The organism is Cupriavidus oxalaticus (assembly GCF_016894385.1).
Lineage (GTDB): Bacteria > Pseudomonadota > Gammaproteobacteria > Burkholderiales > Burkholderiaceae > Cupriavidus > Cupriavidus oxalaticus.
On record NZ_CP069812.1, the window covers coordinates 3,389,527 to 3,445,855 of the forward strand.

Consider the following 56,329-nt stretch of genomic DNA (forward strand, 5'->3'; position numbering starts at 1 on the left):
GCGCCGGCCGCGGCTTTTGCGCCGGTCAGGACCTGGCCGACCTGGATTTCACACCCGGCCAGATGACCGACCTGGGTGAGCTGATCGACACCTGGTTCAACCCACTGATCCGCCGGCTGCAGGCGCTGCCGCTGCCGGTCGTGGCAGCGGTCAACGGCACCGCCGCCGGCGCCGGCGCCAACCTGGCGCTGGCCTGCGACATGGTGCTGGCGGCGCGCTCGGCCAACTTTATCCAGGCCTTCGTCAAGATCGGGCTGGTGCCGGATTCCGGCGGCACCTGGCTGCTGCCCAAGCGCATCGGCATGGCGCGCGCGCTGGGGCTGGCGATGACCGGCGAGCGCCTGTCCGCCGAAGAGGCCGAGAAGTGGGGCCTGATCTGGGAAGCCATGGACGACCCGCTGCTGCCCGAGCAGGCGCTGGCGCTGGCCACGCACCTGGCCGCGCAGCCGACCCGGGCGCTGGCCGCGATCAAGCGCGCCATGTATGCCAGCGGCACGGCCAGCCTCGATGCCCAGCTCGACCTGGAACGCGACCTGCAGCGTGACCTCGGCCAGTCCGCGGACTATGCGGAGGGCGTCAACGCCTTCCTGGAAAAGCGCGCCGCCCGCTTCACCGGCAAGTAAGCGTCCCAGGGCGCCTGCACGGCGCCACCCTGCCCCCAAGGAGAGAATGTTGCACAAGGACCCACAGGCCCTCGCCGAAGCGGCCGCCGCCGCCATGTATGAAGCCGATACCTGCAGCCGCTGGCTCGGGATCACCGTCGAAGCGGTCCGCCCCGGGTACGCCCGGCTGACCATGCCGGTACGCAACGAATTCCTGAACGGGCACGGCATCTGCCACGGCGGCCTGATGTTCACGCTGGCCGATTCGACCTTCGCATTCGCCTGCAACAGCCATAACATCAATACCGTGGCAGCCGGCTGCAGCATCGAATTCCTCAAGCCCGTGCACGGCGGCGACGTGCTGACCGCCGAAGGGATCGAGCAGACCCTGTCGGGCCGCCACGGCATCTACGACATCCGCGTGACCAATGCCGCCGGCGAAGTGGTGGCGATGTTCCGCGGCAAGTCGGCACATATCAAGGGCCATGTCGTGTCGCCGGATACCGTCGCCTGAACGCCCCAGTCCACCAAGATAACGCCCCCCGTGCAGGAGACGACATGAGCACGCGCCTGACCGATCTGCCCCTGGACCCGATCGAGACCGCCAGCCGCGCCGAGTTGCAGGCCCTGCAGCTGGAGCGGCTGAAATGGTCGCTCCACCATGCCTACGCCAATTCGCCGGTGTACCGCCGCAAATTCGACGAGGCCGGCGTCCATCCCGACCAGCTGCAATCGCTCGCCGACCTGGCGCGCTTTCCGTTCACCGGCAAGCAGGACCTGCGCGACAACTATCCGTTCGGCATGTTCGCCGTGCCGCAGGACCGGGTGGCGCGCGTGCATGCTTCGTCCGGCACCACCGGCAAGCCGACGGTGGTCGGCTACACGCTGCAGGACATTGATCACTGGGCCACGGTGATGGCGCGCTCGATCCGCGCTTCGGGCGCAAGGCGCGGCGACAAGGTGCATATCAGCTACGGCTACGGCCTGTTCACCGGCGGGCTGGGCGCGCACTACGGCGTCGAGAAGGCGGGCCTGACCGCGATCCCGTTCGGCGGCGGCCAGACCGAGCGCCAGGTCCAGCTGATCCTGGACTTCAAGCCCGAGATCATCATGGTCACGCCCAGCTACATGCTGGCGATCGCCGATGAATTCGAGCGCCAGGGCATCGACCCGGCCAGCAGCCCGCTGCGCGTGGGCATTTTCGGCGCCGAGCCGTGGACGCCGGAAATGCGGCTGGCGATCGAGAAGCGCATGGGCATTTCCGCGGTCGATATCTACGGGCTGTCCGAGGTGATGGGCCCGGGCGTGGCCAACGAATGCGCCGAGACCAAGGATGGCCCGACCATCTGGGAAGACCACTTCTATCCGGAAATCATCGACCCGAATACCGGCGAGGTGCTGCCGGATGGCGAATTCGGCGAGCTGGTCTTTACCTCGCTGACCAAGGAAGCGATGCCGGTAGTGCGCTACCGGACCCGCGACCTGACCCGCTTGCTGCCGGGCACGGCGCGACCCGCCTTCCGCCGCATGGAAAAGGTCACCGGCCGGACCGACGACATGATGATCGTGCGCGGCGTCAACGTGTTCCCGTCGCAGATCGAGGAGCTGATCCTGAAGCAGGCCGAACTGGCCCCGCATTACCAGTGCGTGCTGGGCAAGGACGGTCATATGGACACGCTGACGGTCCGTGTGGAATGCGCCCATGGCAGCGAGCCGGCGCGCGCGCAGGCCGCGCGCGAGCGGCTGGTGCACGAGATCAAGTCTTATATTGGCGTGACCGCCGCGATCGAGGTGCTGCCGGAGGGCGGTATCGAGCGCTCGGTGGGGAAGGCGAAGCGGATCGTGGACCAGCGGGGGCGGTGATTGCCACGGAATTAAAAAGGGACGCCGAGGCGTCCCTTTTGTTTGCCTGGGCGGCCAGTGACCTCAGCTGCGCGGCATCAGCACCCACATCCTGCCGCCCTGCTTCATCCGCCCCGCGGTCTCGCCCGCCGCATCGCCCGCACCCCAGAAGAAGTCCGCGCGCACGCCACCCTTGATGGCGCTGCCCGTGTCCTGCGCGAACATCAGCCGCTGGATCGGCTCGGTCGACAGCGGGCGCGTGGTCGACAGGAACACCGGCACGCCCAGCGGGATGGTGGCGGGATCGACCGCGATCGAGCGCTCGGCCGTCAGCGGCACGCCCAGCGCGCCCACCGGGCCGTCATTGTTCGGCGGCAGCTCGCGGAAGAACACAAAGCGCGGGTTGACGTTCAGCATCTCGTCGACGCGCGCCGGGTTGGCCCGGGCCCACGCCTTGATGCCCTGCATGGTGGCCTGCGCCGGGGTGATCTCGCCGCGGTCCAGCAGCCATTTGCCGAACGAGCGGAATGGCTGGTCGTTGGTGCCGCCAAAGCCGACCCGCATCAGGCTCCCGTCAGGCAGCCGGACCCGGCCCGAGCCCTGGATCTGCAGGAAAGCGGCCTCGACTGCGTCATCCACCCACACCAGCTCGCTGCCGCGCATGGCCGGGTTCTGCAGCAGCTCGGCGCGGCCCGGCAGCGGGCGGTTGCCGAATTGCGCCGGCTTGCGGTACAGCGGCACCTGGAAGCGCCCCTGGCGCGTGCGCGAGCCGTGCAGGATGGGCTCGTAGTAGCCGGTGATCAGGCCGCTGTCGGTGCCGTCGCCGTTGACCACGCGGAACGGCTGGAAGTTGGTCTCGAAGTAGGTGCGCATGGCGCCGAGGTCGCCGGCGTCGACCATCATGCCGGCGGCGCAGGCTCGGCTCCATTCGGCGCGCTTCTTCAGCGCCTGGCAGCTGGCCTGCAGCGCGGGCCACGCGGCACGCACGTCATCCTGGCCCCAGCCGCCGATCTCGTTCCAGCTGGCGGCCTGCAGGCGGCCCTTCTGGATCGGCGAAGTGGGCGGCGTGGTGGCGGACGGACCGGTTTCGATGCGAGGCGGCGGGCCGCTCATGCAGCCGGCCAGCAGCACGCCGGCGCCGGCCAGCGCGAGCCAGGCCCGGGCGCGGACGCCAAGGCGCGCAAGGCGCGAAGTGAAGCGAGGGAGAGAAATCGAAAAGGAGTCCGCGTATGCCATCTTGCTTGTTGTTCAGTGTCCCGCGACCGGTGCCGGCCCGGCAGGGATCGCACCGGGCCATTGCTGCAGTTGCCCTACAATCCCACCGTCATCTGTCATTGCCACCGCCGCATCCGCCATGAGCAAGTTCTTCGAAGCCCATCCCATGCTGCTGTTTGCCCTCGAGGCCGGCGTGGCGCTGTTCCTGCTGATCTTTATCGTGGTGTGGACCATGGGCACGGCCAAAAAGAACCCGCGCCCGACGCGCGCGCCCGACGACCACCCGTCGCGCCAGCCACAGGAATCCACGCAGGGCCGGCAAACGCCGCCGCAGGAACAGGACAGCGCGAAGCGCCAGTAGGTTCCCGCTTCCAGGCTTCCCGGCTTCCGGCTGGGCGTGCGCTCAGTGCAGCATGCGCGGCAGCACCAGCGCGAATTCGGGGATCGGCACCTCGAAACGATGGCCGTCCTCGGCCACGCAGAAGTACTCGCCCTTCATCGAGCCGACCGGCGTCGAGATGGTGGCCCAGCTGGTGTACTCGAAATGCTCGCCCGGCTTCAGCAGGGGCTGGTGGCCCACCACGCCCAGGCCGGCGACTTCCTGCGTGCCGTTGTCGCTGTCGGTAATGACCCAGTGGCGCGAGATCAACTGCGCCGCCACCTCGCCGGTGTTGTGGATGGTGATGGTGTAGGCGAAGGCATGGCGCCCGCGCTCGGGGTCGGACTGGTCCGGCAGGTACTGGGTGCGCACCGACACGGAGAAGGCGTACTCGCTCATCTTGGGCAGGGCCGGCGGCAGGATCGGCCGGCAGGGAAAAGGGTAGCCGCATTGTGCGGGATGGGCGCGGGACGGGCAAGAGCGCCGGCCGGACGCCGACCGGAGTCGATCGCGCGGGGCGGGCGTAGAATATCGGTCTTTCAACGCCGTGCCGCCCGCCGTGCGCCCCGGCCGCCCTTGCTGCGGCGGCGCCTTCGGCCCGCCGCTGCGGCGATAACAGCATTCCCTGCATTCACCGCGCGCCATCCGCAGCTACCATGACCCAGCCCACCTTCCGCATCGCCCCCTCCATCCTGTCTGCCGACTTCGCCCGCCTGGGCGAGGAAGTCCGCCGCGTGACCGAGGCCGGCGCCGACTGGATCCACTTCGATGTGATGGACAACCATTACGTGCCCAACCTGACCGTGGGCCCGCTGGTGTGCGAGGCGATCCGTCCCCACGTGACCGCCCCCATCGACGTGCACCTGATGGTGCGCCCGGTGGACCGGATCATCCCGGACTTTGCCAAGGCCGGCGCCAATATCATCACCTTCCACCCGGAAGCCAGCGAGCACGTCGACCGCTCGCTCGCGCTGATCCGCGATAACGGCTGCCAGGCCGGCCTGGTGTTCAACCCGGCCACCCCGCTGCACCACCTGGACCATGTGATGGACCGCCTGGACGTGATCCTGCTGATGTCGGTCAACCCGGGCTACGGCGGCCAGTCGTTCATCCCCGAGACGCTGAACAAGCTGCGCGCCGTGCGCCAGCGCATCGACGAATACACCGCCCGCACCGGCCGCACCATCCTGCTGGAAGTGGATGGCGGCGTGAAGGTCGACAACATCGCCGAGATCGCCGCGGCCGGCGCAGACACCTTCGTGGCTGGCTCCGCCGTGTTCGGCAAGCCGGACGCCGACGGCGGCTACCGCGGCATCATCTCGGCGCTGCGCGGCGAACTGGCGAAGGTTGGCCGATGACTGCGGGCGTGGCACTGCGCCGCACCGACTGGAGCGGCATCGAAGGGGTGATCGTCGACCTGGACGGCACCATGGTCGATACGGCGGGCGACTTCCACGCCTCGATCAACGCCATGCTTTTGGCGCTGGGCCGCCAGCACCCCAACCTGGGGCCGGTGGCGCCGATGTCCGAGCAGGAAATCGTCAGCTACGTCGGCAAGGGCTCGGAAAACCTGATCCGGCGCGTGCTGGACGCGCGCTTTTCGCCGCTGCACGCCAACAGCCTCTTTGCCGATGCCTACGCGCTGTACGACCGCGAGTACATCCGCATCAACGGCCAGTTCTCGCAGGTCTATCCCGGCGTGCGCGAAGGCCTGGCGGCAATGAAGGCGGCCGGGCTGCGGCTCGCCTGCGTGACCAACAAGCCCTACAGCTTCACCGAGCCGCTGCTGGCCAAGACCGGGCTGGCGGCGTATTTCGAGCTGGTCTATGGCGGCGACGCGTTCCAGCTGCGCAAGCCCGACCCGTTCCCGCTGCTCAAGGTGGCGGAAGTGTTCCGGCTCGATCCGTCGGCGATGGCGGCTCTTGGCGACTCGGAAAACGACGCCCAGGCGGCCCGCGCAGCGGGCATGGGCGTGCTGCTGGTGCCCTATGGCTACAACCATGGCAATCCTGTACAAGCCGTCGAGGCCGATGGTATAGTCGACACCATTGCCCACGCCGCAGCGCTGTTCGCGGCACACCGGGCAGGTCATCGCTAGGGCTGGCCACAGGCTGGCCCCGACCGAAAATCCCTGAACATTCAATGTTTCTCAACCGCAAACGCATCTCTTCTGGCAGTGATCGGCAGGCTTGGCCCTGGCGTCGCTGGCGCGCCTCCCAACAGGCGTAAAGTGCGTTCGCGAGTCTGCTGACGCGCCCTCTACCCGAGGGCGTCGTTACAACCGGCTGAGGGATCCAAATCCCGTGCCGGGCATCCCACCCAAACCCGCCAAAAGCCAGCGCAGCGGAAATTCTCTGCTACGTTTAGCTCAAGAACGCGCCGCACGCCCTTCCCCGGCCGTGTGCAGTCTTGTCCGCAACTTGCCTGCACCACGGCCCGCCAAACGGGGCGGGTATCCATTCGCTCCAGCCTGATTGCCGAAATGCGGCGCCGCGCCCAACCTCACCCGCGCAGCGACGCCGCACAAAAGGACCGCAAGAGGACCGACATGACCGAACTGGAATTCAAATCGCTGGCCGACCAGGGCTACAACCGCATCCCGCTGATCGCCGAGGCCTTTGCCGACCTGGAAACGCCGCTGTCGCTGTACCTGAAGCTGGCCCAATCGCAGACGCGCGGGGTCAACACCTTCCTGCTGGAATCGGTGGTCGGCGGCGAGCGCTTCGGGCGTTATTCCTTCATCGGCCTGCATGCGCGCACGCTGCTGCGCGCCTTCGGCAACCGCACCGAGGTGGTGACCGACGGCAAGGTGGTGGAAACGCACGAAGGCAACCCTCTCGATTTCATCGCCGAATTCGAGGGCCGCTTCAAGGTGGCGCTGCGCCCCGGCCTGCCCCGCTTCTGCGGCGGCCTGGCCGGCTACTTCGGCTACGATGCGGTGCGCTATATCGAGAAGAAGCTCGCCAATACGCAGAAGCCCGACGACCTGAATCTGCCCGATATCCAGCTGCTGCTGTGCGAAGAGCTGGCCGTGATCGACAACCTGTCGGGCAAGCTCTACCTGATCGTCTACGCCGACCCGACCACGCCCGAAGCCTATCCCCGCGCCCGCCAGCGCCTGCGCGAGCTGCGCATGAAGCTGCGCCAGCCGGTGGACGTGCCGGTGACCAGCCCGTCGGTGCAGACCGAGGTCTACCGCGAATTCGCCAAGGCCGACTACCTGAACGCCGTGCACAAGGCCAAGGAATACATCATGGCCGGCGACATGATGCAGGTGCAGATCGGCCAGCGGCTGGTGAAGCCCTACCGCGACTCGCCGCTGTCGCTGTACCGCGCGCTGCGTTCGCTGAACCCGTCGCCGTACATGTATTTCTATAACTTCGGTGATTTCCAGGTGGTGGGCGCGTCGCCGGAAATCCTGGTGCGCCAGGAAGAGCGCAAGGTCGGCACCAATGGTGACACCCGCAGCGAACACATCGTCACCATCCGCCCGCTGGCCGGCACCCGCCCGCGCGGCAATACGCCGGAGAAGGACGCCCAGCTTGCCACCGAACTGCTCAACGATCCCAAGGAAATCGCCGAGCACGTGATGCTGATCGACCTGGCGCGCAACGATATCGGCCGCATCGCCGAGACCGGCTCGGTCAAGGTCACCGACAAGATGGTGATCGAGAAGTACTCGCACGTGCAGCATATCGTCAGCTCGGTCGAAGGCACGCTGCGCGAAGGCATGAGCAACCTCGACGTGCTGCGCGCGACCTTCCCGGCCGGCACGCTGTCGGGCGCGCCCAAGGTGCATGCGATGGAAATCATCGACGAGCTGGAGCCGCGCAAGCGCGGCATCTATGGCGGCGCGGTGGGCTACCTGTCGTTCGGCGGCGAGATGGACCTCGCCATTGCCATCCGCACCGGCATCATCAAGGACGGCAATCTCTACGTGCAGGCAGCCGCCGGCATCGTTGCAGATTCGGATCCCGAAGCCGAATGGAGGGAAACCGAAGCCAAGGCGCGCGCCGTGATCCGCGCCGCCGAGCAGGTCCAGGATGGCCTGGACTCCGATATCTGAGAGAACAGGAGACAGACGCCATGCTGCTGATGATCGACAACTACGATTCGTTCACCTACAACCTGGTCCAATATTTTGGCGAACTGGGCGTGGAGGTGCGCACCTACCGCAACGACGAGATCACCATCGAAGAAATCGAGGCGATGAAGCCCGACCACATCTGCGTTTCGCCCGGCCCGTGCAGCCCGAAGGAAGCCGGCATCTCGGTGGCGGCGCTGCAGCACTTTGCCGGCAAGGTGCCGATGCTGGGCGTGTGCCTTGGCCACCAGGCGATCGGCGAGGCCTTCGGCGGCAAGGTGATCCGCGCCAAGCAGGTGATGCACGGCAAGGTCAGCACCATCGAGACCACGCAGCAAGGCGTGTTCAGCGGGCTGCCCAAACACTTCGACGTGACGCGCTATCATTCCCTGGCGATCGAGCGCGAGACCCTGCCCGATTGCCTGGAGATCACCGCCTGGACCCCGGACGGCGAAATCATGGGCGTGCGCCACAAGACGCTCGCCATCGAAGGTGTGCAGTTCCATCCCGAATCGATCCTGTCAGAGCATGGCCATGCGATGCTGGCCAACTTCGTCAAGGCGCCGCGATGAGACTGCTCGACTCCGCGCCTGCCAGCACCCAACACGCCATCCAGACTGTCAACGAGAACGCCATGATCACGCCGCAAGAAGCCCTGACGCGCTGCATCGAGCACCGCGAAATCTTCCATGACGAGATGCTGCACCTGATGCGGCAGATCATGCAGGGGCAGATCTCGCCGGTGATGGCCGCCGCGATCCTGACCGGCCTGCGCGTCAAGAAGGAAACCATCGGCGAGATCTCGGCCGCCGCGCAGGTGATGCGCGAGTTCGCCAACAAGGTGCCGGTGAAGGATCGCGAGAATTTCGTCGATATCGTCGGCACCGGCGGCGACGGTTCGCATACGTTCAATATCTCGACCGCTTCGATGTTCGTCGCGGCGGCGGCCGGCGCGAAGATTGCCAAGCACGGCAACCGTGGCGTCAGTTCCAAGTCGGGCAGCGCCGACGTGCTTGAGGCGCTCGGCGTCAACATCATGCTGACGCCCGAGCAGGTCGGCCAGTGCATCGAAGAGACTGGCATCGGCTTCATGTTCGCACCCACGCACCACCCGGCGATGAAGAACGTCGCCCCGATCCGCAAGGAAATGGGCGTGCGCACCATCTTCAATATCCTGGGCCCGCTGACCAACCCGGCCGATGCGCCCAATATCCTGATGGGCGTGTTCCATCCTGACCTGGTCGGTATCCAGGTGCGCGTGATGCAGCGCCTGGGTGCAAGGCACGCGATTGTCGTCTATGGCAAGGATGGCATGGATGAGGTGTCATTGGGTGCGGCCACGCTGGTCGGCGAGCTGAAAGACGGCGAGGTGCGCGAGTACGAAATCCATCCGGAAGACTTTGGCCTGTCGATGGTCTCCAACCGCGGCCTGAAGGTGGCCGATGCGGGGGAATCGAAGGAGATGTTGCTGGAAGCGCTGTCCGACGTGCCCGGCACGCCGCGCGAGATCGTGACGCTGAACGCCGGCACCGCGCTGTACGCCGCCAACGTGGCCGACTCGGTCGAGGACGGCATCCGCCGCGCGCGCGAGGCCATCGCCAGCGGCGCGGCGCGCGAGAAGCTCGACCAGTTCGTGCGTGCCACGCAGCAGTTCAAGTAAGAGGCGCTGATATGTCAGACATCCTGGAAAAAATCCTGGCCGTGAAGGCCGACGAAGTAGCCGCCGCGCGCAAGCAGCGCGACCTGCCCAGCCTGCGCGCCGAGGCCGAGAGCCTGCGCACCGAGGCCGGCCTGGCGCCGCGCGGCTTTGAGCGCTCGCTGCGCGACAAGATCGCGGCGGGCCATGCCGGCGTGATCGCGGAGGTGAAGAAGGCCTCGCCGTCCAAGGGCGTGCTGCGCGAAAATTTCGTGCCCGAGGCCATCGCCGAGAGCTACGCTACCCACGGCGCGGCCTGCCTGTCGGTGCTGACCGACGTGAACTTCTTCCAGGGCCATGCCGATTACCTGAAGCGCGCGCGCGGCGCCTGCCCGCTGCCTGCGCTGCGCAAGGACTTCATGGTCGACCTGTACCAGGTCTACGAGGCCCGCACCTGGGGCGCCGACTGCATCCTGCTGATCGTCGCCGCGCTGGACCATGGCCTGATGGCCGAGCTGGAAGCGTGCGCGCTGGAACTCGGCATGGACGTGCTGGTGGAGGTGCACGGCGACGATGAGCTCGACGCCGCGCTGCGGCTGAAGACGCCGCTGCTGGGCGTGAACAACCGCAACCTGCGCACGTTCGAGGTGTCGCTGGATAACACGCTGGACCTGCTGCCGCATATTTCGGCCGACAAGCTGGTGGTGACCGAGTCCGGCATCCTCGGGCCGGCGGACGTGAAGCGCATGCGCGATGGCAATGTGCATGCGTTCCTGGTGGGCGAGGCGTTCATGCGGGCGAAGGATCCGGGGGTGGAGCTGGCACGGTTGTTTGCGTGAGGGAGACCTACCGCTTGTTTGCTCCCCTCTCCCGCGAGCGGGAGAGGGGACCGGCTGGTGGTGATTGGGAAGTCATCGCCCGATCCTCTAACTCCTTAAATTCCCACCCGCCATGCCCCAGGAAATCGAACTCAAACTCGCCGTCGCCGACGACGCCCTCGCCCCGCTGGCCGCCTGGCTCGACGCCAACGGCCAGCCGCAAGGCGAAGCGACGCTGCTCAACGTCTACCTCGACACGCCCGAACACGACCTGGCCCAGGCTCGCGCCGCGCTGCGCCTGCGCCACAAGGGCGCGCAATGGCTGCAGACGCTGAAGACCGCCGGCAGCAGCCAGGGCGGACTGGCCACGCGCCATGAATGGGAAACCGGGATCGCCGGCGAGGCCATCGAGCTGCAGACCTTTCCCGCTGACGCGCAAACCGTGCTCGCGCCACTGGTCGGCAGGCTGGCCCCGGTGTTCCGCACCGACTTCATCCGCCGCACCTGGATCGTCACGCAGGACGGCGCGCGTATCGAGGCGGCGCTCGATACCGGCACCATTACCGCGCCGGCCAGCGCCGCGCAGGAACGCATCCAGGAACTCGAGCTGGAATGGCTCGACGGCGACGCCGCGCACGCGGCCGATGCCCTGCGCGCCTTCGCCGCACGGCTTGCCGCCGTGGCCGCGCTGGCGCCGTCCGATCTCAGCAAAGCCGCGCGCGGCTACCGCCTGGCGGGAATCGCCGAAGGCAAGGCGTCATAATCGCGGTTTTTCCCGCCCAGGCATTCCTCACGCATGCAAGCCGATCTCTTCGCCGCCGAAGCGCCCCGCGCGCCCGGCGAGCCCTCCCCCGCCGCCAGCCTGCAGGCCCAGGCCGATGCCCTCCCCGCCGCGTGGCGCGCGCTGCTGGCGCCCTGCATCACCGTGCCGGCATGGCAGGAGCTGGCCGCCTTTGTCGACGGCGAACGCGCCGCCGGCAAGCCGGTATTCCCGCACCACGTCTTCCACGCACTGCACCTGACGCCGCCGGATGCGGTCAAGGTGGTGATCCTGGGCCAGGATCCATACCACGGCACCGGCACGGTCGGCGGCGTGGAGCTGCCGCAGGCGCACGGCCTGGCCTTTTCGGTGCCGGAAGGCATCAAGGTGCCGCCCAGCCTGCGCAATATCTTCAAGGAAATTGCCGCCGAGTTCGGCGTGGATAGCACCCCGCCGCGCACCTCGGGCAACCTGGAAGGCTGGGCACGCCAGGGCGTGCTGCTGCTCAACACCGTGCTGACGGTCGAGCAGGGACAGGCCGCCAGCCACGCGCGCCGAGGCTGGGAAGCGGTCACGGACTGCCTGATCCACGCGCTGGCGGCGAACCGCCCGAACCTGGTGTTCATGCTGTGGGGCAGCCACGCGCAGGCGAAGAAGCCGCTGCTGGGCGAGGGTCATCGCGTGCTGGAAGCGCCGCATCCTTCGCCGCTGTCGGCGCATCGCGGCTTCCTCGGCTGCGGCCACTTCCGCGAAGCCAACCGCTGGCTGGAAGCGCACGGCCGCACGCCGGTCGACTGGACCGCCGCCTGATCCGCTAGATGGTCGGCCGGAACTCGAAGCCGGCGAACTCCCCTTCCCCGCGCCCGACCTCGACAAACGTCACTTGCGCCGCCGGCGGGCCCGTTTCCATCCACGCCTGCAGCGCCTCCAGCTGCTTGACCGTGCCGTGCGCCATCACCTCGACGGTGCCGTCGACGCGGTTGCGCACCCAGCCGCCCAGCCCGAGTTCGTCCGCGGCGTCGGCGCAGGCGGCGCGATAGCCAACGCCCTGCACGCGCCCATGCGCGACCAGGCGCCAGGTTGCCTTCTTCATGGCCGTTCCCCCGTGAGCGCACGCGAGGCGTGCGCGTTCTGTCATCGACACCAAGTAAACTAGACCGCCATGCCGGGCGTTACAAAGGGATGCGCGCCGCCCGGCGTGATCTGCGTGGAGCCGGCGGCATGCGCCAATAAGTTCAGCTCACCACGGTCGTTCCCGCGCAGGCGGGAACCCAGTGACTTTGTCCCCGGGGGGCATGAAAGACGCTGGATTCCCGCCTGCGCGGGAATGACAGTAGCCATGGATGGGCGATCTGAACCGGGTCAGGCCACAAGCCTTCGCCCGCCAAGCTCGATACAGCCCGAGAAGCAGCCCGAGAAGCGCCATGATGCCACCCGCCAACCGCCGCGCGGACACGCCCGCGCCTGGCTTCGACAGCCAGCTGCTGCGCGCGCCGCCCAACCGCTTCGACCTCGCCCTGCTGCCGATCATCCTGGCCGTGATCGTGATGGTTGCATTCGCCGCGCAGCAGATGAATGCTCCGTTCCACCCCGACCAGCAGCTGGCGGTGCACCTGGACGTGGCCTACCTGCCCTACTACCTGATGCGCACCAGCATCCGCATGCTGGCGGCGCTGGCGGCATCGCTGCTGTTCTCGCTGGCGTTCGCCGCGCTGGCGTCCAGGAGCCGCACGGCGGAGAAAGTGCTGGTGCCCGCGCTGGATATCCTGCAATCGATCCCGGTGCTGGGCTTCCTGTCGATCACGGTAACCGGCTTTATCGCGCTCTTCCCCGGCAATATCGCCGGCGTCGAATGCGCGGCGATCTTCGCCATCTTCACCTCGCAGGCGTGGAACATGGCGTTCAGCCTGTACCAGTCGTTCCGCACCATTCCGGGCGACCTGCTGGAGGCCGCGGCCATGTTCCGGCTCTCGCCATGGCAGCGCTTCTGGCGGCTGGAAGTGCCGTTCGCGATGCCGGGACTGCTGTGGAACATGATGATGTCGATGTCGGGCGGCTGGTTCTTCGTGGTCGCGTCCGAGGCGATCTCGGTGTCGGGCCACGATATCCGCCTGCCGGGCATCGGCTCCTATATCGCGCTGGCGATCCAGCAGCAGGACCTGGCCGCGATCGGCTGGGCGATCCTGGCCATGCTGATCGGCATCCTGCTGTACGACCAGCTGCTGTTCCGCCCGCTGGTGGCATGGGCCGACCGCTTCCGCTTCGAGACGCTGGCGCAGGACAAGCTGCCGCAGTCGTGGCTGCTGGACCTGCTGCGCCGCTCGGCGTGGGTCGGCGCGCTGCTGGCGCAGGCCGCGGCGCTGGCCACGCGCACGCTGGCGTGGGGCGCGCGGGGGCGCTCGCATGCCGTTGCGGCGCCTGCCGATCCGCGCCGCGCGCAGTGGCTTGGCCGCGTGCGTGACGCGGTGATCGTACTGATGGCATTGGCGGCGCTGGTGCGCGTCGGCTATTTCGTCCACAGCGAAGTCGGCTGGGCCGAAGTCGGCCACGTGCTGTGGCTCGGCGCCATCACCATGGTGCGCGTGGTGGTGCTGATCGCGCTGGCCGCGCTGGTGTGGGTGCCGGTCGGCATCCGCATCGGCCTGAACCCCGAGCTGGCGCGTGTCGCGCAGCCGGTGGCGCAGTTCCTGGCCGCGTTCCCGGCCAACCTGATGTTCCCGCTGGCGGTGATGCTGATCGCGCGCTTCGGGCTGAACCCCGAGATCTGGCTGAGTCCGCTGCTGGTGTTCGGCACGCAGTGGTACATCCTGTTCAACGTGGTGGCGGGCGCTTCGGGCATCCCCACCGAGCTGAAGCTGGCGGCGCGCAATGTCGGGCTGCGCGGCTGGCTGCTGTGGAAGCGCTTCCTGATCCCGGCGGTATTCCCGAGCCTGCTGACGGGGCTGGTCACCGCCGCCGGCGGTTCGTGGAACGCCAGCATCGTGTCCGAGTACGTGACCTGGGGCGACCACACCATCGTCGCCACCGGGCTCGGCAGCTATATCGCCGAGACCACCGCGCGCGGCGACTTCCCGCGCATCGCGCTGGGCATCGGCGTGATGGCGTTGTTCGTGGTCGGCTTCAACCGGCTGCTGTGGAACCGCCTGTACCAACTCGCGCAAGAGCGCACCCGCCTGTAAGCACCATGGCCGAACACTTCAACCAGACCACCACCGCACCCGCCGTGATCGAGCTGCGCGGCGTCGGCAAGATCTTCCGCACTGCCAGCCAGAGCGACCGTGCCGTGCTCGAAGGCGTGGACCTGACGCTGCGCGAGGGCGAGATCGTCGCGATGCTGGGCAAATCCGGCTCGGGCAAGTCGACGCTGCTGCGCATCATGGCCGGGCTGGTCGGCGCCGACCGGGGCGAGGTGCATTTCCGCGGCGAGCGCCTCGGGGGCACCGCCGAAGGCATCGCCATGGTGTTCCAGTCGTTCGCGCTGTTCCCGTGGCTGACGGTGCAGCAGAACGTCGAGCTGGGCCTCGAAGCGCAAGGCGTGCCCCGGGCCGAGCGCGAGCGCCGCGCCGAGGCCGCGATCGGCATGATCGGGCTGGCCGGCTTCAACAGCGCGCTGCCGCGCGAGCTGTCCGGCGGCATGCGCCAGCGCGTGGGCATTGCGCGCGCGCTGGTGACCGAGCCCGACCTGCTGCTGATGGACGAGGCTTTCTCCGCGCTGGACGTGCTGACCGGCGAGACCCTGCGCGACGAGATGCTGGCGCTGTGGGAAAGCGGCCGCGCCAATATCCGCAGCATTCTGATCGTCTCGCACAACATCGAAGAGGCGGTGATGATGGCCGACCGCATCGTGATCCTGTCGAGCGATCCCGGCCGCATCCGCGCGGAGGTGCCGGTCACGCTGCCGCGCCCGCGCAACCGCGACAGCGCGCAGGTGCGCGCGCTGGTCGACGCGATCTATGCGCTGATGACCGCGCCGGTTGCCGAGGCACGACTGCCGGCGCAGGCGCCCGCGCGCCAGATCGGCTACCGGCTGCCGGACGCCGATATCAGCCAGATGGAAGCCATCCTCGACCTGCTGTGCGAGGCGCCCTTCCACTGCCGCGCGGACCTGCCTCACCTGGCCGACGAAGCCGGCCTGACCGACGACGACCTGCTGCCCGCATGCGAGGCGTTGCAGCTGGTGCAGCTGGTGTCGATCGAGGCCGGCGACATCGCCGCCACCGAAGCGGGCCGCGCCTACTATGCCGCCGGGCCGCAGCAGCGCAAGGCGATCTTCGGCCGGCAGCTGCTCGCCAACGTTGCGCTCGCCGCGCATATCCGGCGCGAGCTGGTGGCTAGCGAAGCGGGCGAGATCGGCGAGGAACAGGTGCTGAACGCGCTGGAGCAGTTCCTGAAGCCGGCCGAGGCCGAGCGCGTGCTGAGCGTGGCGATCGGGTGGGGGCGGTATGGGGAGATCTTTGAGTACAGCTATAACAGCGGGATGCTGACGTTGCCGGAGGGTGAGATGCCGGAGGGGCACGGCCTTTAACGCCGCGCCAGATTTGCACCCCTCTCCCGCAAGCGGGAGAGGGGAAAAAACAGATGGTGCCGCAATGGCGCCGTCAAGAACGCTCCCGCATCGCCCGCCCGATCGCTCCCGTACGCAGCGCGATCTTGGCCGCGTCCTCGCGCAGTGCGCGCAGCCGGCGCTCCAGCACTGCGTTGGCGGGACGACCCGTGGAGCTGGACGTCGGCCCGGCCTGCTCGCTCGATTCGCCCGCGGCGGCGGCCTGCACCAGCGTATCGGTGCGGCGCTTGTCCGCCGAGTCCGCCAGCCGCGCGCGGCGCTCGGCCGCGGCATCCTCCTCGGCTTCAGCGACATCGGCCACGACCGGCCCTGCCGCTACCGCCAGCGGCGCCTGCGCTTCGGCCAACACAGGCGCGCGCTCGCGGCGGATAAAGCCCGCGCCGCGCCCGCCGCCACGCTCGTCGGCATGCAGCCGCTCGCTGGCCAGCTGCAGGCTGTTGCGCGCCGCTTCGGTAGCCTGCTCGATGGCCGCCTCGGCCGCGGGAATATCCAGCTCGTCGTAGTGCTGCCGCACCTGGATCCGCGCCGCCGCCACGTGCGCCGCCACCAGGTAGTTCTGCACGATAAAGCGGTTCAGGTTGTCGACCGCGCGATGCCGGCTCTTGGGCTCGTCCAGCATGCGCTGGAACGAAGAGATCAGCGCCGACAGCGCATCCATGAACTGCTTGCGCTGCACGCGGTAGGCAAAGTCGTCGTTGGCCCGGCGCAGCAGCAGGTCGCGCGTGGCGGCGATATAGCGGCGATTGGCCTGCAGCACGTTCTCCACCAGCTTGGGGATGGCGCGGTATTCCCAGCTCGGCAGCACAAAGCTGAACAGCGAGGCGATGATGCCGCCGATCACCGTATCGACCAGCCGCTCGCCCGCCACCGTCGGGCTGCCCGGCATCAGCAGGTTGATCTGGATGAGCACCTGGATGCAGGCCGCGATCGCGGTATAGCGGTACTTGATGGTCACGAACGCGGCGCTGGCCACCAGCGCCAGGAACAGCACGCCCAGCAGTATCAGCGGCTCGTGCACCACCTTCAGGATCCCCACCGCCACCACGCAGCCGATCAGCGTGCCGATCACGCGGTCGTTGTAGCGCTGCTTGGTCATGCTGTAGTTGGGCTTCAGGATGACGATGATGGTCAGCAGAATCCAGTAGCTGTGCGACACGTACGGCAGGTGGTTGGTGATCCACAGCCCCAGCGCCACCGCCATCGACATGCGCAGGGCAAAACGGAACGCCGGCGAGCGCCAGTGCAGGTTGTCGCGCAGCACGCCCAGTTCGTACTTCTGGCGCGTCAGGAACGGCGTCATGTCGCTGCCCGGCAGCACCTTGGCCGGCTCCACCGGCGTGCGCGAGGCCTCGTGCAGCTGGCCGATCAGCGTGATCGCGCCGCGGATCATGTCGAGCGTCTCGGCCAGCGCGGTCATCGCCGCGGGCTTGATGTGGTGGTGGCGCAGCTGCGCGATCTCGGCCTCGACCGCGCGCAGGCCTTCGCGGTATTCCACCGTCGCGTACGAGCCGCGTCCGCGCGTGACCTCGTAGGCGATCTCTTCCACGTCCTTGCACATCAGCACCACCAGCCCGCGCAGGTGGTCCAGCACCGGCGTGCCGCCGAAGGTCTGGCGCAGCAGCGGATAGTCGGTGTTGGTGGACAGCACGTACTCGTACAGGTCGAGCATGCGCAGGTGCACCTGCACCAGCAGCCCGTCATGCGGCGTGCGGTTGCCGCGCAGCACCAGGTCGCGCGCGGCCTGCTGGCGCTCGGCCACCACGATCTGCTGGCGCACCAGCTGGTTGAACTGGGCTTCGTAGTCGTTGCCGGCATCGTAGAAGCCGGCCTTGATCTCGAGGTAGCCGGCCAGCTCGTACAACGACTCGGCCAGCACCTGCTGCCTGGTGCGGCGCTCGGTCAGCCAGCTCACCAGCATCGCGTAGCCGAGGTAGGCCACCGCGCCGGCGCTGAACTGCGCCGCATGCACCAGCGCCCGCTCGACCACGAAGTCCTCGTTGAGCGTAAGCGTCATCACGAACAGCGCCGCGAATTGCAGCGGCAAGGTCTTGTTGCCGTACACCGTCATCATGGCGGCGAGGAACGTCACCAGCACCAGCACGAACGGCATCACCCGCGGGAACGGCGTGGTCAGCGCCACCACCAGCGTCACCGCGCTGCACAGCAGCACGCTCGCCAGCATCTCGTTGAACTTGTGGCTCAGCGGGCTGGGCAGGTCCATCAGGCTGGTGCACAGCGCGCCCATCGACACCACCATCGCGGTGGGCAGGTCGGAGAGCTGCAGCGCGATCAGCGTGGCGCCGATCACCCCGGTGGCCGAGCGCAGCCCCCGGTACACGTAGTGCGAATACAGGAAGGTGCGGGGGTCGTGCGCGTATTGCATGCGGCGAAGCGGCCGGGGGCTGGACTGAGTTGTGGAAATGGCAGCGCTACGTCACTGGCCCAGCCAGCGCGAGCGCGCCGCATGCCGGCCGTCCGCCAGCTTGACCTTGAACTGCGCCGCGGGCTCGCGCGCCAGCGTGACCGGCAGCACCTGCAGCTCGTCGCGGCGGAAGGCGTGCAGGTCGATGCGGTCGCCGGTGCGGTAGCGTCCCAGCAGCTTGTCGATCTGGCCGGGCGCCACGCGCAGGCCGTCGATGGCCACCAGCAGGTCACCGGCCGACAGGCCCGCGGCCTGCGCCGCGCCGCCGTCGAACACCTGCGTGACGCGTACCCAGCCGTCGTCGCTCTTGACCTTGATGCCCAGCGCCGCCGCGCGCGACGGCTTCTGCGCCTCGGCCTTGACGCCGAAGTCCTTGAACAGCCCCGGCAGCGGCAGTTCGCCCGTGCCTTCGGTCAGCGAGCGCAGCAGGCCGCCCAGCTTCAGGCCGGTCACTTCATCGAACAGCGCATAGACCTCGGCCTCGGTCACGCCGCGCTGCATCGCACCGGGCGCGTAGAAGCCGCGCCCGTAGCGGCGCCACAGCGCGCGCATGACATCGTCGAGCGAGCGCCGCCCGCGCGACTTGGCGCGGATGGTCAGGTCCAGCGCCAGTGCCACCAGCGAGCCCTTGGTGTAGTAGCTGACGATGGCGTTGGGCGCGTTCTCGTCCTGGCGGTAGTACTTGGTCCAGGCGTCGAACGAGCTTTCGGCCACGCTCTGCTTGGTGCGGCCGTGGCCGCGCAGCACGCCGTTCCAGGTCTTGCCCAGCATCTCGACGTACTGCGCCTCGGTCACGCAGCCCGCGCGCACCAGCACCAGGTCGTCGTAGTAGCTGGTGAAGCCCTCGAACAGCCACAGCAGCGGCGTGTAGGTTTCCTCGGCCAGCCGGTACGGCACGAACGCGGCGGGCTTGATGCGCTTGACGTTCCAGGTGTGGAAATACTCGTGGCTGCACAGGCCCAGGAAGGTGCGGTAGCCCTCGCTGGTGTCGCCGTTGTCGCTCAGGCCGCGCACCGGCAGGTCATTGCGCGCGCACATCAGCGCGGTGCTGGCGCGGTGCTCGAGGCCGCCGTAGCCGTCGGTGGTGACCATCGTCATGAAGACGTAGCGGCGGTTGCTGTCCAGGAACGGCGCCTCGGCGCTGCGGGGTTCGAACAGGCGGATCTGGGTTTCGCAGATGCGCTTGAGGTCGCGGCACACGCGCTCGAGATCGAGGTTGGGCACGCGGCCGGTGAAAACCACGTCGTGCTGCGCGCCGCAGGCGCGGAAGCTGGCGAGCTGGAAACTGCCCATCTCGACCGGGTGGTCGACCAGTTCGTCGTAGTCGGCAACCTGGTAGCGGCCGAAGCCGTAGCGCTTCGCGCCGTCGCGGCCCGGTGCTTCCGGCATCGCGGTGGCGACACGCCAGCCGCGGTAAGCCTCGCCTTCGGGCGCGTGGATATCGACGGTGCATGGCCGCTCGGCCTGGCCCTCGACGCACAGGAACACCGAGCTGCCGTTGAAGAAGCCATGGGTGGCGTCCAGGTGCGCGGCGCGCACCGACAGGTCCCAGGCATAGACTTCGTAGCTCAGCGTCAGCGGGCCGTCCGACCGGCTCACCGGCGCGGCCTGCCAGCTCTGCTTGTCGAGCTTGGTCAGCGGGACTTCGCGGCCGCCGGCATCGGCGCGGATGCGCACGATATGGCGGGCGAAGTCGCGGATCATGTAGCTGCCCGGGATCCACGCGGGCAGCGTGAAGCGCTGGCCGGCGGGATCGGGCTCGCTCACCGTGACGGTGACGGCAAACAGGTGCGCCTCAGGCGCAAGCGGGGCGATGGCGTAGCGGATCGGCGTCATGGACAGGATTGTAACGTCGGCGCACGGCTGGTCCCGCCGACGCTGGTGAAGCAGCCAGCCGCCGCTCAGGCGCGATTGACGTCGACCACCACGCGGCCGCGCATGCCGCCTTCCACGATTTTGCGGCCGGCGTCGATCGCCTCGGCCAGCCCGATCTCGCGCGTGATCGCGTTCAGGCGATCCGGCTCCAGGTCGCTCGCCAGCCGCTGCCAGGCGCGCTCGCGCAGCGGCATGGCCGCCATCACGCTGTCGATGCCGTGCAGCGTCACGCCGCGCAGGATGAACGGCGCCACCGATGCCGGGAAGTCCATGCCCTGCGCCAGCCCGCACGCCGTCACCACGCCGCCGTAGCGCACCTGCGCACACGCGTTGACCAGGGTATGCGAGCCGACCGAATCCACCACCGCGGCCCAGCGTTCCTTCTGCAGCGGCTTGCCGGGCGCGCCCAGCTCGGCGCGGTCGATGACCTCGGCGGCACCCAGTGCCTTGAGGAAATCCGCCTCATTGGTCTTGCCGGTCGACGCCACCACCTTGTAGCCCAGCTTGCTCAGCACCGCGATCGCGACCGAGCCCACCCCGCCCGAGGCGCCGGTCACCAGCACCTCGCCATCGCCGGGCCGCACCGGGCCGTTGACGCCGCCGCGCTCCAGCGCCAGCACCGACAGCATCGCGGTATAGCCGGCGGTGCCGATCGCCATGGACTGGCGCGTGGTGAAGGCATCGGGCAGGCGCACCAGCCAGTCGCCCTTCAGCCGCGCGCGCTGCGCCAGGCAGCCCCAGTGGGTCTCGCCCACGCCGTAGCCGTTCAGCACCACCTTGTCGCCGGCCTGCCAGCGCGGGCTGGACGATTCCAGCACGGTGCCGGCCCCGTCGATGCCCGCCACCATCGGCCACTTGCGCACCACCGGCGAGCGGCCCGTGATCGCCAGGCCGTCCTTGAAGTTGATGGTGGAGTAGTCCACGGCGACCAGCACGTCGCCCTCGGCCGGCAACTGCGCCTCGTCCAGCATAGCGATATTGGCCTGGGTGGCGCCGTCGGCCTGGGTCAGCAGCAATGCCTGGAAGGTCATGGTGTCTCCTTGTCGCCTGGCGGCGATCGCTTGGGAATGAGGGGAAAGCGGAAAGCAGAACGGCCGGACAAGTCCGGCCGTCGCTCGAGCCGGGAGGATCGACAAGGTAATGCAGGTCCGGCGCGCGCTTATTTCTTGATGCTGGCGAGCTTCTTCTCCAGCGTGGCCACGTCGGCCGCGCCCGGGATGCGGGTGCCGTCCATGAAGAACACCGCGGGCGTGCCGGTGACATTCATGCTCTGGCCCAGCGCCAGGTTCTCCTGCAGCGGCGTCTGGCAGCTGCCGTTGCCGGTCAACGCCACATGCTTGAGCATCCAGTCGCGCCACGCCTTGGTGCGGTCGGCCGCGCACCAGACCTGCTTGGCCTTGGTCTCGGAGTCCGGCGACAGCACCGGGTACAGGAAGGTGTACACGGTGATGTTGTCCATCTGCTGGAAGGTCTGCTCGATGCGCTTGCAGTAGCCGCAGTTGGGATCGGAGAACACCGCGATCTGGCGGCTGCCATCGCCCTTGCTCCACTTGATCGCGCGCGCCAGCGGCAGGTCCGACCACTTGATGCGGTTGATCTCGGCCATCCGCTCCTCGGTCAGGTTGGTGCCGGTGCGGGTGTCGATCATCTCGCCGTTGAGGATGTAGCGGCCGGTGCTGTCGGTGTAGACCACCTGCCCGCCGATATTGGCCTCGAACAGGCCCGGCACCGGGGTCTTGGTGATGCTCTTTACCTCGGCACGGCCGCCCAGCACCTTCTGCAGCGACTCCTTGATGCGGTCAGTACCGGGCTCGCCCGCCGCCATGGCATGCAGGGCAAAGCCGGCCGCAGCCAGGCCGCCAACGACGGCGGTGACGGCGGCGCTGCGGACAGGGTGGCGGCGCAGGAATTGAAACATGTGGACTCCAGGGGTATTCGGTGATCGTTCGGGGCGCGGTGGCGTCAGCCGAGCGCGTGCCCGATCAGGAAACGCTTGAGCAGCGGCTGGCCACCCACCGCGCGCATGCCGGTGTTGCGCACCACCCGCGCCACGCCGCCGGGCAGCGAGAACAGCCGGTGCAGCCCGTCGGTGGCCGCGGTCAGCGACAGCAGGTCGGTGGCGCGCGCGCGCTCGTAGCGGCGCAGCAGGCGCAGGTCGCCCTCGCTGCGGAAAGGTTCTTTGTCGGCCATCACGCGGCCAAGTTCCGCGACATCGCGCAGGCCCAGGTTCATGCCCTGCCCCGCCAGCGGGTGCACCACGTGGGCGGCGTCGCCGACCAGCGCCACGTGCGGCTGCACGAACTGGTCGGCGCGCTGCAGCACCAGCGGGAAGCCCTGCGCCGGCGTCACGCAGCGCAGCGTGCCGAAGTGGCTGCCGACCGCGCCGGCGGCGCCCTGCATCACGGTGGCGGCAAGCGCCTCGGGCGACAGCGCGAGCAGGTCGCGCGCGTGCGCTTCGTCTGCCGACCAGACCATCGAGACATGGTTGCCCGGCAGCGGCAGCATCGCCAGCACCTCGCCGTTGGCGGGCTCTTCGTCTGCCATCAGCTTTTCCGGCGCGCCCAGGAACCACTGCCAGGCGGTCTCGTGGTGCGGACGCTCGCAGGCGAAGTTGGCGACCACGCCAAGCTGGCGGTACTTGCGCGTGCTGACGCCGATATGGCACTGCTGGCGCAGCCACGAGCGCGCACCGTCGGCGCCGATCGCCAGCGCCGTGCGCAGCCTGGTGCCGTTGTCCAGCGTCAGGGTAATGCCCTCCGGATCGCGCTCGCACGCGCTGGCGGTGCCGTCGTGCCAGGTCACTTGGTGCTGGAAGCCGAGCGCGGTGTCGAGCGCGCGCTCGACATGGCTGGACTCGATGATCCACGCCAGTTGCGGCACCGCGGCGGCGTAGGCGGAGAAATGCAGGTCGCCGTCCAGGCCGGGCGAGGTTTCGGCGGCGCTGACATCGCCAAAGACACGCATGTCGCGCACCGGCTGGATGCGCGCCGGGTCCAGCGCCTCCCACACGCGCATCCGCTCCAGCAGCGCCTGCGAGCTGGCCGAGAACGCATAGATACGGCTGTCCCAGTCTTCCGGGCCGGCTGGCGCACGGCCGACGCCGCGGGGCGGCTTCGGCGCCACCAGTGCCACGTTCATGCCCTGCTGGGCCAGCAACAAGGCGCAGGACTTGCCGACGATGCCGCCGCCGACGACGGCAACCTGGAAAGCGGAGGAATTGCGCGCAGCGGTGTGCGCGGACGCGTGGGATCGGCTCATGGCTGGATTATAGCCACGTCACTCCGGGCTCCTTCGGGCGGGAGGGAGGGGCGTTCGTTATTTCTTCAGGTCATTAGGCTTATGACAAAACTGTCGGTGCAAGGAGCCGAGTTCGGAACTGCACAGCCTATATTGAAACGAAATGTTTCTGACCGGGGACGAACCACCTGAAGGGAGGTGGACCAATGAAGAAGGCGCTTTGGATTGCCGCGGTGGGTATCGCGGTTGCAGGGGGATCGGCATTCGGAGGCACGACTGGCCCGCGGGACGTTTACACCGATGGCGCCAAGGTCTCCAAGTTCGATGTGTATTCGGATGGAGCACGGTCAATCGACCGGCGGGACGTGTTCCTGGATGGTGCAAGGGCAATCGACAGGCGCGACATGTTTACGGACGGCGCCAAGACCACGGATATGCGGGACCAGTTCACGGACGGCGCATGAACGTCGTGAACCTCGATTGAGCGGAAGCGGCGCTCACGCAACGGCCAGGATGACTTCCTGGCCGTCTTGTTTTTGTATGCCGTGCAAATCGCCCCCGGCCAGCAACCCCGCAGTCCCGATAGGGTTACAATTATCGTTTTTCGTGGCAGACCCCGTACAGCCGTCGAGCGACGCTCGATGTGATGTGTTTGTCTCGTCCGATGCAGTCCCGTCACCGGCCCGCCAGGCGCCCCGTCGCCAACCCGCCCCGGCGCCGGACCGCGTCCCGCAACCCCCTGATTTCTAAGACAAGACCATGAGCCTCAAATGCGGCATCGTCGGCCTGCCCAACGTCGGCAAGTCCACGCTGTTCAATGCCCTGACCAAGGCCGGCATCGCCGCCGAAAACTATCCGTTCTGCACGATCGAGCCCAATGTGGGCGTGGTCGAAGTGCCGGATCCGAGGCTCGCCAGCCTGGCCGAGATCGTCAAGCCCGAGCGCATCCTGCCGGCCACGGTCGAGTTCGTCGACATCGCCGGCCTGGTGGCGGGCGCGTCCAAGGGTGAAGGCCTGGGCAACCAGTTCCTGGCCAATATCCGCGAAACCGACGCCATCACCCACGTGGTGCGCTGCTTCGAAGACGACAACGTGATCCACGTGGCCGGCAAGGTCGACCCGCTGTCGGACATCGAAGTCATCAACACCGAACTGGCGCTGGCCGACCTGGCCACCGTGGAAAAGGCCCTGGCCCGCTACGTCAAGCCGGCCCGCGCCGGCGACAAGGAAGCGCAGCGCCTGGTCGCCGTGCTGGAAAAGGCGCAGGCCGTGCTCGACCAGGCCAAGGCCGTGCGCACGCTGGACCTGGCCCCGGAAGAGTGGGAGGCCATCCGTCCGTTCTGCCTGATCACCGCCAAGCCGACCATGTACGTCGCCAACGTGCGTGAAGACGGCTTCGAGAACAACCCGCACCTGGACGCGGTGCGCGAGTACGCCAAGCAGACCAACTCGCCGGTGGTGGCCGTGTGCGCCGCCATCGAAGCCGAGATCGCCGACCTGGACGACGCCGACAAGGCCGAATTCCTGGCCGACCTGGGCATGGAAGAACCGGGCCTGGACCGCGTGATCCGCGCCGGCTTCAAGCTGCTGGGCCTGCAGACCTACTTCACCGCCGGCGTGAAGGAAGTGCGCGCCTGGACCATCCATGTCGGCGACACCGCGCCCAAGGCGGCCGGCGTGATCCATACCGACTTCGAGCGCGGCTTTATCCGCGCGCAGACCATCGCCTACGACGATTACATCTCGTTCAAGGGCGAGACCGGCGCCAAGGAAGCCGGCAAGATGCGCGCGGAAGGCAAGGAATACGTGGTGAAGGATGGGGATGTGCTGAACTTCCTGTTCAACGTCTGAGCCGGCCCCCGACGACAAAAAACCCGCGAACTCCGCGGGTTTTTTGTTTCCTGCCGGGCGCCTGGCAGCACCTGCCGCCTCACAGCGTCTCCATCTCCTTCCCCCGCAGCCCCACCAGCAGCGCCTGGCCGTCCGCTCCCACGCGGAACTCCCCATACATGGCCCGGGCGAAGCGCTCGCCCTGGCCCTCCTGGAAGAAATACGCGTCGGTCGACACCTGCACCTGCGCCCCGCCCCAGCGCGACCGCGCCGCCTGGAAGCGCAGCAGCTGCTCGCCCACGCCCAGCGGCCCGCCGTCGTGCAGCCGCACGAAGCTGGCCACGCCCTGCGCGTCGCGCCGGATCACGGCCACGCCGTCGCGCGGCGGGCGCTGCGCCGGCCCCTGCGCCGTGCGGATCTGGTTGCCGAGGTCGAAGTTCAGCGCCATGTAGTCGCCCTGCATCAGCGAGCGCGGGTCGACCGGCGCGAGCCGCAGCAGCACGGTGTCGCCGCGTGCCAGCAGCGCTTCCTTGCCGGCGATGCCGACGGCGGCCAGCGCCAGGGTCAGCGCCCACGCGATCAGGATCCAGCGCTTCATGCGAACTCCTTGCCGGTGCGGCCGTGCAGCAGCCAGTAGCGCCCGGCCAGCAGCAGCACGCCCGCCGCGGCCAGCGTGACGGACTTGGCCAGCAGGGTCCAGTGCAGCGCGCTGTAGTACCAGACAAAGCCAATGGCAATGGCGGCGACGCCCAGGCCCATCCAGGCCATGGAAGCCCGGCGCAGGGCCAGCGCCAGCGCCAGCGCGCCGGCCACGACGGCAGGCGCAGCCGCCATCAGCGCGCCAAAGGCGAGCGTGCCGGCGAGCACTGCCGCCTGCATGGCGGAGCCTGCGGCCAGGCGGCGGCACTCGGTCAGGGCAAAGCCAGCCAGCACCAGCGTCAGCAGCGCGCCCGCGATCCAGTGCGCCATCGACAGGCGCCCCGCCTCCGGATCGAACAGCCACGCCATCGGGTGGCTCATCCCGGTCACGACCAGCGCCATGGCGAGCGCTGCCAGCAGCGTGGCATCGGCGAGCGGCTCCAGCAGGGCATGCCGCCCCGCCGCGCACACGCGCGCTTCGGCCAGCGTGAAGCCGGTCGCCAGCGCGCAGCCCAGCGGCGCCAGCCAGCCGAGCGACCACGCCAGCGCCTGCCAGTCATCGGCGGACCCATGCGGCAGCGCCAGGTGCACGGCGCCCGCCACCCCGATCCAGACGCCAAGCCCGGACAGCAGCCGGTGCAGCCGGTTGGTGACCAGCAAGGCCAGCGCGGCCTCGAACACCGCGATGCCGGCCCAGAAGCCGGCGGTCTCGGTCACGCGTGTAAAGCCCAGCGCCTCGACCCATCCATACACCGCCATCCCCTGCCCGCACAGGCTGACCGCCAGCGCGAACTGGCTCGCCGCGATGCCGCCGCCACGCCAGTACAGCAACGCGGCCAGCGCGATCATGGCCAGCCCGGTCACGGCCATGGCGACGCCGTTTTCGCGCGCGGCCACGAACACCGTCCCGACCAGGAACATCTGGAAGAACAAGGCGCCGAGCCAGCCGGCCGCGCCCATCAGGCAACGCACCGCCCACGGCGCGTGGCTGTGCTCCGGGCATTCGCCCTGCACCGCGCCGCGCGCGGCCAGCTCCTGCCATAGCCGTTGTTCGGTCTGCAAGGTGGTGCTCATGCCTGCTCCGGTTGGGCGCGCAGTTGGGCGCGCAGCTGCGCCCGATAGGCGCGCATCAGCCACGCCGCCGCGCCGGCGGCCAGCCCGATGGTGACCAGCCCGAGCAGCAGGAACGCGCCGAAGTCGCCCTTGCCCTCGAACAGCAGCTTGCCGAGGCCGGCCACCACCAGCACGATGCCCGTCAGGCAGGTCAGGCTCAGCACGACGATATCGAAGGCGCGTTGCCGGTACCACCACGCCAGTCCAGCCAGCACGGCCACCGCAACCACGAACGACGCCGCATCGAAGCGGCTGTCGAACAGGCTGGCCAGCCCCAGCGAGCCGGCCTGCACGCACGCCAGCGCCGCCAGCAAGCGGCTGCCGGTCTGTCCCCGGAAGCCCAGCCCGGGCGCGCGGACGGCCAGCAGGTGCCACAGCGCCAGTTGCAGCAGCACCGCCCCCAGCAGGGCCAGGGTGGCGGTGCGCAGGTAGCGGCTGTCGAACAGCAGCGCGAACAGGCCATCCATGCCGAAACGGATGCTGAAGTAGCGCAGCAGCGCCACGTTGCCGACCACCAGCACCAGCCACCAGTGCGGCGCCGCGCGCGCCGCCAGTGCCCACGGCACCGCCAGCAGCGCCCACAGCGCAAACAGCTGCCAGGCATCGGCGCCGGTCTGGTAGGTCTGGCCCATTACGGCGAGCAGCACGCCGGACAGCACCTGCGCGCCGCCCAGCGCGGCGCGGCCGGCGGCGTCGGCGGGACGCATCCAGGCGAACGCGGCCAGCACCGTGATGGCGGCAGCGAGCAAGCCGAATCTGGAGAACTTGTGCAGCTCTTGCCAGTTGAAGGCAAAGAAGACGATCACGCCGGCGCACAGCAGCGCGGTGCCCAGCGCCATCAGCGCCCGGTCGAGCCAGCGGCGCCAGTCGGCAGCGGCCGGCTCGGTGCGTGCCCAGGGCGCGGCGATCGCCTCGGCAGGCAGCCGTCCGTGTGCGCGCCAGTCGGCCAGTGCCCGGCGGATGGCGCGCCGTTCGCCGTTTGCCACGGTGGAGGTGACTTGCATGCTCGCCCTTGCGTGCCCGGATGCGTGGGACTTTAGCAAAGCGGCGCCCGGGCCGCACCCGTCTTGCGGCGCGCCGGCGCTATGCCTGGTGCATGAGCGCCGGTATGCTCTGGTTTTTCGCCTTCCGATCTGCCTGCCCCATGACCCTGGGAATCCTTGCCGCCATTCACGACGAAGTCGACGGCCTGGTGGCCGCGATGCGCCACGACGACAGCCGCGCCATGGTGCACACCATTGGCATGCGCGACTACTACGCCGGCAACCTTTACGGCCAGCCGTGCGTGCTGGTGCTGGCGCGCATGGGCAAGGTGGCAGCCTCGGCGACCACGGTCACTTTGATCCGGGAGTTCGGCGCCACCCAGGTGGTCTTTACCGGGCTGGCGGGCGGCGTCGGCGCCGACACCAACGTCGGCGACATCGTCATCGCGGACCGGACGATCCAGCACGACCTCGACGCGCGCCCGTTCTTCGACCGCCACGAAGTGCCGCTGCTGGATCGCGCCGAGTTCCCGGCCGACCCGGCGCTGACCGCGGAACTGGAAGGCGCGGCCGCGGATTTCCTGCGGCTCGACCTGGCCGCCGACGTGCCGCCCGAGGTGCTGGCCCGTTTCGGCGTGGCCAGGCCGGCCCTGCACAAGGGCATGATCGCCAGCGGCGACCAGTTTATCGGCGCCCCGGCCGCGGTGGCGGAACTGCGCGACCGGCTGCCCGGGCTGCTGGCGGTGGAGATGGAAGGCGCGGCGGTGGCGCAGGTTTGCCATGAATACGGCGTGCCATACGCGGTCATGCGCACGGTGTCGGACCGGGCCGACGATACCGCGCATGTGGACTTCGCGGCATTCCTGAAAGACGTGGCCAGCCACTATTCCAACGGCGTGCTGCGCCGGCTGCTGGCCGCGCGGGCCGAAGCGGATCCCGTGCGGACCTGACCAGGATCAAGCGGCGCGCAGATTTCCGAGCGCCGCGTCAGGGCTGGCTCTACCGTCCGCGCGGCCGGATTGCGCCCCAGGCACCCACCAGGATGGCGGCGCCGGCAATCACCGCCAGCCAGCTGCTGAGCTGTCCGTCGACGAACAGATGCAGCGCGCGGCCGCCGTAGAAGGCGGCCGCCGCGCCCGCCGCGCCCAGCACCAGCGCGGCCGGCAGGGTCACGACGCGTCCTGCCGGATGCAGCCGGCGTGCCGCCAGTCCCACCAGCAAACCCACGATCAAGGTGCCCAGCATCCGCGTCTCCTGTGTAGCCTGAAGCACAGCCGTGACTGGCTGCGCCGTAACAATACTGCAAACCGGCGCGCCTGCGACGCATACTGGGTATGCGCCTGCAATCTGTGGTGCCGGCGGTATAATGGCAACCGGTCCGGCCACGCTCCGGATCGTACCTGTCCCCAACCAATGCAACTGCTCGCGATCGGCATCAACCACACGACGGCACCAGTCTCGCTGCGCGAGCGGGTGGCGTTTCCGCTCGAGCAGATCAAACCGGCACTGGGCACGCTGCGCGAGCACCTGTCCGGCCGCAGCGGCACCGAAGCCGCCATCCTCTCCACCTGCAACCGCACCGAGATCTACTGCGCCACCGACGTCCTGAAGCCGGGGCAGGAAGGTTTCGAGCACACCCTCCGGTGGCTGTCGCAGCACCACAACGTGCCGGCCGGCGAACTGGCCCCGCACCTGTATGCGCTGCCGCAGTCCGAGGCCGTGCGCCATGCCTTCCGCGTGGCCAGCGGGCTGGATTCGATGGTGCTGGGCGAAACCCAGATCCTGGGCCAGCTCAAGGATGCCGTGCGCACGGCCGGCGAGGCCGGCTCGCTGGGGACATACCTGAACCAGCTGTTCCAGCGTACCTTCGCGGTGGCCAAGGAAGTCCGCGGCCAGACCGAGATCGGCGCGCATTCCGTATCGATGGCCGCGGCCGCGGTGCGGCTGGCGCAACGGATTTTTGAAAGCGTCTCGACCCAGCGCGTGCTCTTCATCGGCGCGGGCGAGATGATCGAGCTGTGCGCCACGCATTTCGCCGCGCAGCAGCCGCGCCAGATCGTGGTGGCCAACCGCACCGTCGAACGTGGCGAGAAACTGGCCGAGCAATTGTCCGGCCAGGGCCTGACCACGCAGGCGATCCGCCTGACCGACCTGGGCGAGCGGCTGCATGAGTTCGACATCGTGGTGTCGTGTACCGCCAGCTCGCTGCCGATCATCGGCCTGGGCGCGGTGGAGCGCGCGGTCAAGCGCCGCAAGCACCGCCCGATCATGATGGTCGACCTGGCCGTGCCGCGCGACGTCGAGCCGGAAGTCGCGCGCCTGGACGACGTCTTCCTGTACACCGTCGACGACCTCGGCGCGATCGTGCGCGAAGGCAACGCGCTGCGCCAGGCCGCGGTCGCACAGGCCGAAGCCATCATCGAAAGCCGCGTGCAGAACTTCATGCACTGGCTGGAAACGCGCAGCGTGGTGCCGGTCATCCGCGAGCTGCAGACCAGCGGCGAGGCCATCCGCCAGGCCGAGCTGGAGCGCGCGCGCCGCATGCTGGCACGCGGCGATGACCCCGAGGCGGTGCTCGAGGCCCTGTCCGGCGCACTGACCCGCAAGTTCCTGCACGGCCCGACCCACGCGCTGAACCACACCCAGGGCGGAGACCGCGAGGCGCTGCTGCGCCTGGTGCCGGGCCTGTTCCGCCACAGCAGCCACTCCGAGCGCTAGCCGCGCTCAAGTCTTGCCGCGCGCCGACCGCGCCGGCACGCCACCGCCGCAATCCCGGCAGCCCCGGCCCACCGGCCTCCCCCACTCCCCCGCATCCCCCCGCATCCCGATGAAAGCCAGCATGCTTGCCAAGCTCGACCAACTGGCCGAGCGACTCGATGAAGTCAACGCCCTGCTCGCGCGCGAAGACGCGACCGCCAACATCGACCAGTACCGCAAGCTCAGCCGCGAGCATGCCGAACTGTCGCCGGTGGCCGAGCAGTACGGGCAATACCGCCAGGCGCAGGACGACCTGGGCACCGCGCAGGCGCTGCTGGACGATCCCGAGATGAAGGACTTCGCCGCCGACGAGATCGCCAGCGCGCGCGCGCGGCTGGAAGCGCTGGAACAGAGCCTGCAGCGCCTGCTGCTGCCCAGGGATCCCAACGACGAGCGCAACCTGCTGCTCGAAATCCGCGCCGGCACCGGCGGCGAGGAAAGCGCGCTGTTCGCCGCCGACCTGCTGCGGATGTACACACGCTACGCCGAGCGCCAGCGCTGGCAGGTCGAGATCATGAGCGAATCCGGGTCCGACCTGGGCGGCTTCAGGGAAGTGATCGTGCGGATCGCCGGCGATGCCGCGTTTTCGAAGCTGAAGTTCGAATCCGGCGGCCATCGCGTTCAGCGCGTGCCCGCCACCGAGGCGCAGGGGCGCATCCACACTTCCGCCTGCACGGTGGCGGTGATGCCCGAAGCCGACGAGGTCGGCGAGGTCGAAATCAACGCGGCCGACCTGCGCATCGACACTTTCCGCGCCTCCGGCGCCGGCGGCCAGCACGTGAACAAGACCGATTCGGCGGTGCGCCTGACCCACCTGCCGACCGGCATCGTGGTCGAGTGCCAGGACGACCGCTCGCAGCACCGCAACAAGGACAAGGCGATGAAGGTGCTGGCCGCGCGCATCAAGGACATGCAGACCCGCGCCGCCCAGGCGAAGGAAGCCAGCACGCGGCGCAACCTGATCGGCTCGGGCGACCGCAGCGACCGCATCCGCACCTACAACTTCCCGCAGGGCCGCGTGACCGACCACCGCATCAACCTGACGCTCTACAAGATCGACATGATCATGGACGGCGACATGGACGAACTGCTGTCGTCGCTGGCCGCGGAGCATCAGGCGGACCAGCTGGCAGCCCTGGGAGAAGACGCATAAAGGCGCAAGCGGCCCAGGCGTCGCCCGAGTCCTCTTTTTGCGCGAACTGCACGTAAAGTCCCACAAGACTTTGTATTTCTTGTAAATGCTTGAAACAGCACTGGTAGGGGTAAACGCGCTGTCTATAATCGATTTCGACCGGCAAACGGAGAAGGTGCCGGGTGAGTCTCTCCCAAAACACTTCTAGGACGAAATCATGAAAAAACTGCTCGCGCTGTTGATGATCACTGCGGCCATGGCCGCTTGCAGCAAGAAGGAAGAAGCTCCCGCAGCTTCCAGCGCCGACAGCGCCATGCAAAGCGCCGCTGAATCCGCCAAGGCCGCTGCCAGCGACGCCGCCGCCGCAGCCGACAGCGCTGCCGACGCCGCCAAGGCTGCCGCCAGCGATGCCGCTTCGAGCGCCTCGGCCGCCGCCGAGAAGGCCAAGGAAGAAGCCGGCAACGCCATGGAAAATGCCAAGCAGGCAGCCAAGGATGCCGTCAATGCCGGCGCCGACAAGGCCAAGGACACCGTCAATAAGTAATCGACCCGGCGGGGGCTTTATGCTGCCCGCCTCCGATGGGCGGTACACTTGGCGAAACGCCGGAAATCCCGCCTCAAAGCCCCGCCAGGCCCTGCGCCGGTGGGGTTTTTTGTGGCCGGCAACAGAACCGTCCCGACCAGATGTCTTCCCCCAACACCGCCGCGCTGCCGGCCACGCCCACGCTGCGTGAAGCCCAGACCCTCGCCGCCATGGTGGGCCTGCCCACGCTCGAAGCGCGCATGCTGCTGACGCACGTGACCGGGCTCACCCGCACGCAGCTGATCACGCGCGATACCGACACGCTCACGCTGCCCCAGCGCGATGCCTTTGCCACGCTGCTGGCGCGGCGGCTCGCTGGCGAGCCGATGGCCTACCTGCTGGGCAAGCGCGAATTTTTCGGCCGCAAGTTCCGCGTCACGCCCGATGTGCTGATCCCGCGCCCCGACACCGAGATCGCCGCCGAAGCCTCGCTGGCCCGGCTGGCCGACGTGCCCCGCCCGCAAGTGCTGGACCTGGGCACCGGCTCGGGCATCCTGGCCGTGACGCTGGCGCGCGAACGCACCGATGCGCAGGTCTGGGCCACCGATATCTCGCCCGGCGCGCTGATGGTGGCGCAGGACAACGCCAGCGCACTGGGCGCCGACCGTATCCACTTCCTGGTATCCGACTGGTACGCGGCGCTGCCACCGGGCCAGCGCTTCCACCTGATTGTCAGCAACCCGCCTTATATCGCCGCGGGCGACCCGCACCTGGCCGAGGGCGACCTGCGTTTCGAGCCCATCGATGCGCTGACCGACCACCAGGACGGCCTGTCCGACCTGCGCACCATCGTCGACGGCGCGCCGCAGCGGCTGCTGCCGGGAGGCTGGCTGCTGATGGAGCACGGCTTCGACCAGGCGCAGGCGACACGCGCGCTGCTGCAGGAGGCCGGCTTCACCGACGTCTTTACCGCGCGCGACCTGGCCGGACAGGAGCGCTGCACCGGCGGACGCTGGTCCGGGACGCAACCCTGAAGCCCGCCGGCGATTCCGGTAAAATCGGCGGCAGATTCCCGCCACGTGGCTTGCCGCGCGGCATCCCTTTTCCCAGGCGGCGCCCGACGGCGGCGCCATCCAACTGAAAAGCAGACCATGAGCGACGTGCAGCAAAAGATCGACCAGATCGTCAAGGGCAACCCGGTAGTCCTGTTCATGAAGGGCACCGCGCAGTTCCCGATGTGCGGCTTCTCGGGCCGCGCCATCCAGATCCTGAAGGCCTGCGGCGTCGACGCGCCGACCACGGTCAACGTGCTGGACGACGACGGCATCCGCCAGGGCATCAAGGAATACGCCAGCTGGCCGACCATCCCGCAGCTCTACGTGAACGGCGAGTTCATCGGCGGCTCGGACATCATGATGGAGATGTACCAGAACGGCGAGCTGCAAACCCTGCTGAAGGGCTGAGCCCGCCATGCCGGTGGACGCTGCCCCGCCCGCCGCGGCGGGGACTGTACCGCCGCGGCGGCTGATCGTTGCGATCACGGGCGCCACCGGCGCCATCTACGGCGTGCGCCTGCTGCAGGTGCTGCGCACGGCGCCCGCGGTGGAAACCCACCTGCTGGTCTCGCCGGCCGGCGTGATGAACCTGCAGCACGAGCTGGACATCGGCCGCGCCGAGGTGGAAGCGCTGGCCGATGTCGTGCACAACGTGCGCGACATCGGCGCCACCATTGCCAGCGGCTCGTTCCGCGCCCATGCGATGGTGGTGGCGCCCTGCTCCATGCGCACGCTGGCCGCGATCGCGCATGGCCTGTCGGACAACCTGATCACGCGCGCCGCCGACGTCACGCTGAAAGAGCGGCGCAAGCTGGTCCTGATGGTGCGGGAAACGCCGCTGAATCTTGCGCACCTGCGCAATATGACCGCGGTGACGGAAATGGGCGGGATCGTGTTCCCGCCGGTGCCGGGCTTCTACCAGAAGCCGCAGAGCATTGCCGAACTGGTCGACCATACGGTCGGCCGGGTGCTGGACCTGGTCGACCTGCCCGAGATCGGCCAGACGCTCACGCCCAGCTGGGGCGGGCTCAACGCCCGGCCCGGTGACGCGGCGGGCGGCAACTGAACGCTGTTGCCGGGCTCCCCGCCGCTGCTTCAATCCTGCCTGCCCGACTACCAGCGACGATAGCCACGGCCGTAGTAGCCATAGCCGCCGTAATAATAAGGCCGCGGCGCGACCACGACCGGCGCGGGGGCAACATAGACCGGCGCGGGACCCACGGCCGGGCCGGCGGGAGTGGGATAGACGGCGCAGCCGCCCAGCAGGGTGACCGAAGCCGCCGCGGCAGCCAGTCCAATCGTCAGCAGTTTCATGGTGTTTTCCTAGGGGACCTCAGGGTCGACCTCATGGCCGGAAACGGGCATGTGCCTGCCCTGCTGACGTTATACGGGCAGCATGCGTAATACGGCGTCAAAGGCGTGTAAGGCTTGTTACCGTTCCCTACGGCACCGGTGCCTCCCCCTGCCGCCCCTTCATATCTCGAACCTGATCCCCTGCGCCAGCGGCAACGAATCGCCATAGTTGATGGTGTTGGTCGCCCGGCGCATATATCCCTTCCACGCATCCGAGCCCGACTCGCGCCCGCCGCCGGTCGCCTTCTCGCCGCCGAAGGCGCCGCCGATCTCGGCCCCGCTGGTGCCGATATTGACGTTGGCGATGCCGCAGTCGCTGCCCGCCGACGACAGGAAGCGCTCGGCCTCGCGCATCGACTCGGTGAAGATGCACGACGACAACCCATGCGCGGCGGCATTGTTCAGTGCGATCGCCTCGTCGAAGCTGGTGTACGGCATCAGGTACAGGATCGGCGCAAAGGTCTCGGTCAGCATGGTGTCGTGCTGCACGTCGGTCAGCACCAGCGCCGGCCGCACGTAGCAGGCATGCGGGAAGCGCCCGGCCAGCAGCCGTTCGCCGCCGGTGACGATGTTGCCCTGCGCGCGGCACGCGGCAAGCGCGTTGGCCATGGCGTCGCCCGCGGCGTTGTCGATCAGCGGCCCGATCAGCGTGCCGTCGTCAAGCGGATCGCCGACCGGCAGCCGGTCGAACACCGTGACCAGCCGGCTGGCCATGGTATCCATCAGGTCGGCATGGACGAAGCAGCGGCGCAGCGTGGTGCAACGCTGGCCCGCCGTGCCCGCCGCGGCAAAGGTGATGGCCCGCACCGCCAGTTCGATATCGGCCGAAGGCGCGACGATGGCGGCGTTGTTGCCGCCCAGCTCCAGGATGCTGCGCTTGAACTGCCCGGCGCAGGCAATGCCGACCTCGCGGCCCATGCGGGTCGAGCCGGTCGCGCTGACCAGCCGCACCGCGGCGTGTTGCACCAGGTGGTTGCCGAGCATGCGCCCGCCCGGCAGCACCGCGGTGATGCCGGCATGCTGCGGCGCCGCCGCGGCCAGCACGCGCTCGAGCAGCCCGTGCGCGGCCAGCGCGCTCAGCGACGCCTTCTCCGACGGCTTCCACAGCACGCCGTTGCCGCACACCAGCGCCAGCGCCGCGTTCCACGCCCACACCGCCACCGGGAAGTTGAAGGCCGAGATCACGCCGCACAGGCCGTACGGGTGCCAGGTCTCGCGCATGGCATGCTGCGGGCGCTCCGAGGCAATGGTCAGCCCGTGCAGCTGGCGCGACAGGCCCACGGCGAAGTCGCAGATGTCGATCATCTCCTGCACCTCGCCCAGCCCTTCCTGCAGGATCTTGCCGGTTTCCAGCGACACCAGCCGGCCGAGCGCGGGCTTGTGCTCGCGCAGCACCTCGCCGTAGCGCCGCACGATCTCGCCGCGCGCCGGCGCCGGCAGCAGCGCCCAGGTAGTCTGCGCGGCGTGCGCGCGGGCAATCAGCGCATCGGCCTGCGCCGGCGTGCAGGCCGGCACATAGCCGATGGCCTCGCCATCGACCGGCGAGCGCACCGTCACCGTGCCGGCAGGCGTGCCGTCCTGCCATGGCCGCGGCAGGCCCAGCGAATCCCAGCAGGCTGCGAACTCTTGCGCTTTCATACGTGGGTCTCCTGCAGCGGATGCTGCGTGTAGTGGCGGCCGAAGCGGTTCTTGAGGAAGGCGTCGAGCGGCATCGCCTCCTGGCGCACGAAGCCGGACTGCGGCAACGCGCCCGTGGCCACCATGTCCAGCGCGGTGCAGATGCCCGCCGCGGTGGTCAGCTGGATCGCGTTGACGTGCCCGTCCTTGTTGTCGACCCCGCCGATGCGCGCCGAGAACGAGGCCTGCGTCAGCGGCCCGCGCCCGCGTTCGCCGCCGGCCGGGTAGCCGGTGGCGGTGGCGAACACGATCACCACGTCCTGCTCGGTCACCGGGATGGCGCGGTCGAAGATCTCGCGCAGCCAGTCGCGGCGCTCGCGCAGGCGCAGGTCGTTGAGCAGCAGCTTCATCAGCGCGCAGTGGCCGGGGTAGCGGATGGACTTGTAGTCGACGTGGCGCGCGCGCCCGGCCAGCGTCTCCGGCAGCGTGCCGAGGCCGCCAGATGTATTAAAGGCTTCGTACTCGATACCGTCCAGCGCGAAGCTTTCCAGCCCGTCCAGCGCCGGCAGCTCGACGCGGCGGCCGTCGACGATGGCTTCGCACGGATTGCAGTACTCGTTGATCAGTCCCTCGGTGCTCCAGGTCAGGTTGTACTTGAGCGCGTTGCTCGGATAGCGCGGCAGCGCGCCGACCCGCATCTGCAGGTCCAGCAGCTCGCCGCCGCCACGCAGGAAGCGCCGCGCCAGGTCATGGCCGACCACGCCGATAAAGCCCGGCGCGAGCCCGCACTGCGGCATCAGCACCGAGCGTGCGTTCTGCGCCAGCTGGCGGATCGCATGGGTGGCGGCCACGTCCTCGGTCAGGTCGAAGTAGTGCACGCCCAATCGAGCGGCGACCGAGGCCACCGCGATGGCGGCGTGGAACGGCAGCGCGTTGAGCACCGCATCGGCGCCGGCCAGCAGCGCGGCGCAGGTGCCCGGTTCGGTGGGATCGCCGGCGCGCGCCAGCACGCCGCGCGGCAGGCCGTCGAGGCGGCGCGCGTCATGGTCGACCACGCTGACGCGGTAGTCGCCGCTGTCATGCAGCATCGCGGCAATGGTGCGGCCGATCTTGCCCGCGCCCAGCACCGTCACGTGCAGCGGGCGGTTCGCCTTGGGCAGGTCTGGCGGGGCCTGCCGGCCCAGGTTCGAGGGTTGCATGGTGTCTCCGTCCACAAGAAAGGTTGTCCCGTGACTGGAGTATGGATAGCGGCGGCGACGGAATGAAGGCGCAATAACGACGAAAACCCGCCATAATCGAACGAAACGACGAACCTGTCCGACGTTATGACCGAACTCGACGTGACCGACCGCCACCTGCTGTCGCTGCTGCAGGCCAATGCGCGCGAAAGTGCCGCCAACCTCGCCCGGCAGCTGGGCATCGCCCGCACCACCGTGGTCGCCCGCATCGTCCGGCTGGAGCGCAGCGGCGTGATCGCCGGCTATGGCGTGCGCCTGGGGCAGAAAATGGAAGACAACGTGATCCTGGCCTACTGCGGGCTGTCGGTGCAGCCCAAGGCCGCGCCGGCGATCCTGCGCGCGCTGCAGCGCCTGCCCGAGATCGAAGAGGTCAACTCGGTCAGCGGGCCGGTCGATTACCTGGTGGCGATCCGCTGCGACACGCACGACCGGCTGGACCGGCTGCTGGACGAGATCGGCATGCTCGACGGCGTCAACCACACCACCACCTCGATCGTGCTGGCGCGCAAGCTCGACCGCCGGCGCGCTGCCGGCTGAAGCGGTATGCTCGCAGACCGAACAAGCCAAAGCGGAGATATCCAATGAGCAATCCGATCCGTGTCGCCGTGGGCGGCGTGACCGGCTGGGCCGGCGGTGAACTGGCGCGCGGCGTGGCGCATGCCGCCGACATGACGCTGGTGGCAGGCCTGTCGCGCGGCGCCGCCGGGCAGCCGCTGGCGCAGCTGACCGGCCATGCCGACACGCCGGGCGTGGCTGCCGCCAGCATCGACGCGCTGGGACAGACGCCGTACGACGTCTATGTCGAGTACACCAAGCCGGCCGTCGCCAAGCACAACATCCTGCAGGCGCTGGCGCACGGCGCGCACGTGGTGGTGGGTACCTCGGGGCTGACCGACGAGGACTACGCCGAGATCGATGCGGCCGCGCGCAAGGCCGAGCGCGGCGTGCTGGCCTGCGGCAATTTCGCCATCACCGTGGTGCTGCTGCAGAAGTTTGCCGAGATGGCGGCGCGCCACCTGGAGCATTGGGAGATCATCGACTATGCCAAGGCCGGCAAGGTCGACGTGCCGTCCGGCACGGTGCGCGAGCTGGCGTACCGGCTCGGCCAGGTCAAGACCGCCGCGCAGGCGGTGCCGGTGGACCAGGTCAACGGCCCCAAGGAAACGCGCGGCGCCACCATGTCGGGCACGCAGGTGCACGCGGTGCGGCTGCCCGGTTACCAGCTCGGCGTCGAGGTGATCTTCGGCGCCGACGGCCAGCGCCTGCACCTCAAGCACGAGGCCGGCGACGGCTCCAAGCCGTATGTTGCCGGCGCGCTGCTGGCGATCCGCAAGGTCCACACCGTGCGCGGCGTGGTGCGGGGGCTGGACAAGGTGATGGAAGGTCTGTGACGGCCGCGGGCCGGCACGGCCTCGCGCTGCTTACCAGCTGCCGGGATTGACCGGCTTGGCAGGCGGCTTGGCGGCCGCCTTTTCGGTCTTTTCAGACTTGTCAGCCTTGCCTTTCGCCGCGGGCGCCGATGCGGGGTTCAACTTGCCTTCCACCTCGGCATCCTTTTCCGCCATCAGCTGGCGCGCCTGGGGCAGCAGCATCTCGATGGTGCCGGTGGCCGGGTCTTCCGGCATCGCGTACAGCTCAATGGTCAGTGGCCTCTTCGTCCAGCCGGCATGGATCGTCTTGACGGTCTTGCCGGCCTTGTCGCGCATCTCTTCCTGTTCCTGGCGGAACGGCTTGCCATACAGCGCGTTGATGCTGTCGACGGCGGCCTGCTGCGAATTGGCGCCGGCGGTCGGGACCACCAGGCCGACCAGCGCATTGCGGTCGACAAAGGCCACCACATGCGGGCCATCCATGAAGCCCGGGCGCTTGTCGCGCGGCACGCCGACCTGGCGCACCAGGCCGTCGCCCTTCAGTTCCACGCAGAACGCGGTCACGTCGCGGCCGTCGGGCGAGCGCTTGTCGGCGCAATCGGGCAACGCGGGCAGCGGATTGCCGATCTCGAGCATGCCCAGCAGCGGCGCCAGCGCGCTGTTGTCCGCCTTGGCGGACGGCGCTGGTGTGGGTGCTGATGCGGCGGGGGCGGCGGGGGCGGCGGGGGCGGCAATGGCGCCGGCGGCGCCCAGCAGGCCGGCGAGCGCCAGCCCGGCAATGGGAAATTTCAAATCAGACTCCTGGAAAACGGCTCCGGGTTGGAGCGCGCCCCGCGCCGGGATGTTCCTGGGGCCGGGTGCGGCGCCGGTCACGCATGACAGCGAGGCAGCGGCATGAGTGCCGCGCAAGCCACCGGACGCCTGCGGATCGGGGGCGAGCGCTAGCTTAACCGATCGCCCCGGCGGCTCCTGCACATGCGTTGGTGTCAGCTGCGGCGTCAGGCCGGCGCCTTGCGCACCAGCGCCTGCGCCTCGCGCCGGAAGCCATGGCTCACCTGGTGGTAAAACGGACGCGGCGAGAACTGCCGCGAGATGAACGACGCCAGCAGCGACGCCGCCAGCAGGAACACGGTCAGGTCCTGCGTGCGCGTCATCTCCATCACGATCACGCTGGCGGTGACAGGCGCCTGCGTGGCCGCGGCCAGGAACGCCGCCATCGACACCAGCGCCAGCACGCGCGGCTCGGCCATGCCGGTGACGAACTGCGCCACGTTCTGGCCGATGCCCGCGCCGATCGCCAGCGCTGGCGTGAAGATCCCGCCCGGAATGCCGGCAAAGTAGGACACCACCGTCGCCACCAGCTTGGCGATGCCGAACCACAGCGTCGCATGCGATTCGCCGTTGATCAGCGCCGCGGCCTGGTCGTAGCCGGTGCCGAAGGTAGCGCCCGCGGTCGCCACGCCGAGCGCTGCCACCACCAGCCCGCAGCCGAACGCGACCCACACCGGATGCTGCGCCGGCCAGGCGCGCCATTGCGCGGGCAGCAAGCCAGGCACGCCGCCGGCCAGCACCTTGGCAAAGAAGCCGCCCAGCACGCCATTGAGCAGCGCGCACACCAGCACCGGGCCCCACGCGTTGCTCAGCGCCAGCATCGGCGCCTTGACCACGAAATACGGGTTGTTGCCCAGCACTGCCAGCGACAGGAAACCCGCGGTCAGCACGCCCGACAGCACCAGCCGGTCCCAGCGTACCGCGGTACCCCGCCCCAGCTCCTCGATGGCGAACACCACGCCGGCCAGCGGTGTATTGAACGCGGCCGCCAGTCCGCCGGCCGCGCCCGCGGCGATCAGCGCATTGGGATGGAAGCCGATGCGCAAGCGCAGCTTCTCCTGGCACCAGCGGCCCCACGCCAGCATACCCGCGGCGCCGACCTGCACCGATGGCCCTTCGCGGCCCACCGACGCGCCGGCCAGCAACGCCAGCGTGGTCAGGAGCACCTTCCATATCGATTGCCGCAATGACACCAGCGCCGTCTGCGCCGGGCCATTCGGCGGCAGCGTAAACGCCGCGATCACCTGCGGGATGCCGCTGCCGCGCGCCTGCGGCGCAAAGCGGATCGTCAGCCAGCGCAGCGCGGCCAGCCCGAACGGCAGCATCACGAACGCCAGCCACGGCGTGGCCTGCGTCAGGTGGTGGTTCCAGCGCAGCGCCACCTCGGCGATCCACGCGAACACCAGCGAGAACAGGCCGACACAGCCGGCGCCGAACATGAACACCGTGTAGCGCAGCGTGGTGCGCGATATGCGGCCGGCCTGGCGCGATTTGCGCCAGGCGGCGACGCGGGCGCGGCGGGTGAGTGCGTTGATGAGGCGGGGATCGGGGGGCGATGCGGCGGGGTCAGGCTGGGCCTGGGCGTCTGGACGCTGCCCCGGCTCCGTGGACGACGGATTGGCGGAATCGGGATCTTTGGGATCGGTGGGCTCGCGCTCGGTCATGACACGGGGGCGTTGCTGGGGCATCCGGCGCGGTGGCGGTACTGCGCGGCCGGGATCAGCGATGAACTATACGCTCATCGTTGCGGCGTGGGCCAAGGGTGGCCGGTGATCGGCTCGCGAGCAATTGAGTAAGCTGCCGCCCGTGGTGAACGCTCCCCTCTCCCGCGAAGTGGGAGAGGGGTGGGGGTGAGGGCCGGAGTGTCAACGAAGTCCACCCCCTCGGCATAGCCACCGCCTGCCCTCACCCCCTGCCCCTCTCCCGCGCGCGGGAGAGGGGAGCAAACCCTCAGTCAGCGAAGCTGAGCGCAATCAATCCAGCGAAATATTATTCGCCTTGATCACCTTCCCCCAATGCTCCCGGTCCGCCTCGACATACCGGTCGATCTCCGCCTGCGTGCGCGGCGGCTGCACGATCAGCCCGAGCGCGCTGAAGGTCGCGCGGAACTGCGGGTCCTTCAGCACGTGCGAAGCGGCCGCCTGCAGTTTGGCTACGGCTTCAGGCGGCGTCTGCGCCGGCACCGCCAGCCCGAACCACGTCGCAGCCTGGAAATTGGGATAGCCGCTCTCGGCCACCGTCGGCACGTTGGGCAGCACCTCCAGCCGGGTGCGGCCGGTGACCGCCAGCGCCTTGAGCTTGCCGGCCTTGATATGCGGCAGCGAGGTGCTGACCACATCGACCATCAGCTGCACGTCGTTGGCCAGCAGCGCCGCCAGCGCGGGCGCGCTGCCGTTGTAGGGCACATGCGTGACGTTGATGCCCAGCTCGGTCTTGAGCATCTCGGTGGCCAGCTGCAGCGCATTGCCCAGCCCCACCGACGCATAGTTGAGCTTGCCGCCGGACGACTTGGCGTAGGCCGCGAACTCCTTGATGTTGCCGGCCGGCACCTGGGTGTTGGTCACCACCACCAGCGGCGCCTCGGCACCGATCGTGAAGATCTTGAAGTCCTTGGGCGGGTCGTAGGTGATCTTCTTGTACAGCATGGGGTTCAGCACCATGCTGCCGTTGGTCGCCAGCACCATGGTGTAGCCGTCGGCGGGCGCGCGGGCCACGCTGTTGGTGCCGATCATGGTGGCGGCGCCGGGGCGGTTCTCGACCACCACGGTCTGGCCGAGCTGGCGCGACATGCCGTCGGCCAGCGCGCGCCCGAACTGGTCGGTCGAGCCGCCCGGCGTGTACGGCACCACCAGCTTGAGCGGCCGCTCCGGATAGGCGGCCAGGGCGGCGCCGCCCCACAGCGCCAGCGCGCAGCCGGCGCCGGCTGCCAGCGCGGCGAGCCAGGCCCGCCGTCCTCTCTTTTCCTCGTGCATCGCGTCTCCTCCTGTGGTTGTCCTTGTGTTGCCGCGCCGCCCGGTACGCTTACACGCGCCGCTGGCGGCCTTCCCAGTATCGGTCGCGCAGCCGGCGCTTGGCGAGCTTGCCGGTCTCGTCGCGCGGCAGCTGCGGCTCGATCACGATGCTGCGCGGCACCTTGAAGCCCGACAGCCGCTGGCGCAGCCAATCGATCACGTCGGCCTCGCGGATCTCCGCGCCCGGCATCGGCTGCACCAGGCCCAGCAGGCGCTCGCCGTACTCGTCGTCGGGGACGCCGAACACCACGCAGTCGGCCACGCCGGGATAGCGCACCAGCTCGTGCTCGATCTCGGCCGGGTAGATGTTGACGCCGCCGGAGATCACCATGTCGGAGGCGCGGTCGCAGATGAACAGGTAGCCGTCGGCATCGACGTAGCCCATGTCGCCCAGCGTCACCAGCCCGCCGCGGTCGATGGCGCTGCGCGCGGCGTCGTTGTTGCGGTAGCTGAAGTCGGGATAGGCGGGCTGGCGCACGTAGACCAGGCCGACTTCGCCCGGCGCGCACTCGCGGCCGTCTTCGTCCAGGATGCGCAGCTGCGCGTCGTCGACAGGCTTGCCGGCGGTGCCCGGGCGCGCGGCGGCGTCTGCCGGCGTGGCCACGGTGATCATGCCGGCCTCGCTGGAGGCATAGGTCTCATAGATGATCGGGCCGAACCAGTCGAGCATGGCGCGCTTGACCTCCGGCGCGCACGGCGAGCCGGTCGAGGCGACGAAGCGCAGCGACGACACGTCGTACTTCGCGCGCACCTCGGGCGCCAGCTTGAGCAGGCGCACGTACATGATCGGCACCAGGTAGATCACGTCGATGCGGTGCTGCTCGATCAGCGCCAGCACCTGCTCGGCATCGAAGCGCGGCGTGATCACCAGGCGCTCGGCCATCTGCAGCGCATTCTGGATAAACGAGCTTGGCGCGCTGTGATACAGCGGCGCCGACATCAGCGCGCGGCAGCCCGGCTCGAGGCCGTAGGCCTGCCGCACCAGCGAGCGCGCGCGCGCCTGCTGCGCTTCCAGCTGGTCCAGCGGGACCGCAGCGCGCACCACGCCCTTGGGCCGGCCGGTGGTGCCGGAGGTGTAGGCCATGTGGCCGCGCGGCGCCACGCGTGGGCCGTCATACGCGGGCTGCTGCGCCAGCCAGCCTTCATATTCGATCGCGCCCCCGGCGCTGCCGCCGACCGACAGGACGGTCATGCCCGCGGGCACCGCATCATGCATCGCGGGCAGCAGGTCGGACTGGACCAGCAACACCTTGGCGCCGCTGTCGGCCAGCAGGAAGCGCACTTCCTCGGCAGTGAAGTGCCAGTTGATCGGGCAGTAGTAGCAGCCGGCGGTCCGGCAGGCGTTGACCACGTCGGCATAGGCCGGATCGTTGCGCAGCAGCACCGCGACCACGTCGCCTTGCTGCACGCCCAGCCGGCGCAGGCCGCCGGCGAGTTGCGCGCCACGCGCCACCAGTTCGCCGGCGCTGCGGTGCATATCTTCAAACCAGAGGTCCGTGGCCATCCGTTGTCTCCCTTTTTCGCTACGCTGACTGACAGCTTGCCACTGTATCGGCGGGGTCCTGCATCGACAATCACGCGCAGCGGAATCACAATGTTGCGCCAGACTCGACAATCCCACAGGCAATCCCGGATGGACCTCAACCTGATCCAGGCCTTCGTCGATATCGTCGACGCCGGCAACCTGGCCGAAGCGGGCCGGCGGCGCGGCGTGACGCGCTCGCAGGTCAGCCGCCAGCTGCGCGAGCTGGAGCACCAGGCGGGTGCCCAGCTGCTGCGCCGGACCACCCGGCGGCTGGAGTTGACCGAGCCCGGCCACGCGCTGTACCAGCACGGCGTGCGCATCCTGCAGGAGGTGACTTCGGCGCAGGCGGAGATCGACAGCCTGGGCAAGACCCTGCGCGGCCATGTGCGCGTGAGCGTGCCGACCGGGCTGGGCGATGCCTATATCGCGCCATTGCTGCTGCGCTTTGCCAAGCTGCATCCCGGGATCACGCTGCGGGTGTTCTTTGCCAACCGCGTCAACGACCTGATCGCGGCCGAGATCGACGTGGCGCTGAAGGTCACTTCGGCGCCCCCGCTGGACCATGTGGCGCGGGAAATCTGCGATATCCGCTGGCAACTGTACGCATCGCCGGAATACCTCGCGACCATCCCGCCGGTGCGGGTGCCGCCCGACCTGGCCGGGTGCAGCTTCCTTTGCCCGCCCTATACGCCACGCCAGTTCGCGCTGTCTCTGTACCGCGAGGGCCAGTGCGTCGACGTGGCGCTGACGCCGACGCTGCAATCCGAGCACTTCCTGTTCCTGGCGCGCGCGGTCAGGGAGGGACATGGCATCGGCCTGCTGCCGGTCTATATCGGCTGGGAGGCTGTGCAAGCCGGTACGCTGGTGCCCGTGCTGCCGGACTGGCGGCCGGAAGGGCTGGGCAACCGGCTCTTCATCATCACCACGCCGAACCTGCATCCGTCGATGGCCACCCGGGCGCTGATCGGGTTCATGCGGGAAGAGCTGGGCAAGCTGGAAGTCTTCGCCACCTCTGACAGCCGGGAGTGACGTGCCGCCAGCGCCACGCGCTGGGTGAAATGGCCGATGATCGAACGGATTTGCGCAATCCATCGGCAAGCTGGTGCACGGACTTGCATTCTGCAAGCTATGCTCGGGAGAACTTGCAAATTGAAAGCAAGACATCGATCGAGGCGCCGAGACCATGCCACCCACCCCAACCGATTTCACTTCGATGCCCTGCCCGGTCGCTCGCTCCATGGCGGTGCTGGGCGAGCGCTGGGCCATCCTGGTGCTGCGCGAGGCCTTCTACGGCAGCACGCGCTTCGATGAGTTCGAACGCAACCTGGGCATCGCCCCCAATATCCTCAGCGCCCGGCTCAAGACGCTGGTGGCGCACGGCCTGCTGGCCCGCGTCACGCCAGAGGGCGGTGGCCGCCACGTCTACCAGCTGACCGGCAAGGGCCGTGACTTCTTCCCGGCCTATGTCGCGCTCAAGGCCTGGGCCGATCGCTGGATGACCGATGACAAAGGTCCACTGACGCTGCTGCAGGACCGCCGCACCGGCCGGGAAATCGCCGAGCCCGCACTGGCACGCGCCGACGGCACGCCGATCACGCTGGACGACGTGCGCGTGCTGCCCGGCCCGGGCGCCGGCCGCTTCCTGCGGCGCCGCTTCGGCGAACCCGACAGCGTGGGCCACGGCGCGGAGCACGGACATGAGTGAAGCCCGTGCCTTGCCCGCCGGCAGCGTCCCGGCCGAGGCAGTCCCCGCCAGCGAACTCGCCCGCCGCATCGGGCGGCTGGCCGGCCCGACCGCGCTGATCGCGCTGCTGCAGGCCGTGGGCCAGCTGATCGAAACCTGGCTGGCCGCGCGCCAGGGCACCGCCGCGCTGGCGGGTTGGGCGGTGGTGCTGCCGTTTGCGCTGCTGCTGCAGCAGATGTCGACCGGCGCCATGGGCGGCGGCGTGGTCGCGGCAATCGCGCGGGCGCTGGGTGCCAACAAGCGCGACGAGGCCTCGGCACTGGTGATGCATGCGCTGCTGATCGCGGTCACGGCCGGGCTCGCCTTTGCCGTGGTGCTGGCCGGCTTCCCGCGTGGCGTGCTCGGTGCCGTGGCCGGCGCCACCGCTGCCGAAGCGGCCGCCACCTATGCGATCTGGCTGTTCGGCGCGGGTGCGATCCCGGCGTGGCTGGCCAATACGCTGGCCTCGGTGCTGCGCGGCGGCGGCCGCCATGCGCTGGCGGCGCGCGTGCTGGCGCTGATGTGGGTGGCCTTCCCGGTACTGTCGTGGCTGCTGGCCGAGCCCGCCGGCATGGGGCTGGCCGGCATCGGCGCGGCGCTGGCGGCGGTCTCGTGGGCTGCAGCCCTGGCGATGGCGATCGTGGTCGCGCGTGGCGGCGCGGGCTTCGTGCCGGTGCTGCGGATCCAGCCGTCGTGGGCGCTGTTCTCGCGGATCCTGTCGGTGGGGCTGGTGGCGTGCGCGCTGGCTTCGGTGGCCAACCTGACCACCATCCTCGTCACCGCGCAGCTGCGCCATCATGGCACCGCGGCAGTGGCGGCCTACGGCATCTCGGCGCGGCTGGAATTCCTGATGATCCCGCTGGCGTTCGGCGTGGGCTCGGCGCTGACGGCGCTGGTCGGGCGCGCAGTCGGTGCCGGCGACTGGCATACGGCGCGCCGCACCGCATGGGTCGGCGCCTTCCTCGCGCTGGCGATCGCGGGCACGGCCGGCGCAGCGGTCGGACTGGCGCCGGTGCGCTTTGCCAGCCTGTTCACCAACGATGCCGAAGTCATCGCCATCGCGGCGCGTGCGCTGTCATGGGTGGGGCCGGCGTTCGGTGGCTTCGGGCTGGGCATGGCGCTGTACTTTGCCTCGATGGGCGCCGGGCGGATGCGCTGGCCGGTGGCGGCCGGGCTGTGCCGGATCGCGCTGGCGGCGGGCGGAGGCTGGGTGCTGGCGAATGTGTTCGGGATGGGGTTGGACGGGCATTTCCTGGGGGTGGCGCTGGGGATTACGGCGTATGGGGTGGTGACCGCGCTGGGGGTCAGGCAGGGGGAGTGGTCGGCGCGCTGAGGTGCCCGCGCGAACGCATCGACACCGACAGCTCGCGCCCCTCCATCACCTCGCCAGCACCTTTGCATCCCCCTGCATGCCAGCCTCGCGCACGGCCCGCGGCACCGACGGCCAGCCGCCGCCCAGCGACTTGTACAGCGCCGCGGTACTGGTCAGCACGTCCACCTGGCCCTGGATCGCCGCGAGCTGCGCATCGAACAGCTTCTCGCGCGCATTGGTGACCTCCAGGTAGCTCGAATACCCGCCCTCATACCGGGCAAAGGCCTGGTCGGCATAGATGAACAGGCTCTGTTCCTGCCGGCGCAGGCTGCCCAGCCGCGTGCGGGTCTCGACGCCGTTGGCGAGCGCGCTGTTCACATCCGCCAGCGCCGCCAGCACCGTGCCCTGGTAAGCAAACATGGCCTGGTTGCGCTGCGCGGACGCGGTCTGCACCTGCCCGCGGATGGCGCCGCCCTGGAAGATCGGCTGGGTCAGCCCCGCGCCAAACGCCCACACCCGCGACGCGCTGTCCCACAGCGCGCCCGGCGACGCCGCCACGGCGCCGAACAGGCCGCTCAGGTTGACCGCCGGCAGGTAAAGCGCCTGCGCCGCGCCCAGCTGCGCATTGGCGGCGATGGCGGTCTGCTCGGCCTGCAGCACATCGGGCCGGCGCGAGAGCAACGCGGCCGGCAGGTCGGCGCCGACCGGCGGCGCCTGCAGCTCGTGGATCGGCTTGCCACGCTCGATCGGGCCCGGCGGCCGGCCCAGCAGCACCGACAGCGCGTTCTCGGTCTGCGCGATGGCGGCACGCAGCGGCGGGATCGAGCCCTCGGCCACGTAGTAGTCATTCTCGGCCTGCGCCAGTTCAAGCTGCGAGATCACGCCGCCCTCATAGCGCTGGCGGAAGATATCCAGCCCGCTCGCGCGCGATGCCAGCGTCTGCTGCGCGACGTCGAGCTGCGCATCGAGCCCGCGCAGCGTGGCATAGCCCTGCACCACGGAAGCCGCCAGCGCCAGCACCACGCCGCGGCGCGCGTACTCGGCATTCCACAGGCTGGCCTCGGCCGCCTCGGCCTGCCGGCGGATGCGGCCCCACAGGTCGATCTCCCAGTTGGCGTTGGCCAGCAGCTGGTAGGTATTGCCGGTGCCGCTGCCGAACTGCGTGCTGTTCAGGCTGCCGATGCTCTGGCGCGCGGCCGACGCGGAAAGATTGAGCTGCGGGAAAAAGCCGGCGCGCGCCACCATCAGCTGGCCACGGAATTCGTCGATGCGCGCGGCGGCGATGCGGATATCGTAGTTGCCGGCCAGCGCCGCATCCACCAGCGCGTTCAGCACCGGGTCGCTGAACTGGTTCCACCAGTCGCTGTCGGCCGCGATCGCCAGCGCGCTTGTGTCGAGCCGGTACTGCGCCACCTCCGGGGTCTCCGGGCGCTGGTAGTTGGGGCCGATCGCGCAGCCGCCCAGCGTTGCCGCGACGCTGGCCGCCAGCATCCACGCACGTGGGCTCATAGCGCTTCTCCGGCAGGCGGCGTGGCGGGTGGCTGCGGCGCATCGCCCGCCTTGGCCGCCTTCCCGGGCTTGCCTTCGGACATGCGCTCCAGGCCCCAGAAGAACATCGGGATGAAGAACAGCGCGATCACCGTGGCGCCCAGCATGCCGCCGATCACGCCCGTGCCGAGCGACTGCCGGCTGGCCGCCGAGGCGCCGCTGGCGATGGCCAGCGGCACGCAGCCGAGGATAAACGCCAGCGAGGTCATGATGATCGGCCGCAGCCGCAGCTTGGACGCATGGATGGCGGCGTCATACGCGCTCAGCCCTTCCTTCTCGCGCATTTCCACCGCGAACTCGAAGATCAGGATCGCGTTCTTCGCCGCCAGCGCGATCAGCACGGTCAGGCCGATCTGGAAGTAGACATCGTTCTCCATGCCGCGCATCAGGATGCCGAGCAACGCGCCGAACAGCGCGAACGGCACGGCCAGCAGCACGCCGATGGGCAGCGACCATTTCTCGTACTGCGCCGCCAGGATCAGGAACACCATCAGCAAGGCAAAGGCGAAGACGTAGACCGCGGTGGAGCCGGCGGTCTTTTCCTCGTAGGCCTGGCCGCTCCAGGCGTACGCGTAGCCCTGCCCCAGCACCTCCTGCGCCACTTCCTCCATCGCCGAGATCGCCTGTCCCGAGCTGTAGCCCGGCGCGGCGTCGCCCATGACCTTGGCGGCCGGGAAGTTGTTGAAGCGCGTGACGATGTCCGCCCCCGGCACATACCTGGTGGTGGTCACCGCCTTGATCGGCACCATCTCGCCGTTGTGGTTGCGCACATAGACCTTGTCGAGGTCTTCCGGGCGCGAGCGGAACTCGGGCTCGGCCTGCAGGATCACCTGGAACAGGCGGCTGTTCTTGGGGAACTGGCTCACGTAGAGCGAGCCGAACATGGTCTGCAGCGCCGAATAGACATTCTCGACCGGCACACCCTGGGTCTCGGAACGCTCGCGGTCGACTTCGACCAGGAACTGGCGCGAGCGCGAATTGATGGTGGAATTCACCCCCCTCAGCTCTGGCCGCAGGCGGGCCTTGGCGATGAACTCGTGAACCTTCTGCTCCAGCTGCTGGTAAGTGCCGTCGGCCGTGCTCTGCAGCCAGAACTCGAAGCCGCCCGTGGTACCCAGCCCGGGGATCGACGGCGGATTCAGCGGGATCACGACGCCGTCCTGGTAGCGCGAGAACTCATGCTGGGCCTTCTGCATCAGCTCGGCCGCCGTCTGGCCGGGACCACGGTCATGGAAGCCCTTGAGCGTGACGAACAACGTGCCCGCGTTGGCCTTGTTCTGCGAGTCGATCAGGCTGAAGCCATCGACCGTCGCCACCGACGAGACGCCGGGCTGCTTCGCGAACCACGTCTCCGCGCGCGTCGATAAGGTCTGGGTGCGATCGAGGCTGGCCGCGTCCGGCATCACCACCGCGCCGAACAGGTAGCCCTGGTCCTCCACCGGCAGGAATGAGGTCGGGATGCGCATGAACATGACCACGCTGACCGCCACCATCGCCAGGATAATGGCGATCGACATCACGGTGCGCCGGATCACGATCTGCAGCGACTTGTCATAGCCGGCCACGAGGCGGTCGAAGGAATTGTTGAACCAGGTGAAGAAGCGGTTCTTCTTGTGCTGGCCAGGCTTGAGCAGGATCGCCGCCATCGCCGGCGACAGCGTCAGCGCCACCACGCCGGACAGCACCACCGACACTGCGATGGTGATGGCGAACTGCTTGTACAGCTGCCCGGTGATGCCCGACAGGAACGCCACCGGGATAAACACCGCCAGCAGCACCAGCACGATGGCAACCACCGGGCCGCTGACCTCGTCCATCGCCTTCTTGGCCGCCTCCTTGGGCGGCAGGTTGAACTCCGTCATGTTGCGCTCGACGTTTTCGATCACCACGATCGCGTCGTCGACCACGATGCCGATGGCCAGCACCATGCCGAACAAGGTCAGCATGTTGACCGAGAAGCCGAACGCGCTCATGCCGACGAAGGCGCCGATGATCGACACGGGCACGGCCAGGATCGGCACCAGCGTGGCGCGCAGGCTCTGCAGGAACAGGAACACCACCAGGATCACCAGGATCACCGCGTCGCGCAGCGTGTGCACCACCTCGTCGATCGACTCCTGCACGAACTCGGTGGTGTCGAGCGCGACCTCGTACTCCAGCCCCGGCGGGAAGCTCTTCTTCAGCTCCGCCAGCGTGGACTTCACCTGCTTTGCCACATCCAGCGCATTGGCCCCCGGCTGCTGGTACACCGCCAGCAGCGTGGCGGTCTTGCCGTTGTAGCGGCTGCGCAGCGAGTAGTCCTTGGACCCCAGTTCGGCGCGGCCGATATCCTTCAGGCGCACCAGCGCGGCGTCGCCGGACTGCGCGCGCAGGATCATGTTGTCGAACTCGGCCGGCTCGGTCATGCGGCCCTTGGTGGCGATCGGGAAAGTCTGCTGCACCGGCCCGGTGGTCGGCGACTGGCCGATGCGCCCCGCGGAGAACTGCTGGTTCTGGTTGGCGACCGCGTTCTTGACGTCCTCGGTGGTGATGCCCAGCGACGCCATGCGGTCGGGCCGCAGCCAGATGCGCATGGCGTAGTCCGGGCTGCCGAAGATCGACGACTGGTTGGCGCCGGGGATGCGCTTGAGCGCATCCAGCACGTAGATGTTGGCGTAGTTGCCGACGAAGGTCTGGTTGTAGCTGTTATCCGGCGAATAGATGGCAATCACCATCATGAACGCCGACGACCGCTTCTGCACCGAGACGCCCTGCGCCGTCACGGCATCGGGCAGCGTGGGCAGCGCCAGGTTGACGCGGTTCTGCACGTCCACCTGCGCGAGCTCGGGGTCGGTGCCGATCTCGAAATAGGTGGTCAGCGTCAGGTCGCCGGTCGAGGAACTCGTCGAGTTCATGTACATCATGCGGTCGGCGCCGTTGACCTGCTGCTCGATCGGCGCGGCCACGTTCTGCGCCACCACCTCGGCGCTCGCCCCTGGGTATCGCGTCGTGACCGTGATGGACGGGGGCGTGATATCCGGGAACTGGGCGATCGGCAGCTTGGTCAGCGCCACCAGGCCGCCCACCGTGATGATGATGGACAGCACCGATGCGAAGATCGGCCGGTCGATAAAGAAATGGGCAAGCTTCATGGCTTGCCCCCGGTGGTGCTGGCGGCCGTGGGCGCGGCGGCGCGGGAGGCCGCTGGCGCCGGCCCTGCGGGCGCGGCCGGTGCGGCGGCGGCGCTGGCCGCGCCATGTGCGGCGACCTCGGCCGCCGGCACGGCCTTGACCGGGGCGCCCGGCATCAGGCGCAGGATCCCGCTCACGGCCACGCGCTCACCGGCCTTCAGCCCCGAGCGCACCACCCAGTTGCTGCCGGTCCATTCGCCCACGTCCACCACGCGCTGCTGCGCCTTGTTGTCCGGGCCGATCACCCACACGGTCTGCCCGCGCGGGCCTTGCACGATGGCTTCCTGCGGCACCGCAATGGCCTGCGTGCGCATCGCGCCATGCACCTTGACCCGCACGAACTGGCCCGGCCTCAGGGTCCCTTGCGGATTGGCGACCTCGGCGCGGACCAGGTAGGTGCCGGTTTCCTGGCTGAACGAAGCGTCGGCAAAGGCGATCCTGCCGTGGTGCGGGAACTCCGTCCCGTCGGCCAGCACGATGACGATGTCGAAGGCTTCCTGCGCCGGGTACTTGATGGCGCCGGATTTCTCCGACGAGCGGATCGACAGCACCTCGTTCTCGGACAGGCTGAAGTTGACCCACATCGGACTCAGCTTGGCAACATAGGTCAGCAGGCTGTTGGTGGTATCGATATAGGATCCCACCTGCCGCTTGGCAAAGCTCGACAGGCCCGCCACCGGCGACTTGATCGTGGTGTAGCTCAGGTTCAGCTTGGCATTGATCACATTGGCGCGCGCCTGCTCCACCGCGGCCGCGGCCTCCTGCTCCTTGCCGGTGGCGTCATCCAGGTCGCGCTGGCTGAGGGCATTGCGCGCCGCCAGCGGGCGCACGCGGTTCAGGTCGGCGCGGGCGGTGTTCAGCCGCGCCTGCTGCTGCGCCAGTTCGGCCTCGGCCGCCTTCAGCGTGGCCTCGAACGGCTTGGGATCCATCAGGAAGAGGGTCTCGCCCGCCTTGACCAGGGCGCCTTCCGTATACACCCGCTGCTCCAGGAAGCCATTGACGCGCGCGCGTATCTCCACCTGCTGCGAGCTCTGGGTCTGGCCGACGAAGTCAAAGATGAGCGGCACGTCGCGCAGCGCCACGGTGATGACGCCCACCTCGGCTGCCGGTGGCGCCACCGCTGCCGGCTTCTCCTTGCCGCAGCCCGCCACCAGCAGCAGGGCCAGCAAGCCCGCCGCGCCGCACCCGTTGAGCATTGTCCTCACGAAACCTCCTCCGCCAGCAACCATGGCCGCCCCCCGATGCCAGACGCAGCGGCGCCCGCCGCCGATCCGGTGCCTGTTCAGGCAGGTTAAGGCGCGCCCATGGACGCGCCAATTCAATCTTTCTTGTGCCCGTGTTTAGTCGTTTCGACAGTCGCGGCCAGGCCGGCTGCCCTCGCCCGGCAGTCCGCCTCAGCGCCGGAAGCCGCCATGGAACCGGCCCCCGCCGCGGAATCCCCCGCCGCCAAACCGGCCCGCGCCCTGCCACTGCTGCGCCATGCCGCTGAAGCGCTGCTGCCCCACTTCGCGCGCCTGGCGCTGCTGGTCCAGCCGGCCGGTCACTTCGTTGCTGGACTGCACCGGTTCCCAGCCGCCGGGCGTGTGCTTCTGCCAGCCGCTGTCGGTATGCTGGTAGACCGAGCCATCATGGCCGGCATAGACGTTGCCGTTGTTCCACACCAGGGCGTTGTCCTTGCCCGGGTTGGCGATGAAACCGCGGCTGCCGGCGGTGTGCGCGCCGGTCTGCGTGTTGCCGGCAATGCCAGCCTCGGCCGCGCCCACGCGGCCGATCTGCGCGTTGTAGCCGGCCGCCTGGCGCCCGGCTGCGTAGTCGCCGGTATAGGTATTGCCGGCAACGCCGCCGCGCGCGGCCCCCTCGCGCCCGGTGGAGGGGTTGGAGAACGAGCCCTGGCGGCCGGCGGCGTAGTTGCCGGAATACGGGTTGAACGCGGCACCTCGGCTGCCCTGGTAGCGCGCGCCGGTGGCCGGGTTGACGCCCGAGGCCGCGCTGCCGCGCCACTCGGTGCCGGTCCACGCGTTCCAGCCCTGCGCATGCGTCACCGTGCCCTGGCCCCAGCGGCCGTAGAAGTTGGCCTGGTTCACGTTGACGTAGTTCCAGTTATAGGGGGCGCCCCACCAGTACGGTCCCCAGTACGGCGACGCCGCACCCCAGAACGCGCCCGCGGCGAAGCCGAAGGCAAACCCCTCCGCCATGCCGATGCCGAAGCCCGCGCCGTAGCCGTAGGTAACCGGGTAGCCGTAGTAGGCCGCTCCGACATAGGGCGGATAGACGTAGCCGGTGCCGTACACGACCGTGCCGTCGGGACTGACCACCACGCCCATGTACCCGGGGGTGTAGCCGACCACGACGGTTTCCGGCGTGACCGCGTAGATCCGTACATAGGTCACGTAGTAGAGCGGCGAGGTTGGCGGGATGGTGTAGATCGCCGACGGCACCTCGGTGGCGACGCGCCACGGTCCCGACGGTGCCGGCGCCGTGAACCAGACGCCATTGGCGACCGCGTAATAGTGGCTGGCATCGACCTCGATCACCGGCGTGCCCGTGTTCGCCGCATAGCTGAGCGAGGTGCCGGTGATCGGCGCAAAGCGCGGCGCGCCGTCGTAGGCGACGTTCAGGCTGGCCTTGCTGCGCGAGACCGTGGCGGTCTGCGGGATGGTGGCGGCAATCTCGGCCTCGCGCGCCTGCGGCGTGCCCGGCACCGACACCAGCACGTTGGCCTTGGGGTCGGTCGCCGGAATCCTGGCGAAATCCGCCGGCAGCTCGCGGCCAGGCACGTATTCCCACGGCCCGGTCAGCATCGGCGCGCGGAACCAGCGGCCCGACACCAGTACGTAATACTGGTTGGTGGCCGGGTCGACGAAGATGGCGTGATCGGCATTGGAGACCGCCAGCAGGCCCACGCCGCTGACCGGCGTCATCTGCGGCGCGCCGCTGGTAATGACCAGCTCGGTCGGCCGGGTGGCGAAAACGATATCCGGCGCCCGCGCGGGGCGCTTGCCGCCGGCGGGCAGCATGGCGTCAGGCTTCATGCCGGCGGCAGCCTTGGTGGCGGCATTCTCCAGCGCCTTCGGCACGGTCGTCATGACCTCCCACGCGCCGCCTGCGGATTCGGAGCGGTACCAGTAGCCGGCAGCCTTCAGGTACAGCTCGCCGCCCGACTCGCGCAGCAACAGGGCACGGCTGTTGAGCGCGCGTTCATACTGCGTGCCGGGAACGGCGCGCCAGGCCGGATCGCCGTCGACCAGCACCAGCAGTGTCGGCGTGGTCGCAAACAGGATCTGCGGCGCGTCATTGCGGACCGGCACGCGGCCGGCGCGGGCCAGCTGCTGTGACACGGCGTAGCTGGCCTGCAACTGGTCCAGCGGCACGGTCAGGCCGCTGGCCGGCAGCCGGGACACCAGCGCCTGGCGTACCCGGTCGGCGGCGTCGGGCCTGGTGGGGACTTCCACGCTCTCGATGCGCAGCGCACTCAGCTGCACCAGCCCGGACGGCTTGTCGATATCGGCGGTGGCCGAGAAATGCACGACACCATAGGTGGGCGAGCCGCCCTTCTCTCCCACCGCCACGGCGGCCCGTCCCGACAGGCGGTTGCCGTCCCAGGTCTCGACCTGCGGCTGATACAGCTCGACATGGTCGTTGGCGGCGTCGAAATTGCGCGGCCAGGCCAGCGTTGCAGCCGCCTGTGGCGGCGTCGTGGCGGCTTGCGGCGCCATCGGCGCCAGCGCAAGCCATGCCGCCGCAATCAGGGCGCTGCTCGGCTTGAGGCAAGAAGACATGGATTTCTCCGGCAGGGAGGGCACGATGCTGCACAACAAGCGGCCCATGCTGGCAATCTAAATTAGGCCGGACAGGCGAACAATCGCATTTGAAAACATTCAGGGGCGCCGCAAAAAAAGACAGATCAGGCCGGCGCGAGGATTCCACACGCGGCGCGGGTGTGCATCTTGCTTGGCCGGCGGCCGCCGCTTTCCGCCCTTGAAGCGCGCCCGCAGCGGCCTCATCTCCCGATTCCACCCTGGCTCTCGCCGCGCCCCTATGCCCCCTCGCACCACCATCCTGACCGCCGCCGTGATCACGGCTTTGCTGCACGGCTATATCGGGCTGCGCCTGTTGCCGGCGATGCCCGTGCCGATGCTGGTCAAGACGCTCGCCGTCACCTGGC

Annotated in this window: 52 protein-coding genes (2 of these 52 running past the window's edge); 29 read left to right on the forward strand and 23 right to left on the reverse strand. The window is 68.9% G+C overall.

Going from position 1 to position 56,329, the window contains the following annotated elements; translation table 11 throughout:
- The 3 genes in view from paaG to paaK are tightly spaced (at most 49 nt apart) and all read left to right on the forward strand, a layout consistent with a single transcriptional unit that may run on beyond the window.
- A protein-coding gene (gene paaG, locus JTE92_RS28045) for a 2-(1,2-epoxy-1,2-dihydrophenyl)acetyl-CoA isomerase PaaG (protein ID WP_063241656.1) crosses the window boundary here: on the forward strand, positions 1-623 show its 3' portion. The gene continues 202 nt to the left of window position 1, outside the view; only the last 623 of its 825 coding nucleotides appear in the window; its start codon lies off the left edge, out of view; its stop codon occupies positions 621-623.
- A 49-nt stretch (positions 624-672) separates the two neighbouring features.
- Positions 673-1,116, forward strand: coding sequence for a hydroxyphenylacetyl-CoA thioesterase PaaI (paaI, locus tag JTE92_RS28050; RefSeq protein WP_063241668.1), 444 nt, complete (start codon positions 673-675; stop codon positions 1,114-1,116).
- A gap of 44 nt (positions 1,117-1,160) precedes the next feature.
- Positions 1,161-2,465, forward strand: coding sequence for a phenylacetate--CoA ligase PaaK (gene paaK / locus JTE92_RS28055; protein ID WP_063241655.1), 1,305 nt, complete (start codon positions 1,161-1,163; stop codon positions 2,463-2,465).
- 63 nt (positions 2,466-2,528) lie between these two features.
- Here paaK and mltA read toward each other — a convergent pair whose 3' ends face one another.
- The gene (mltA, locus tag JTE92_RS28060; protein WP_063241654.1) at positions 2,529-3,680 is read right to left on the reverse strand and encodes a murein transglycosylase A; all 1,152 of its coding nucleotides are present in this window, start codon (positions 3,678-3,680) and stop codon (positions 2,529-2,531) included.
- 118 nt (positions 3,681-3,798) lie between these two features.
- Between mltA and JTE92_RS28065 the strand changes: the two genes are divergently transcribed.
- Positions 3,799-4,020, forward strand: a complete 222-nt coding sequence (locus JTE92_RS28065) for a hypothetical protein (RefSeq protein ID WP_063241653.1) — start codon at positions 3,799-3,801, stop codon at positions 4,018-4,020.
- Positions 4,021-4,062: 42 nt separating this feature from the next.
- Here JTE92_RS28065 and apaG read toward each other — a convergent pair whose 3' ends face one another.
- The gene (gene apaG / locus JTE92_RS28070) at positions 4,063-4,437 is read right to left on the reverse strand and encodes a Co2+/Mg2+ efflux facilitator ApaG/CorD (RefSeq protein ID WP_063241652.1); all 375 of its coding nucleotides are present in this window, start codon (positions 4,435-4,437) and stop codon (positions 4,063-4,065) included.
- Positions 4,438-4,694: 257 nt separating this feature from the next.
- Between apaG and rpe the strand changes: the two genes are divergently transcribed.
- The 8 genes from rpe (at position 4,695) to JTE92_RS28110 (ending at position 12,146) form a co-directional block, all read left to right on the forward strand.
- Complete coding sequence (gene rpe, locus JTE92_RS28075; protein ID WP_063241651.1) at positions 4,695-5,396, forward strand: ribulose-phosphate 3-epimerase; 702 nt, start codon at positions 4,695-4,697, stop codon at positions 5,394-5,396.
- On the forward strand, positions 5,393-6,136 hold the full coding sequence (gene gph / locus JTE92_RS28080; RefSeq protein WP_063241650.1) for a phosphoglycolate phosphatase: 744 nt from the start codon (positions 5,393-5,395) through the stop codon (positions 6,134-6,136). The genes rpe and gph overlap by 4 nt, the downstream gene beginning before the upstream one ends.
- A gap of 450 nt (positions 6,137-6,586) precedes the next feature.
- Positions 6,587-8,104, forward strand: coding sequence for an anthranilate synthase component I (gene trpE / locus JTE92_RS28085; RefSeq protein WP_063241649.1), 1,518 nt, complete (start codon positions 6,587-6,589; stop codon positions 8,102-8,104).
- A 20-nt stretch (positions 8,105-8,124) separates the two neighbouring features.
- Positions 8,125-8,694: an aminodeoxychorismate/anthranilate synthase component II gene (locus tag JTE92_RS28090; RefSeq protein WP_063241648.1), complete on the forward strand. Its 570-nt coding sequence runs from the start codon at positions 8,125-8,127 to the stop codon at positions 8,692-8,694.
- A gap of 62 nt (positions 8,695-8,756) precedes the next feature.
- Entirely contained in the window at positions 8,757-9,782 is a 1,026-nt protein-coding gene (trpD, locus tag JTE92_RS28095; protein WP_174544892.1) for an anthranilate phosphoribosyltransferase, read from the forward strand.
- 11 nt (positions 9,783-9,793) lie between these two features.
- On the forward strand, positions 9,794-10,597 hold the full coding sequence (gene trpC / locus JTE92_RS28100) for an indole-3-glycerol phosphate synthase TrpC (RefSeq protein WP_063241646.1): 804 nt from the start codon (positions 9,794-9,796) through the stop codon (positions 10,595-10,597).
- Between the two features lie 112 nt (positions 10,598-10,709).
- Positions 10,710-11,339, forward strand: a complete 630-nt coding sequence (locus tag JTE92_RS28105) for a CYTH domain-containing protein (protein WP_063241645.1) — start codon at positions 10,710-10,712, stop codon at positions 11,337-11,339.
- 33 nt (positions 11,340-11,372) lie between these two features.
- The gene (locus JTE92_RS28110; RefSeq protein WP_063241644.1) at positions 11,373-12,146 is read left to right on the forward strand and encodes a uracil-DNA glycosylase; all 774 of its coding nucleotides are present in this window, start codon (positions 11,373-11,375) and stop codon (positions 12,144-12,146) included.
- A 4-nt stretch (positions 12,147-12,150) separates the two neighbouring features.
- Here JTE92_RS28110 and JTE92_RS28115 read toward each other — a convergent pair whose 3' ends face one another.
- Positions 12,151-12,429: an acylphosphatase gene (locus JTE92_RS28115; protein WP_029048328.1), complete on the reverse strand. Its 279-nt coding sequence runs from the start codon at positions 12,427-12,429 to the stop codon at positions 12,151-12,153.
- A gap of 331 nt (positions 12,430-12,760) precedes the next feature.
- Between JTE92_RS28115 and JTE92_RS28120 the strand changes: the two genes are divergently transcribed.
- Together JTE92_RS28120 and JTE92_RS28125 are read left to right on the forward strand one after the other, a co-directional pair.
- Positions 12,761-14,515 carry an ABC transporter permease gene (locus JTE92_RS28120; RefSeq protein WP_116386823.1) on the forward strand — a complete coding sequence of 585 codons (1,755 nt, stop codon included), beginning with the start codon at positions 12,761-12,763 and terminating at the stop codon, positions 14,513-14,515.
- A 5-nt stretch (positions 14,516-14,520) separates the two neighbouring features.
- Positions 14,521-15,861 (forward strand): ABC transporter ATP-binding protein, encoded by a 1,341-nt coding sequence (locus JTE92_RS28125; RefSeq protein WP_063241643.1) that lies wholly within the window; start codon positions 14,521-14,523, stop codon positions 15,859-15,861.
- 73 nt (positions 15,862-15,934) lie between these two features.
- Here the strand turns inward: JTE92_RS28125 and JTE92_RS28130 are convergent, their stop codons facing one another.
- The 5 genes from JTE92_RS28130 to JTE92_RS28150 form a co-directional block, all read right to left on the reverse strand.
- A complete protein-coding gene (locus JTE92_RS28130) occupies positions 15,935-18,283 on the reverse strand; it encodes an FUSC family protein (protein ID WP_063241642.1) in 2,349 nt (782 codons plus the stop codon).
- 51 nt (positions 18,284-18,334) lie between these two features.
- A complete protein-coding gene (locus tag JTE92_RS28135) occupies positions 18,335-20,158 on the reverse strand; it encodes a M61 family metallopeptidase (RefSeq protein WP_063241641.1) in 1,824 nt (607 codons plus the stop codon).
- A 65-nt stretch (positions 20,159-20,223) separates the two neighbouring features.
- Positions 20,224-21,228, reverse strand: coding sequence for an acrylyl-CoA reductase (NADPH) (gene acuI / locus JTE92_RS28140; protein WP_063241640.1), 1,005 nt, complete (start codon positions 21,226-21,228; stop codon positions 20,224-20,226).
- Between the two features lie 128 nt (positions 21,229-21,356).
- On the reverse strand, positions 21,357-22,115 hold the full coding sequence (locus JTE92_RS28145; protein WP_063241639.1) for a DsbC family protein: 759 nt from the start codon (positions 22,113-22,115) through the stop codon (positions 21,357-21,359).
- Positions 22,116-22,159: 44 nt separating this feature from the next.
- Entirely contained in the window at positions 22,160-23,455 is a 1,296-nt protein-coding gene (locus JTE92_RS28150) for a UbiH/UbiF family hydroxylase (protein ID WP_063241638.1), read from the reverse strand.
- A 185-nt stretch (positions 23,456-23,640) separates the two neighbouring features.
- On the opposite strand from JTE92_RS28150, the gene JTE92_RS28155 reads away from it, so the two are divergent.
- Together JTE92_RS28155 and ychF are read left to right on the forward strand one after the other, a co-directional pair.
- A complete protein-coding gene (locus JTE92_RS28155; protein ID WP_063241637.1) occupies positions 23,641-23,898 on the forward strand; it encodes a hypothetical protein in 258 nt (85 codons plus the stop codon).
- 295 nt (positions 23,899-24,193) lie between these two features.
- Positions 24,194-25,285 carry a redox-regulated ATPase YchF gene (gene ychF / locus JTE92_RS28160; RefSeq protein WP_063241636.1) on the forward strand — a complete coding sequence of 364 codons (1,092 nt, stop codon included), beginning with the start codon at positions 24,194-24,196 and terminating at the stop codon, positions 25,283-25,285.
- Between the two features lie 79 nt (positions 25,286-25,364).
- Here the strand turns inward: ychF and JTE92_RS28165 are convergent, their stop codons facing one another.
- Genes JTE92_RS28165 through JTE92_RS28175 form a run of 3 tightly spaced genes read right to left on the reverse strand, consistent with a single transcriptional unit; the run spans position 25,365 to position 28,020 of the window.
- Positions 25,365-25,862, reverse strand: a complete 498-nt coding sequence (locus tag JTE92_RS28165; protein ID WP_063241635.1) for a GDYXXLXY domain-containing protein — start codon at positions 25,860-25,862, stop codon at positions 25,365-25,367.
- Positions 25,859-26,977, reverse strand: coding sequence for a DUF4401 domain-containing protein (locus JTE92_RS28170; protein ID WP_063241634.1), 1,119 nt, complete (start codon positions 26,975-26,977; stop codon positions 25,859-25,861). Before JTE92_RS28170 ends, JTE92_RS28165 begins: the two co-directional genes overlap by 4 nt.
- Positions 26,974-28,020: a DUF2157 domain-containing protein gene (locus JTE92_RS28175; protein ID WP_063241633.1), complete on the reverse strand. Its 1,047-nt coding sequence runs from the start codon at positions 28,018-28,020 to the stop codon at positions 26,974-26,976. Before JTE92_RS28175 ends, JTE92_RS28170 begins: the two co-directional genes overlap by 4 nt.
- Positions 28,021-28,160: 140 nt before the next feature.
- On the opposite strand from JTE92_RS28175, the gene JTE92_RS28180 reads away from it, so the two are divergent.
- Positions 28,161-28,949 (forward strand): 5'-methylthioadenosine/adenosylhomocysteine nucleosidase, encoded by a 789-nt coding sequence (locus JTE92_RS28180; protein WP_063241666.1) that lies wholly within the window; start codon positions 28,161-28,163, stop codon positions 28,947-28,949.
- 49 nt (positions 28,950-28,998) lie between these two features.
- Here the strand turns inward: JTE92_RS28180 and JTE92_RS28185 are convergent, their stop codons facing one another.
- Complete coding sequence (locus JTE92_RS28185) at positions 28,999-29,244, reverse strand: hypothetical protein (protein ID WP_063241632.1); 246 nt, start codon at positions 29,242-29,244, stop codon at positions 28,999-29,001.
- 168 nt (positions 29,245-29,412) lie between these two features.
- Here JTE92_RS28185 and hemA point away from each other — a divergent pair, with 168 nt between their 5' ends.
- The 6 genes from hemA (at position 29,413) to JTE92_RS28215 (ending at position 34,532) form a co-directional block, all read left to right on the forward strand.
- Positions 29,413-30,717, forward strand: a complete 1,305-nt coding sequence (hemA, locus tag JTE92_RS28190) for a glutamyl-tRNA reductase (RefSeq protein WP_063241631.1) — start codon at positions 29,413-29,415, stop codon at positions 30,715-30,717.
- A 109-nt stretch (positions 30,718-30,826) separates the two neighbouring features.
- Complete coding sequence (gene prfA / locus JTE92_RS28195) at positions 30,827-31,909, forward strand: peptide chain release factor 1 (RefSeq protein WP_063241630.1); 1,083 nt, start codon at positions 30,827-30,829, stop codon at positions 31,907-31,909.
- A 196-nt stretch (positions 31,910-32,105) separates the two neighbouring features.
- A complete protein-coding gene (locus JTE92_RS28200) occupies positions 32,106-32,432 on the forward strand; it encodes a hypothetical protein (RefSeq protein WP_063241629.1) in 327 nt (108 codons plus the stop codon).
- A 140-nt stretch (positions 32,433-32,572) separates the two neighbouring features.
- Complete coding sequence (prmC, locus tag JTE92_RS28205; protein WP_063241628.1) at positions 32,573-33,445, forward strand: peptide chain release factor N(5)-glutamine methyltransferase; 873 nt, start codon at positions 32,573-32,575, stop codon at positions 33,443-33,445.
- 117 nt (positions 33,446-33,562) lie between these two features.
- On the forward strand, positions 33,563-33,874 hold the full coding sequence (gene grxD / locus JTE92_RS28210) for a Grx4 family monothiol glutaredoxin (protein ID WP_063241627.1): 312 nt from the start codon (positions 33,563-33,565) through the stop codon (positions 33,872-33,874).
- A 7-nt stretch (positions 33,875-33,881) separates the two neighbouring features.
- A complete protein-coding gene (locus JTE92_RS28215; RefSeq protein ID WP_063241626.1) occupies positions 33,882-34,532 on the forward strand; it encodes a UbiX family flavin prenyltransferase in 651 nt (216 codons plus the stop codon).
- Positions 34,533-34,579: 47 nt separating this feature from the next.
- Here the strand turns inward: JTE92_RS28215 and JTE92_RS28220 are convergent, their stop codons facing one another.
- From JTE92_RS28220 to JTE92_RS28230, 3 genes are all read right to left on the reverse strand, one after another.
- Positions 34,580-34,774: a hypothetical protein gene (locus JTE92_RS28220; protein WP_029048349.1), complete on the reverse strand. Its 195-nt coding sequence runs from the start codon at positions 34,772-34,774 to the stop codon at positions 34,580-34,582.
- Between the two features lie 165 nt (positions 34,775-34,939).
- Positions 34,940-36,457, reverse strand: a complete 1,518-nt coding sequence (gene amaB, locus JTE92_RS28225; RefSeq protein WP_063241625.1) for an L-piperidine-6-carboxylate dehydrogenase — start codon at positions 36,455-36,457, stop codon at positions 34,940-34,942.
- Entirely contained in the window at positions 36,454-37,635 is a 1,182-nt protein-coding gene (locus tag JTE92_RS28230; RefSeq protein ID WP_063241624.1) for a saccharopine dehydrogenase family protein, read from the reverse strand. Before JTE92_RS28230 ends, amaB begins: the two co-directional genes overlap by 4 nt.
- A 126-nt stretch (positions 37,636-37,761) precedes the next feature.
- Here JTE92_RS28230 and JTE92_RS28235 point away from each other — a divergent pair, with 126 nt between their 5' ends.
- Positions 37,762-38,211: an Lrp/AsnC family transcriptional regulator gene (locus JTE92_RS28235; RefSeq protein WP_063241623.1), complete on the forward strand. Its 450-nt coding sequence runs from the start codon at positions 37,762-37,764 to the stop codon at positions 38,209-38,211.
- 44 nt (positions 38,212-38,255) lie between these two features.
- Positions 38,256-39,065: a 4-hydroxy-tetrahydrodipicolinate reductase gene (dapB, locus tag JTE92_RS28240; RefSeq protein ID WP_063241622.1), complete on the forward strand. Its 810-nt coding sequence runs from the start codon at positions 38,256-38,258 to the stop codon at positions 39,063-39,065.
- A gap of 30 nt (positions 39,066-39,095) precedes the next feature.
- Here dapB and JTE92_RS28245 read toward each other — a convergent pair whose 3' ends face one another.
- The 4 genes from JTE92_RS28245 to JTE92_RS28260 form a co-directional block, all read right to left on the reverse strand.
- Positions 39,096-39,836 (reverse strand): hypothetical protein, encoded by a 741-nt coding sequence (locus JTE92_RS28245; protein WP_063241621.1) that lies wholly within the window; start codon positions 39,834-39,836, stop codon positions 39,096-39,098.
- Positions 39,837-40,042: 206 nt separating this feature from the next.
- Entirely contained in the window at positions 40,043-41,539 is a 1,497-nt protein-coding gene (locus tag JTE92_RS28250; protein ID WP_084254797.1) for a chloride channel protein, read from the reverse strand.
- 309 nt (positions 41,540-41,848) lie between these two features.
- Entirely contained in the window at positions 41,849-42,847 is a 999-nt protein-coding gene (locus JTE92_RS28255; RefSeq protein WP_063241619.1) for a Bug family tripartite tricarboxylate transporter substrate binding protein, read from the reverse strand.
- 49 nt (positions 42,848-42,896) lie between these two features.
- On the reverse strand, positions 42,897-44,390 hold the full coding sequence (locus JTE92_RS28260; RefSeq protein ID WP_063241618.1) for an acyl-CoA synthetase: 1,494 nt from the start codon (positions 44,388-44,390) through the stop codon (positions 42,897-42,899).
- A gap of 129 nt (positions 44,391-44,519) precedes the next feature.
- Between JTE92_RS28260 and JTE92_RS28265 the strand changes: the two genes are divergently transcribed.
- The 3 genes from JTE92_RS28265 (at position 44,520) to JTE92_RS28275 (ending at position 47,467) form a co-directional block, all read left to right on the forward strand.
- Positions 44,520-45,440 carry a LysR family transcriptional regulator gene (locus tag JTE92_RS28265; protein WP_063241617.1) on the forward strand — a complete coding sequence of 307 codons (921 nt, stop codon included), beginning with the start codon at positions 44,520-44,522 and terminating at the stop codon, positions 45,438-45,440.
- Between the two features lie 154 nt (positions 45,441-45,594).
- A complete protein-coding gene (locus JTE92_RS28270; protein ID WP_063241616.1) occupies positions 45,595-46,116 on the forward strand; it encodes a winged helix-turn-helix transcriptional regulator in 522 nt (173 codons plus the stop codon).
- Positions 46,109-47,467, forward strand: a complete 1,359-nt coding sequence (locus JTE92_RS28275; RefSeq protein WP_063241615.1) for an MATE family efflux transporter — start codon at positions 46,109-46,111, stop codon at positions 47,465-47,467. Before JTE92_RS28270 ends, JTE92_RS28275 begins: the two co-directional genes overlap by 8 nt.
- A gap of 45 nt (positions 47,468-47,512) precedes the next feature.
- Here the strand turns inward: JTE92_RS28275 and JTE92_RS28280 are convergent, their stop codons facing one another.
- The 4 genes from JTE92_RS28280 to JTE92_RS28295 all read right to left on the reverse strand — a co-directional run bounded on the left by JTE92_RS28280 (position 47,513) and on the right by JTE92_RS28295 (position 55,943).
- Entirely contained in the window at positions 47,513-48,955 is a 1,443-nt protein-coding gene (locus tag JTE92_RS28280; protein WP_063241614.1) for an efflux transporter outer membrane subunit, read from the reverse strand.
- Positions 48,952-52,125, reverse strand: coding sequence for an efflux RND transporter permease subunit (locus JTE92_RS28285; protein WP_063241613.1), 3,174 nt, complete (start codon positions 52,123-52,125; stop codon positions 48,952-48,954). Before JTE92_RS28285 ends, JTE92_RS28280 begins: the two co-directional genes overlap by 4 nt.
- A complete protein-coding gene (locus tag JTE92_RS28290; protein ID WP_063241612.1) occupies positions 52,122-53,360 on the reverse strand; it encodes an efflux RND transporter periplasmic adaptor subunit in 1,239 nt (412 codons plus the stop codon). The genes JTE92_RS28285 and JTE92_RS28290 overlap by 4 nt, the downstream gene beginning before the upstream one ends.
- A gap of 198 nt (positions 53,361-53,558) precedes the next feature.
- Entirely contained in the window at positions 53,559-55,943 is a 2,385-nt protein-coding gene (locus JTE92_RS28295; protein WP_063241611.1) for a carbohydrate-binding family V/XII, read from the reverse strand.
- 259 nt (positions 55,944-56,202) lie between these two features.
- Between JTE92_RS28295 and JTE92_RS28300 the strand changes: the two genes are divergently transcribed.
- A protein-coding gene (locus tag JTE92_RS28300) for a metallophosphoesterase (protein ID WP_063241610.1) crosses the window boundary here: on the forward strand, positions 56,203-56,329 show its 5' portion. Its footprint extends 1,019 nt past the window's final position; only the first 127 of its 1,146 coding nucleotides appear in the window; the start codon lies at positions 56,203-56,205; the stop codon falls past the right edge of the window.

Coding starts and splice junctions, on each gene's coding strand:
- paaK (WP_063241655.1), top strand. CDS start 1,161: ATGAGCACGCGCCTGACCGATCTGCCCCTGGACCCGATCGAGACCGCC.
- mltA (WP_063241654.1), bottom strand. CDS start 3,680: ATGGCATACGCGGACTCCTTTTCGATTTCTCTCCCTCGCTTCACTTCG.
- JTE92_RS28065 (WP_063241653.1), top strand. CDS start 3,799: ATGAGCAAGTTCTTCGAAGCCCATCCCATGCTGCTGTTTGCCCTCGAG.
- apaG (WP_063241652.1), bottom strand. CDS start 4,437: ATGAGCGAGTACGCCTTCTCCGTGTCGGTGCGCACCCAGTACCTGCCG.
- rpe (WP_063241651.1), top strand. CDS start 4,695: ATGACCCAGCCCACCTTCCGCATCGCCCCCTCCATCCTGTCTGCCGAC.
- gph (WP_063241650.1), top strand. CDS start 5,393: ATGACTGCGGGCGTGGCACTGCGCCGCACCGACTGGAGCGGCATCGAA.
- trpE (WP_063241649.1), top strand. CDS start 6,587: ATGACCGAACTGGAATTCAAATCGCTGGCCGACCAGGGCTACAACCGC.
- JTE92_RS28090 (WP_063241648.1), top strand. CDS start 8,125: ATGCTGCTGATGATCGACAACTACGATTCGTTCACCTACAACCTGGTC.
- trpD (WP_174544892.1), top strand. CDS start 8,757: ATGATCACGCCGCAAGAAGCCCTGACGCGCTGCATCGAGCACCGCGAA.
- trpC (WP_063241646.1), top strand. CDS start 9,794: ATGTCAGACATCCTGGAAAAAATCCTGGCCGTGAAGGCCGACGAAGTA.
- JTE92_RS28105 (WP_063241645.1), top strand. CDS start 10,710: ATGCCCCAGGAAATCGAACTCAAACTCGCCGTCGCCGACGACGCCCTC.
- JTE92_RS28110 (WP_063241644.1), top strand. CDS start 11,373: ATGCAAGCCGATCTCTTCGCCGCCGAAGCGCCCCGCGCGCCCGGCGAG.
- JTE92_RS28115 (WP_029048328.1), bottom strand. CDS start 12,429: ATGAAGAAGGCAACCTGGCGCCTGGTCGCGCATGGGCGCGTGCAGGGC.
- JTE92_RS28120 (WP_116386823.1), top strand. CDS start 12,761: ATGATGCCACCCGCCAACCGCCGCGCGGACACGCCCGCGCCTGGCTTC.
- JTE92_RS28125 (WP_063241643.1), top strand. CDS start 14,521: ATGGCCGAACACTTCAACCAGACCACCACCGCACCCGCCGTGATCGAG.
- JTE92_RS28130 (WP_063241642.1), bottom strand. CDS start 18,283: ATGCAATACGCGCACGACCCCCGCACCTTCCTGTATTCGCACTACGTG.
- JTE92_RS28135 (WP_063241641.1), bottom strand. CDS start 20,158: ATGACGCCGATCCGCTACGCCATCGCCCCGCTTGCGCCTGAGGCGCAC.
- acuI (WP_063241640.1), bottom strand. CDS start 21,228: ATGACCTTCCAGGCATTGCTGCTGACCCAGGCCGACGGCGCCACCCAG.
- JTE92_RS28145 (WP_063241639.1), bottom strand. CDS start 22,115: ATGTTTCAATTCCTGCGCCGCCACCCTGTCCGCAGCGCCGCCGTCACC.
- JTE92_RS28150 (WP_063241638.1), bottom strand. CDS start 23,455: ATGAGCCGATCCCACGCGTCCGCGCACACCGCTGCGCGCAATTCCTCC.
- JTE92_RS28155 (WP_063241637.1), top strand. CDS start 23,641: ATGAAGAAGGCGCTTTGGATTGCCGCGGTGGGTATCGCGGTTGCAGGG.
- ychF (WP_063241636.1), top strand. CDS start 24,194: ATGAGCCTCAAATGCGGCATCGTCGGCCTGCCCAACGTCGGCAAGTCC.
- JTE92_RS28165 (WP_063241635.1), bottom strand. CDS start 25,862: ATGAAGCGCTGGATCCTGATCGCGTGGGCGCTGACCCTGGCGCTGGCC.
- JTE92_RS28170 (WP_063241634.1), bottom strand. CDS start 26,977: ATGAGCACCACCTTGCAGACCGAACAACGGCTATGGCAGGAGCTGGCC.
- JTE92_RS28175 (WP_063241633.1), bottom strand. CDS start 28,020: ATGCAAGTCACCTCCACCGTGGCAAACGGCGAACGGCGCGCCATCCGC.
- JTE92_RS28180 (WP_063241666.1), top strand. CDS start 28,161: ATGACCCTGGGAATCCTTGCCGCCATTCACGACGAAGTCGACGGCCTG.
- JTE92_RS28185 (WP_063241632.1), bottom strand. CDS start 29,244: ATGCTGGGCACCTTGATCGTGGGTTTGCTGGTGGGACTGGCGGCACGC.
- hemA (WP_063241631.1), top strand. CDS start 29,413: ATGCAACTGCTCGCGATCGGCATCAACCACACGACGGCACCAGTCTCG.
- prfA (WP_063241630.1), top strand. CDS start 30,827: ATGAAAGCCAGCATGCTTGCCAAGCTCGACCAACTGGCCGAGCGACTC.
- JTE92_RS28200 (WP_063241629.1), top strand. CDS start 32,106: ATGAAAAAACTGCTCGCGCTGTTGATGATCACTGCGGCCATGGCCGCT.
- prmC (WP_063241628.1), top strand. CDS start 32,573: ATGTCTTCCCCCAACACCGCCGCGCTGCCGGCCACGCCCACGCTGCGT.
- grxD (WP_063241627.1), top strand. CDS start 33,563: ATGAGCGACGTGCAGCAAAAGATCGACCAGATCGTCAAGGGCAACCCG.
- JTE92_RS28215 (WP_063241626.1), top strand. CDS start 33,882: ATGCCGGTGGACGCTGCCCCGCCCGCCGCGGCGGGGACTGTACCGCCG.
- amaB (WP_063241625.1), bottom strand. CDS start 36,457: ATGAAAGCGCAAGAGTTCGCAGCCTGCTGGGATTCGCTGGGCCTGCCG.
- JTE92_RS28230 (WP_063241624.1), bottom strand. CDS start 37,635: ATGCAACCCTCGAACCTGGGCCGGCAGGCCCCGCCAGACCTGCCCAAG.
- JTE92_RS28235 (WP_063241623.1), top strand. CDS start 37,762: ATGACCGAACTCGACGTGACCGACCGCCACCTGCTGTCGCTGCTGCAG.
- dapB (WP_063241622.1), top strand. CDS start 38,256: ATGAGCAATCCGATCCGTGTCGCCGTGGGCGGCGTGACCGGCTGGGCC.
- JTE92_RS28250 (WP_084254797.1), bottom strand. CDS start 41,539: ATGACCGAGCGCGAGCCCACCGATCCCAAAGATCCCGATTCCGCCAAT.
- JTE92_RS28255 (WP_063241619.1), bottom strand. CDS start 42,847: ATGCACGAGGAAAAGAGAGGACGGCGGGCCTGGCTCGCCGCGCTGGCA.
- JTE92_RS28260 (WP_063241618.1), bottom strand. CDS start 44,390: ATGGCCACGGACCTCTGGTTTGAAGATATGCACCGCAGCGCCGGCGAA.
- JTE92_RS28265 (WP_063241617.1), top strand. CDS start 44,520: ATGGACCTCAACCTGATCCAGGCCTTCGTCGATATCGTCGACGCCGGC.
- JTE92_RS28270 (WP_063241616.1), top strand. CDS start 45,595: ATGCCACCCACCCCAACCGATTTCACTTCGATGCCCTGCCCGGTCGCT.
- JTE92_RS28275 (WP_063241615.1), top strand. CDS start 46,109: ATGAGTGAAGCCCGTGCCTTGCCCGCCGGCAGCGTCCCGGCCGAGGCA.
- JTE92_RS28280 (WP_063241614.1), bottom strand. CDS start 48,955: ATGAGCCCACGTGCGTGGATGCTGGCGGCCAGCGTCGCGGCAACGCTG.
- JTE92_RS28285 (WP_063241613.1), bottom strand. CDS start 52,125: ATGAAGCTTGCCCATTTCTTTATCGACCGGCCGATCTTCGCATCGGTG.
- JTE92_RS28290 (WP_063241612.1), bottom strand. CDS start 53,360: ATGCTCAACGGGTGCGGCGCGGCGGGCTTGCTGGCCCTGCTGCTGGTG.
- JTE92_RS28295 (WP_063241611.1), bottom strand. CDS start 55,943: ATGTCTTCTTGCCTCAAGCCGAGCAGCGCCCTGATTGCGGCGGCATGG.